51 protein-coding genes (2 of these 51 running past the window's edge) are annotated in these 57,671 nt (G+C 55.6%); 5 read left to right on the top strand and 46 right to left on the bottom strand.

Annotation, left to right across the window (positions count from 1 at the left end):
• On the bottom strand, positions 1-1,152 hold the 5' portion of the coding sequence (guaA, locus tag IMQ33_RS18430) for a glutamine-hydrolyzing GMP synthase (RefSeq protein WP_065686599.1). Its footprint begins 426 nt before the window's first position; the window shows 1,152 of its 1,578 coding nt (coding positions 1-1,152); its start codon is at positions 1,150-1,152; its stop codon lies beyond the left edge, outside the window.
• 104 nt (positions 1,153-1,256) lie between these two features.
• A complete protein-coding gene (gene guaB / locus IMQ33_RS18425) occupies positions 1,257-2,720 on the bottom strand; it encodes an IMP dehydrogenase (RefSeq protein ID WP_037411907.1) in 1,464 nt (487 codons plus the stop codon).
• A gap of 169 nt (positions 2,721-2,889) precedes the next feature.
• Between guaB and xseA the strand changes: the two genes are divergently transcribed.
• On the top strand, positions 2,890-4,266 hold the full coding sequence (gene xseA, locus IMQ33_RS18420) for an exodeoxyribonuclease VII large subunit (protein ID WP_021178839.1): 1,377 nt from the start codon (positions 2,890-2,892) through the stop codon (positions 4,264-4,266).
• 3 nt (positions 4,267-4,269) lie between these two features.
• On the opposite strand, the gene IMQ33_RS18415 is transcribed toward xseA, so the two are convergent.
• The 3 genes from IMQ33_RS18415 to IMQ33_RS18405 form a co-directional block, all read right to left on the bottom strand.
• Complete coding sequence (locus IMQ33_RS18415; RefSeq protein ID WP_158006244.1) at positions 4,270-4,431, bottom strand: hypothetical protein; 162 nt, start codon at positions 4,429-4,431, stop codon at positions 4,270-4,272.
• A 176-nt stretch (positions 4,432-4,607) separates the two neighbouring features.
• Positions 4,608-6,971 (bottom strand): glycoside hydrolase family 31 protein, encoded by a 2,364-nt coding sequence (locus IMQ33_RS18410; RefSeq protein WP_196062067.1) that lies wholly within the window; start codon positions 6,969-6,971, stop codon positions 4,608-4,610.
• 11 nt (positions 6,972-6,982) lie between these two features.
• On the bottom strand, positions 6,983-8,290 hold the full coding sequence (locus IMQ33_RS18405; RefSeq protein WP_024484230.1) for an MFS transporter: 1,308 nt from the start codon (positions 8,288-8,290) through the stop codon (positions 6,983-6,985).
• Positions 8,291-8,639: 349 nt separating this feature from the next.
• Between IMQ33_RS18405 and IMQ33_RS18400 the strand changes: the two genes are divergently transcribed.
• Positions 8,640-9,722 (top strand): LacI family DNA-binding transcriptional regulator, encoded by a 1,083-nt coding sequence (locus IMQ33_RS18400; RefSeq protein ID WP_065686601.1) that lies wholly within the window; start codon positions 8,640-8,642, stop codon positions 9,720-9,722.
• Positions 9,723-9,724: 2 nt separating this feature from the next.
• Here IMQ33_RS18400 and IMQ33_RS18395 read toward each other — a convergent pair whose 3' ends face one another.
• The 22 genes from IMQ33_RS18395 to trmJ all read right to left on the bottom strand — a co-directional run bounded on the left by IMQ33_RS18395 (position 9,725) and on the right by trmJ (position 29,826).
• Positions 9,725-9,949 carry a zinc ribbon domain-containing protein gene (locus IMQ33_RS18395; protein WP_021807182.1) on the bottom strand — a complete coding sequence of 75 codons (225 nt, stop codon included), beginning with the start codon at positions 9,947-9,949 and terminating at the stop codon, positions 9,725-9,727.
• 13 nt (positions 9,950-9,962) lie between these two features.
• Positions 9,963-10,919 (bottom strand): AEC family transporter, encoded by a 957-nt coding sequence (locus IMQ33_RS18390; RefSeq protein WP_065686603.1) that lies wholly within the window; start codon positions 10,917-10,919, stop codon positions 9,963-9,965.
• A 103-nt stretch (positions 10,920-11,022) separates the two neighbouring features.
• A complete protein-coding gene (gene der / locus IMQ33_RS18385; RefSeq protein WP_024526997.1) occupies positions 11,023-12,510 on the bottom strand; it encodes a ribosome biogenesis GTPase Der in 1,488 nt (495 codons plus the stop codon).
• 157 nt (positions 12,511-12,667) lie between these two features.
• Entirely contained in the window at positions 12,668-13,849 is a 1,182-nt protein-coding gene (gene bamB, locus IMQ33_RS18380; protein ID WP_065686604.1) for an outer membrane protein assembly factor BamB, read from the bottom strand.
• Positions 13,850-13,860: 11 nt separating this feature from the next.
• On the bottom strand, positions 13,861-14,481 hold the full coding sequence (locus tag IMQ33_RS18375; protein WP_024484236.1) for a YfgM family protein: 621 nt from the start codon (positions 14,479-14,481) through the stop codon (positions 13,861-13,863).
• A 13-nt stretch (positions 14,482-14,494) separates the two neighbouring features.
• Positions 14,495-15,769 carry a histidine--tRNA ligase gene (gene hisS, locus IMQ33_RS18370; protein WP_065686605.1) on the bottom strand — a complete coding sequence of 425 codons (1,275 nt, stop codon included), beginning with the start codon at positions 15,767-15,769 and terminating at the stop codon, positions 14,495-14,497.
• A 121-nt stretch (positions 15,770-15,890) separates the two neighbouring features.
• Positions 15,891-17,012 carry a flavodoxin-dependent (E)-4-hydroxy-3-methylbut-2-enyl-diphosphate synthase gene (gene ispG / locus IMQ33_RS18365; RefSeq protein WP_024484238.1) on the bottom strand — a complete coding sequence of 374 codons (1,122 nt, stop codon included), beginning with the start codon at positions 17,010-17,012 and terminating at the stop codon, positions 15,891-15,893.
• A gap of 47 nt (positions 17,013-17,059) precedes the next feature.
• Complete coding sequence (gene rodZ, locus IMQ33_RS18360; protein ID WP_065686606.1) at positions 17,060-18,040, bottom strand: cytoskeleton protein RodZ; 981 nt, start codon at positions 18,038-18,040, stop codon at positions 17,060-17,062.
• Positions 18,030-18,779, bottom strand: a complete 750-nt coding sequence (gene pilW, locus IMQ33_RS18355; protein ID WP_065686607.1) for a type IV pilus biogenesis/stability protein PilW — start codon at positions 18,777-18,779, stop codon at positions 18,030-18,032. The genes rodZ and pilW overlap by 11 nt, the downstream gene beginning before the upstream one ends.
• Positions 18,780-18,877: 98 nt before the next feature.
• Entirely contained in the window at positions 18,878-20,065 is a 1,188-nt protein-coding gene (locus IMQ33_RS18350; protein WP_024484240.1) for a bifunctional tRNA (adenosine(37)-C2)-methyltransferase TrmG/ribosomal RNA large subunit methyltransferase RlmN, read from the bottom strand.
• A gap of 209 nt (positions 20,066-20,274) precedes the next feature.
• Positions 20,275-20,700, bottom strand: coding sequence for a nucleoside-diphosphate kinase (gene ndk, locus IMQ33_RS18345; protein ID WP_196062068.1), 426 nt, complete (start codon positions 20,698-20,700; stop codon positions 20,275-20,277).
• 180 nt (positions 20,701-20,880) lie between these two features.
• Positions 20,881-21,717 carry an enhanced serine sensitivity protein SseB gene (gene sseB / locus IMQ33_RS18340; protein WP_065686608.1) on the bottom strand — a complete coding sequence of 279 codons (837 nt, stop codon included), beginning with the start codon at positions 21,715-21,717 and terminating at the stop codon, positions 20,881-20,883.
• 67 nt (positions 21,718-21,784) lie between these two features.
• Positions 21,785-23,080 carry an aminopeptidase PepB gene (pepB, locus tag IMQ33_RS18335; RefSeq protein ID WP_065686609.1) on the bottom strand — a complete coding sequence of 432 codons (1,296 nt, stop codon included), beginning with the start codon at positions 23,078-23,080 and terminating at the stop codon, positions 21,785-21,787.
• 242 nt (positions 23,081-23,322) lie between these two features.
• Positions 23,323-23,523: a Fe-S cluster assembly protein IscX gene (iscX, locus tag IMQ33_RS18330; protein WP_021178855.1), complete on the bottom strand. Its 201-nt coding sequence runs from the start codon at positions 23,521-23,523 to the stop codon at positions 23,323-23,325.
• Positions 23,524-23,532: 9 nt separating this feature from the next.
• Positions 23,533-23,868, bottom strand: coding sequence for an ISC system 2Fe-2S type ferredoxin (fdx, locus tag IMQ33_RS18325; RefSeq protein ID WP_021178856.1), 336 nt, complete (start codon positions 23,866-23,868; stop codon positions 23,533-23,535).
• Positions 23,869-23,870: 2 nt separating this feature from the next.
• Entirely contained in the window at positions 23,871-25,721 is a 1,851-nt protein-coding gene (gene hscA, locus IMQ33_RS18320; RefSeq protein ID WP_098930059.1) for a Fe-S protein assembly chaperone HscA, read from the bottom strand.
• Positions 25,722-25,755: 34 nt separating this feature from the next.
• On the bottom strand, positions 25,756-26,277 hold the full coding sequence (hscB, locus tag IMQ33_RS18315; protein WP_024529351.1) for a co-chaperone HscB: 522 nt from the start codon (positions 26,275-26,277) through the stop codon (positions 25,756-25,758).
• 68 nt (positions 26,278-26,345) lie between these two features.
• Complete coding sequence (iscA, locus tag IMQ33_RS18310) at positions 26,346-26,669, bottom strand: iron-sulfur cluster assembly protein IscA (protein ID WP_021178859.1); 324 nt, start codon at positions 26,667-26,669, stop codon at positions 26,346-26,348.
• Between the two features lie 52 nt (positions 26,670-26,721).
• On the bottom strand, positions 26,722-27,108 hold the full coding sequence (iscU, locus tag IMQ33_RS18305) for a Fe-S cluster assembly scaffold IscU (protein ID WP_004952090.1): 387 nt from the start codon (positions 27,106-27,108) through the stop codon (positions 26,722-26,724).
• A 24-nt stretch (positions 27,109-27,132) separates the two neighbouring features.
• Positions 27,133-28,347, bottom strand: a complete 1,215-nt coding sequence (locus tag IMQ33_RS18300; RefSeq protein WP_024529352.1) for an IscS subfamily cysteine desulfurase — start codon at positions 28,345-28,347, stop codon at positions 27,133-27,135.
• A gap of 55 nt (positions 28,348-28,402) precedes the next feature.
• On the bottom strand, positions 28,403-28,897 hold the full coding sequence (gene iscR / locus IMQ33_RS18295; protein ID WP_021178861.1) for a Fe-S cluster assembly transcriptional regulator IscR: 495 nt from the start codon (positions 28,895-28,897) through the stop codon (positions 28,403-28,405).
• Positions 28,898-29,091: 194 nt separating this feature from the next.
• The gene (gene trmJ, locus IMQ33_RS18290; protein WP_065686611.1) at positions 29,092-29,826 is read right to left on the bottom strand and encodes a tRNA (cytosine(32)/uridine(32)-2'-O)-methyltransferase TrmJ; all 735 of its coding nucleotides are present in this window, start codon (positions 29,824-29,826) and stop codon (positions 29,092-29,094) included.
• Positions 29,827-29,943: 117 nt separating this feature from the next.
• Between trmJ and suhB the strand changes: the two genes are divergently transcribed.
• Positions 29,944-30,747 carry an inositol-1-monophosphatase gene (gene suhB, locus IMQ33_RS18285; protein ID WP_021178863.1) on the top strand — a complete coding sequence of 268 codons (804 nt, stop codon included), beginning with the start codon at positions 29,944-29,946 and terminating at the stop codon, positions 30,745-30,747.
• Between the two features lie 51 nt (positions 30,748-30,798).
• Here the strand turns inward: suhB and IMQ33_RS18280 are convergent, their stop codons facing one another.
• Positions 30,799-31,821 (bottom strand): nickel/cobalt transporter, encoded by a 1,023-nt coding sequence (locus tag IMQ33_RS18280; RefSeq protein WP_196062069.1) that lies wholly within the window; start codon positions 31,819-31,821, stop codon positions 30,799-30,801.
• On the bottom strand, positions 31,812-32,444 hold the full coding sequence (locus tag IMQ33_RS18275) for a DUF1007 family protein (RefSeq protein WP_370572216.1): 633 nt from the start codon (positions 32,442-32,444) through the stop codon (positions 31,812-31,814). The genes IMQ33_RS18280 and IMQ33_RS18275 overlap by 10 nt, the downstream gene beginning before the upstream one ends.
• A gap of 181 nt (positions 32,445-32,625) precedes the next feature.
• Between IMQ33_RS18275 and csiE the strand changes: the two genes are divergently transcribed.
• Positions 32,626-33,891 (top strand): stationary phase inducible protein CsiE, encoded by a 1,266-nt coding sequence (gene csiE, locus IMQ33_RS18270; protein ID WP_196062070.1) that lies wholly within the window; start codon positions 32,626-32,628, stop codon positions 33,889-33,891.
• Here csiE and IMQ33_RS18265 read toward each other — a convergent pair.
• Together IMQ33_RS18265 and glyA are read right to left on the bottom strand one after the other, a co-directional pair.
• The gene (locus IMQ33_RS18265; RefSeq protein WP_074029474.1) at positions 33,888-35,039 is read right to left on the bottom strand and encodes a 3-phenylpropionate MFS transporter; all 1,152 of its coding nucleotides are present in this window, start codon (positions 35,037-35,039) and stop codon (positions 33,888-33,890) included. The two genes, csiE and IMQ33_RS18265, sit on opposite strands and share 4 nt — an antisense overlap.
• Before the next feature lie 160 nt (positions 35,040-35,199).
• Positions 35,200-36,453, bottom strand: a complete 1,254-nt coding sequence (gene glyA, locus IMQ33_RS18260; protein ID WP_024529358.1) for a serine hydroxymethyltransferase — start codon at positions 36,451-36,453, stop codon at positions 35,200-35,202.
• A 467-nt stretch (positions 36,454-36,920) separates the two neighbouring features.
• Here glyA and hmpA point away from each other — a divergent pair, with 467 nt between their 5' ends.
• A complete protein-coding gene (gene hmpA, locus IMQ33_RS18255; protein ID WP_196062071.1) occupies positions 36,921-38,111 on the top strand; it encodes an NO-inducible flavohemoprotein in 1,191 nt (396 codons plus the stop codon).
• Between the two features lie 44 nt (positions 38,112-38,155).
• Here hmpA and IMQ33_RS18250 read toward each other — a convergent pair whose 3' ends face one another.
• The 15 genes from IMQ33_RS18250 to purL all read right to left on the bottom strand — a co-directional run.
• Entirely contained in the window at positions 38,156-39,337 is a 1,182-nt protein-coding gene (locus IMQ33_RS18250) for a cytochrome c (RefSeq protein ID WP_196062072.1), read from the bottom strand.
• Positions 39,334-41,244: an FAD/NAD(P)-binding protein gene (locus IMQ33_RS18245; protein WP_196062073.1), complete on the bottom strand. Its 1,911-nt coding sequence runs from the start codon at positions 41,242-41,244 to the stop codon at positions 39,334-39,336. Before IMQ33_RS18245 ends, IMQ33_RS18250 begins: the two co-directional genes overlap by 4 nt.
• Before the next feature lie 95 nt (positions 41,245-41,339).
• Entirely contained in the window at positions 41,340-42,764 is a 1,425-nt protein-coding gene (gene patD, locus IMQ33_RS18240; RefSeq protein ID WP_196062074.1) for an aminobutyraldehyde dehydrogenase, read from the bottom strand.
• 214 nt (positions 42,765-42,978) lie between these two features.
• Positions 42,979-43,785, bottom strand: coding sequence for an ABC transporter permease (locus IMQ33_RS18235; protein WP_021178881.1), 807 nt, complete (start codon positions 43,783-43,785; stop codon positions 42,979-42,981).
• On the bottom strand, positions 43,775-44,719 hold the full coding sequence (locus IMQ33_RS18230) for an ABC transporter permease (protein ID WP_021807702.1): 945 nt from the start codon (positions 44,717-44,719) through the stop codon (positions 43,775-43,777). The genes IMQ33_RS18235 and IMQ33_RS18230 overlap by 11 nt, the downstream gene beginning before the upstream one ends.
• Position 44,720: 1 nt before the next feature.
• Positions 44,721-45,749 (bottom strand): ABC transporter ATP-binding protein, encoded by a 1,029-nt coding sequence (locus IMQ33_RS18225; protein WP_021178883.1) that lies wholly within the window; start codon positions 45,747-45,749, stop codon positions 44,721-44,723.
• Positions 45,750-45,939: 190 nt separating this feature from the next.
• A complete protein-coding gene (gene ydcS / locus IMQ33_RS18220; protein WP_196062075.1) occupies positions 45,940-47,091 on the bottom strand; it encodes a putative ABC transporter substrate-binding protein YdcS in 1,152 nt (383 codons plus the stop codon).
• Positions 47,092-47,163: 72 nt separating this feature from the next.
• Complete coding sequence (locus tag IMQ33_RS18215; protein WP_065686622.1) at positions 47,164-48,627, bottom strand: gamma-aminobutyraldehyde dehydrogenase; 1,464 nt, start codon at positions 48,625-48,627, stop codon at positions 47,164-47,166.
• Between the two features lie 111 nt (positions 48,628-48,738).
• Positions 48,739-49,662, bottom strand: a complete 924-nt coding sequence (locus IMQ33_RS18210; RefSeq protein ID WP_021178886.1) for a LysR substrate-binding domain-containing protein — start codon at positions 49,660-49,662, stop codon at positions 48,739-48,741.
• 189 nt (positions 49,663-49,851) lie between these two features.
• On the bottom strand, positions 49,852-50,190 hold the full coding sequence (gene glnB, locus IMQ33_RS18205; RefSeq protein WP_004847623.1) for a nitrogen regulatory protein P-II: 339 nt from the start codon (positions 50,188-50,190) through the stop codon (positions 49,852-49,854).
• A gap of 13 nt (positions 50,191-50,203) precedes the next feature.
• Positions 50,204-51,826: an NAD+ synthase gene (locus IMQ33_RS18200; RefSeq protein ID WP_065686623.1), complete on the bottom strand. Its 1,623-nt coding sequence runs from the start codon at positions 51,824-51,826 to the stop codon at positions 50,204-50,206.
• 99 nt (positions 51,827-51,925) lie between these two features.
• Positions 51,926-53,266: a two-component system response regulator GlrR gene (glrR, locus tag IMQ33_RS18195; RefSeq protein WP_021178888.1), complete on the bottom strand. Its 1,341-nt coding sequence runs from the start codon at positions 53,264-53,266 to the stop codon at positions 51,926-51,928.
• Entirely contained in the window at positions 53,263-54,144 is an 882-nt protein-coding gene (gene qseG / locus IMQ33_RS18190; RefSeq protein ID WP_065686624.1) for a two-component system QseEF-associated lipoprotein QseG, read from the bottom strand. Before qseG ends, glrR begins: the two co-directional genes overlap by 4 nt.
• A 3-nt stretch (positions 54,145-54,147) precedes the next feature.
• Positions 54,148-55,584, bottom strand: coding sequence for a HAMP domain-containing sensor histidine kinase (locus IMQ33_RS18185; protein ID WP_074029482.1), 1,437 nt, complete (start codon positions 55,582-55,584; stop codon positions 54,148-54,150).
• A gap of 824 nt (positions 55,585-56,408) precedes the next feature.
• Positions 56,409-57,671, bottom strand: partial view of a phosphoribosylformylglycinamidine synthase gene (gene purL, locus IMQ33_RS18180; protein ID WP_196062095.1) — the end only. 2,631 nt of this gene lie beyond the right edge of the window; only the last 1,263 of its 3,894 coding nucleotides appear in the window; the start codon falls outside the window, past its right edge; its stop codon occupies positions 56,409-56,411.

Genomic DNA, 57,671 nt, shown 5'->3' with positions numbered 1-57,671 from the left:
CACTTCGTCTTTGAACAGCTCTTTCAGCGGTTCTACCAGCCCCAGCTTCATTTCTTTCGGCAGGCCACCGACGTTGTGGTGCGATTTGATCACGTGCGCTTTGCCGGTAGCGGAAGCGGCAGACTCGATCACATCCGGGTAGATGGTGCCCTGAGCCAGCCACTTCACGGCGCTCTGCTTGCAGGCTTCTTCGTCAAACACTTCGACAAAGACGCGGCCAATGATCTTACGCTTGGCTTCTGGCTCATCCACACCCGCCAACGCGCTCAGGAAACGGTTTTCTGCCGCTACGTGCACGATGTTCAGACCGAAGTGGTCACCGAACATTTCCAACACCTGGTCGGCTTCGTTGAGGCGCAGCAGGCCGTTATCTACGAATACGCAGGTCAGGCGCTTGCCAATGGCACGGTGCAGCAGCATGGCGGTAACGGATGAGTCCACGCCGCCAGACAGGCCGAGGATCACGTGATCTTCACCGACCTGCTCACGAATACGCGCAACGGCATCTTCGATGATGGTGGCAGGCGTCCACAGCGCTTCACAACCACAGATATCCAGCACGAAACGCTCCAGGATACGCTGGCCTTGGCGGGTATGGGTGACTTCCGGGTGGAACTGTACGCCGTAGAAGCGTTTTTCCTCGTTGGCCATAATGGCAAACGGGCAGGTATCGGTGCTGGCAACGGTGACGAAATCTGACGGGATAGCGGTAACTTTATCGCCGTGGCTCATCCATACGTCTAATACCGGTTTGCCTGCCGGGCTTATCGCATCTTCGATATCGCGGATCAGGGCGCTTGATTGGGTGATTTCCACCTGCGCATAACCGAACTCACGCTCGGTTGAACCCTGTACATGGCCGCCCAGTTGCATCGCCATGGTCTGCATGCCGTAGCACACGCCCAATACCGGTACGCCGGCGGTGAAGACATATTCTGGCGCACGCGGGCTGCTCAGTTCGGTGGTGCTTTCCGGGCCACCGGAGAGAATGATGCCGCTTGGATTGAATTCGCGGATCTGCTCTTCGCTGACGTCCCAGGCCCACAGCTCACAGTAAACACCGATCTCACGCACGCGGCGGGCAATCAGTTGGGTGTATTGTGAACCGAAATCCAGGATCAGGATGCGATGCTTATGAATATTTTTTGTCATGTGAGGCAAATTCCAGCAACAGAGAAAAAGAGCAAAAAGGGTATTTGGGATGAGAGGCTGCCCCCTCATCCCTGCCCCTCTCCCGCAGGAGAGAGGTTAAAGCATTAGCCCATGCGGTAGTTTGGTGATTCTTTGGTGATGGTAACGTCATGCACATGGCTTTCTTGAATCCCGGCACCGCTGATGCGCACAAACTCGGCTTTGGTACGCAGTTCGTCGATGGTCGCACAGCCTGTCAGGCCCATGCAGGAACGCAGGCCGCCCATCTGCTGATGTACAATCGCCTTCAGCATGCCTTTGTAGGCCACACGGCCTTCGATACCTTCCGGCACCAGTTTATCAGCGGCGTTATCGGTCTGGAAGTAACGATCCGAGGAACCTTTGGACATCGCGCCCAGAGAACCCATTCCACGGTAAGATTTGAACGAACGGCCCTGATACAGCTCGATTTCGCCCGGAGATTCTTCCGTCCCCGCCAGCATTGAACCAACCATCACGCAAGACGCACCGGCAGCAATCGCTTTGGCGATATCGCCAGAGAAGCGGATACCACCGTCAGCGATAACAGGGATACCTGTTCCTTCCAGCGCTTCGACCGCATCGGCGATAGCGGTGATCTGCGGAACACCCACGCCGGTTACGATACGAGTCGTACAGATAGAGCCAGGACCGATACCGACTTTCACCGCGCTTACGCCGGCTTCCATCAGGGCTTTGGCACCAGCCCCGGTCGCGACGTTGCCGCCAAGGATTTGCAGGTCCGGGTATTTGGCACGGGTTTCACGGATGCGCTGTAACACGCCTTCGGAATGGCCGTGTGAAGAGTCGATGAGCAGAACGTCAACACCAGCAGCGACCAGCGCATCAACACGCTCTTCGTTACCGGCACCAGCACCCACCGCAGCGCCTACGCGCAGACGGCCATGCTCATCTTTACAGGCGTTAGGTTTACGCTCTGCTTTCTGGAAGTCTTTGACGGTGATCATGCCCAGCAGGTGGAAACTGTCGTCCACCACCAGCGCTTTTTCAACGCGTTTTTCGTGCATTTTTTGCAGCACAACTTCACGCGCTTCGCCTTCCTTGACGGTGACCAGGCGCTCTTTTGGCGTCATCACTGCGGTGACAGGCTGAGTCAGATCGGTTACGAAGCGCACGTCACGGCCGGTAATGATCCCCACCAGTTCGTTTTCTTCGGTCACAACCGGGTAACCGGCAAAGCCGTTACGCGCGGTTAACTCTTTCACTTCTGCCAGCGTGGTGGAAGGTGTAACGGCCTGTGGGTCCGTGACCACGCCGCTTTCATGTTTTTTCACCCGGCGAACTTCTTCCGCCTGGCGCTCAATGGACATGTTTTTGTGAATGAAGCCCAGACCGCCTTCCTGCGCTAGCGCAATGGCCAGGTTGGATTCGGTTACGGTATCCATGGCTGCGGACAGCATAGGGATATTCAGGCGGATAGATTTGGTCAGTTGGGTGCCAAGATCTGCGGTATTAGGCAGAACTGTGGAGTGGGCTGGAACCAGGAGAACGTCATCAAACGTTAGAGCTTCTTTTACAATACGTAGCATGGGCAATATCTCACCAAGGTGGATGCGGAAAAGATAAAATATTGCCGTGGCATTATACAGAGCGTAATCGGTTGCCTCCAGCACTTTCTTACAAAAACTCTTGATTACCTTTCGCCGAGCTGTAATATCGACCAATTAAGTGCTTGTTTTGAAATTTGATCTGGGTCACATGTCACTACCTACTTCACCGTCCATTTTTACCGTAAGCCGCCTCAATCAGACGGTTCGACAGCTGCTGGAAATGGAAATGGGGCAGATTTGGCTCTCCGCCGAGATCTCCAACTTCTCCCAGCCCTCCTCCGGCCACTGGTATTTCACGCTGAAAGATGACCGTGCCCAGGTGCGTTGCGCGATGTTCCGCAACAGCAACCGCCGCACCACCTTTCGCCCACAAAATGGCCAGCAGGTTCTGGTACGTGCCAGCATCACCCTGTATGAACCACGTGGTGATTACCAACTGATCGCCGAAAGCATGCAGCCTGCCGGTGACGGCCTGCTGCAACAACAATTCGAACAGTTAAAACAGCGCCTGGCGGCCGAAGGTTTGTTTGATCAGCAGTTCAAACAACCATTGCCAAGCCCGGCCAAATGCGTTGGGGTGATCACCTCCGCCAGCGGCGCAGCGCTGCACGATATTTTGCAGGTGCTACAGCGGCGGGATCCTTCACTGCCGATCGTGATTTATCCCACGTCCGTGCAAGGTGCAGAAGCTCCGTTGCAGATCGTTCGCGCGATCGAAACCGCCAACCGCCGTGATGAGTGCGATGTGCTGATCGTCGGGCGCGGCGGTGGCTCGTTAGAAGATTTATGGAGCTTTAACGACGAACGCGTCGCGAAGGCAATTTTTGCCAGCCGTATCCCGATCGTCAGCGCCGTCGGCCATGAAACCGACGTTACCATTGCCGACTTTGTTGCAGACCTGCGGGCACCTACCCCTTCCGCGGCCGCAGAGTTGGTCAGCCGTAATCAGCTTGAGCTGTTGCGCCAATTGCAGTCACAGCAACAGCGGCTGGAAATGGCGATGGACTATTATCTGGCGCAGCGCCAGCAGCAGTTCACCCGCATCAACCACCGTCTGCAACAGCAGCATCCACACCTGCGGCTAGCTCGGCAGCAAACGCTGTTATTCAAGCTACAGCGCCGTTTGGAAGATGGGATGCAGCAGCAATTGCGCCTATCTTCTCGCCGCAGTGAACGCGTGCAGCAGCGCCTGGCGCAGGTACAGCCGATGGGCCGCATCCACCGCTTGCAGCAGCGTGTTCAGCAGCAGGAATACCGATTGCAGCAAGGGATGGAGCGGCAACTCAATGGCTATCGCCAACGCTTTGGTGTCGCCTGTAGTCAGTTGGAGGCAGTTAGCCCACTGGCAACCCTGGCTCGCGGCTATAGCGTAACGCAGACGCCACAGGGTGAGTTACTGAAAACCACCAAACAGGCACAGGTTGGGGAAATGCTGAAAACCCGCCTGCAGGATGGCTGGGTGGAGAGCGAAGTCAAAACCGTCACCGTGGCAAAAAAGCCGCGTAAGAAACGCGTGGTGGAATAGCGGTTAGTGGCAGAGCTGATCGACTTCTTCTGCGGAAAGGCCGGTCAGTTTCATTACCATGGTGCGTTCGAAACCGTTCTCCAGCATGGAACGAGCTATTTTCACTGCTTCCTCAAGTTTGCCTTCTAGCCGTCCTTTTTGCTCGAGATATTCTGCAATAGTCATCAATTCCTCCTCATGCGATGGCGCACGACTAGCCAACTCACGGATCAGCGTATCCTAAATTGCGTAGCGTAAGGCTACCTAGATAGCAGTGTATTAATGATAACCAATCCCACGCAAAGCTTCATCCAGTTTGATACTTCCCCAACCCTCTGCAGAGGGTTGGGATATGACATTAATTACAGCACAAAAGTATCCCGGCAAACCCCGTTCACCCACAGCTCGCGAGTCTCACCTGCTGGCAATACAATGTTCAGCACCTGCCACGTCGGTTTGAAATGCCCCTCGTGGGTGAAGGTCAGCTCGATGCGCTGATTGTCACTCACCGCCTCCCAGCGGAGCCACAGCGCATTATTCTGCTGCCAGCCATGGCTTTCCCCATCGTCTTCAAACAGCAGGCCTGAGGACCATCCGCAACCCTTGGTGGGGAACAGCCTCAGTTCCCGGCGATCGTCTGCTGCAATATCCACATGCCCCAACCGCTGTGACATTGGGATCCCTGCCCCAGCGCGTACCAGCAGTGGTAAGCGTTCCAGCGGTGCCTCCAATACAATGCTTTGTCCACCGCTGTACCATTGGCCGCTATAGAAGCAATACCAACCATCAACGTTATCCGGCAGGTAGACTTCACGCTGGCGCTGCCCCTGCTCCACCACGCTGGCCACCAGCAGGTCGCGGCCAATCAGGAAATCATCGGTCTCACCGAAGGTGCGCTCATCGTGCTCATGATCGAGGAAGGTTGGCCGCAGCATCGGCTCATCATCATGGCTTGCCTGCCAGAGTAGCGTGTAGAAGTATGGCATGAGGCGATAACGCAGGTTGATGGCATCTCGGATCATCGGCGTCGCCGCCGGGTACATCCAGGGTTCATTGACGGTAGCATCATCATTCCAGGAATGAATGGTAAAGCGCGGGTGCATTACTCCGTTTTGTACCCAACGCACCAACAGTTCCGCGTCTGGCTTATCGCCGGAGAAACCGCCCACGTCATGCCCAACGTTAAACAGCCCGGACAGGCTCATCCCCACCCCCATTCGGGTGTTATAGCGCAAGGTTTGCCAACTGGTGCGGTTGTCGCCACTCCAGGTTTGCACATAACGCTGCATACCGGCGCAGCCAGAACGCGAGATCAAATAAGGCCGCAGGTTCGGCGCAAAACGCTGCTGTGCTTCAAGTGAGGCACGCATCATCAGCAGCGGCATCACCGGGCGAATATGCTTGATGGCAATCGGCTTGCCGAAGCCATGGCAGCGCGCTTCACCATCCCACACTTCATACTCGTTGTTGTCATTCCAGGTGGAATCAATCCCCATTTCCAGCAGTTGCTCCGTCACCCCCTGCTGCCACCAGCGCACCGCTGCCGGGTTGGTGAAGTCGAGATGCGAACCTTCGTCATCCCAGAAGCTGGAACGTTCTGGGCCGTCGCTCTGCGAATCGCGGATAAACAAGCCAAGTTCTGCCACCTGTTGATATTTGGGATGGTCCTGCAACAGGCAGGGTTTGATATTCGCCGCCAGCTTCAGCCCAGCATCGTGGAAGGCTTGGCTAAGCTGTTTAGGCTGCGGCACCTTGTCGTAGTTCCAGTTGAAGACGTAGCGTTTGTTATTGATCGAGGTATAGCCGGAAGAGAGCTGGAACGAATCGCACGGGATGGCGTGCTGGCGGCACAGCTGGATAAACTGCTGCAACTGCTGCTGGGCATCCGGTGCGTCGGTGTAGTGCATCGTCGAGCCGCTGTACCCCAGGCTCCACTTCGGCCCAAAATGGGTTTTACCGGTCAGACGCACGAAGGCCTTGGTGACGTCGAGCACCTTTGGCCCCAGGAACAGATAGTAATCCAGATCGCCCGCCTCGGCCTGATAGCGGCGATAGGCCAGGTGATAGTTGTCGATCTCATTCCCCAGATCCAGCCAGCAACTGCTCAGGTTGTCATAAAACAGGCCAAAGCTGACCTCTTCCCGGCGCGTGATGGTAAACGGGATATGCTTATAAAGCGGATCGGTGCTGGCAGCGTTGTAACCCATCGCGTCCAGGTTACGCATTTCAAAGCGGCGGCCCGTACGCTCCAGATCGCCCGCTTTTTCACCTAGCCCATAGTAACGTTCGCCCTGATGGCGGCGCTGATAGTGCGCCACGCCGTCGCCGTGCGCATTAAGCAGATAGGCACTGGTTGGGCGATCCGCAGCCAGTGGTAGCCATTCCCCCGCCGCATTGCAGTATTCCCATTCCAGCCATAGCGGCTGATGTATCGTCACGCGCAACTGCGGAGTCGCTACCGTCAAACTGTCTGCCTGCTGGCCAAGTTTATAGCCCGGCAGGCCAAAACCAGCGACGCTGAGGCGATCCCGCCCTTCCCAAGGCACATCCTCCTGCGGAGCGATACTCCAGGTGCGATCCAGTGCCAGTTCGCCGTGGCGTTTGATCAGCACTCGGAACAGATTGCTTTCCAGCACGTACAGGCAGAACAGGTGTTGCTCATCCACCAGCAGTTCAACACGGTCGGCGTATTGCCCAGCCAGCGTCCAGTTTTTTAACGTTTTCATAATTATCCAACTTAAACAGTAGGTGAAGGTTTTTTGCCGCGCTCGGCGATCAAACCGATCAGGAACATCGCACCGATCAGATCGAAGAAGCCCATCGCGACGAAGAGCGGGTTGAAGCCGACGGTATCGGAAACGGCACCAATCAACAGCGTGAACAGGAAGCTGGCGATCCAGGCGCTGGAGCCGCGCATGCCGTTCACCGTTGCCATCTGGTTTTTATCGAAGGATTCCACCACCAGCGCGCTCAACATGCAGGAGATCACCTGGTGCCCAAAGCCACCAATTGAGATCAGCGCGATCGCGATGTAGGGATCTTTGGTGATCGCGACAAACGCCAGCGATACCATCATGAAGGCTCCGGTCACCGAGCTGGCCACCACCGAGTTCACCCGTGAACAGCCGAACCATTTGCGATACAGCGTAGTGAGATAACCACTGGCGACGCTGCCGATATCCGCCGCCAGGAACGGAAGCCAGGCAAACATGGCAATCTGTTTGAGATCCATGCCGCGCTCGGTGGCCAGATATAGCGGCACCCAGAAGCTGAACACCGCCCAGGCCGGCTCAGCAAGAAACGCTGGGATGGCGATGCCATAGAATTTTTTGTTTTTGCACAGGATCGCCAACGATTTAAAGAACGGCAGCTTCGGCAGTACCGGTTCATTATCCTCGTTGATCAGATCAAACTCCTTTTGGCTCAGGTTCGGGTGCTGTTGCGGCGAGTGGTAAAACACCCACCACAGCACCACCCAGATCAGCGCCAGGGCACCAGAGAACAGGAAGGCTCCCTGCCAGCCAAAGGACACATGGGCAATCACAATGATCGGCGGTGCCAACATCGCGCCGATCGAAAAGCCAACCCCTGCCCAGCCAGCGGCAATCGGCCGTTCTTTTTTCGGGAACCAGTCAGAAATAGCTTTCGCGTTAGCCGGCGTGGCCGCCGCTTCAGCTGCACCCATGAAGAAACGCAGGATCGCCAGTTGCAACCAACTGCCCGCGCCAGCATGCATCATGCACACCACCGCCCAGATGCTGGCACAAACCAGAAACCCCATCTTCAAACCAATGACGTCTATCAGCCAGCCGCAGATCGGTTGGAACAGGGTATAAGCCAGTTGGAAGGACGCCACCACCCAAGAATATTGCTCGGTGGTCATGTTGAGGCTGGTTTTCAGCTCAGGTGCCAGAATACCCAGCGAGTTACGGGTAATGTAGTTAACCGTGACGCCCAACAGGAACAGGGCCAACATCCACCAGCGCAACGATTTGAATTTACGGCGGCTGCTGGCGACAACCGTTTGATTGATTTCTACACTCATCTTGATCTCCGTGGCGACCATACGCCTTTTTGGTAGGGCAACTCTTGCTAACGGAGGTGTTAACAGCGTTATTTGTGACGTCGGCCACAAATACAACGTCAATGCTGCGACAACCCTATGATTTAATGTTGTTTTACTTGTATTCCATCCAATAAATTGGACTGATAAATCTATAAAATTGGTGTACCAAGGCAGACTAACCAGCGGAGAGTGCAAGTGAAATGGCGAAATTTGCAAAAGTTTTCATACACCAGCTAAATTTTCGCCGTTATAGCCATAGAAAGCCGTCTGAAAGGAAGATATACGCCGTGAAAATATTCTCACGACCGAATTTGAAGGAGATCACAAAATGAACGGAAAGCTGAAAATACAGGAAATTGCGCGCCAAACCGGGCTTTCGATCAGCACCGTCTCACGCGTGTTGGCAGGGAAAGCCAACACCAGCGCCGAGGCACGGCAACGGGTGCTGGCCTGTGCGCAGCAAAACGGTATCCTGCAGGGGCTTTCCAACGGCAGGCTGATGTTGAACAATGTGATGGTATTTGCCCCACAGCGCGCCTTTGATGTCCGCACCGATATTTTCTACTACAAGGTGATCCAGGGGATCACCACCGCACTGGCGCAACATGATGTGAGGATCCGCTACTGCGGGTTGGAGGAGCAACACAGCGACAGCGTGCTGTTTTTGGAAAAGATGAGCGACCCGTTAACCGAAGCCGTGCTGATCATCGGCATTGATGACGAGCATATCCATACGCTGGCCGCCGATCTGAACAAGCCCTGCATTCTGATTAACTGCACCGATCGCCAGATGCGGTTAGACAGCGTTTCCCCCGACCATCAGCTGATTGGGGAGTATTCCGCCAACTATCTGTTGCAACAGGGCCACAGCCGTATCCTCAATCTGCAATGTCTACGACGCAATACCATGGAGTTGCGGCTGGCGGGGATCAAACAGGCCTATATGCGGCACAATATTCCCTTCGATGACCGCCAGCATCTGGTCACCACTTCCGGTTTCGGTAGCGAAGAAGCCGAGCAGGCCATCACGGCCTTTATCAACAGCGTTACCGATCGGGCACAATTGCCGACGGCAATCCTGGCAGGGGGTGACTATATGGCGGTGGGTGCCGTCAATGCGCTAAAGAAAATGCACATCAGCGTGCCAGGGCACATTTCGGTGATGAGTACGGATGGTTTTAATCTGGCGGAGATCCACGACGTACCGCTGACCTCGGTTCACGTTCCTCGTGATGAGCTGGGTGCAGAGGCCATAGCGCTGTTGCAGCGCCGTATGCTGCGCCCGGATGCGCCACCCAGCAATATGCTGTTGCATGGGCGTTTAGCGGTTCGGGCCTCGGTTAAACGCCTCAGCCAAAACAAGGTGTCGCCAGCGGTCAGCACGCACGACCACCGGCTCTATGATGCATGAGGTCATTCCACCGGTTGATAGCTGAACTTCACCCGCTTTTTGGAGATCAGCCCGTGGCCATGTTGGCAGAGATAATCCACGGCGCCACAGGCTTTCAGTTCTTGCAACGGTTGCCCGCAGTCGGGGCACTCGGCAAGCTGCCGGTAATCGCTGTTGCAGTCATCACAATGATAGTGGCCATTCACCCAGCTCATCGGCTGGGCACAAACCGGACATAAGGCGTCCATCTTTCCTCCTGGTTTAAATCACGCCCCACGAGCGCAAGAAAGAGATCCCCAGCGCGGTGGTAAAGAAGGATCCCACGGTGGTGATCGCAATAATATTGGCGGCCAACGTCGCGTTGCCCCCCATGGCTCGCGTCATCACATAGCTGCCGGAGGCGGTTGGCGTCGCAGAGAACATAAAAATAATGCCGAGCGTAGCGCCCTCGAAACCGCATAGCCAACCCCCAAACGTCATCAACACCGGTACTAAAAACAGTTTAGCCGACGAAGACAACGCAGCGACGTTGGAAGAGCGGAACATTGCCCGCAGATCGAGGCTGGCCCCGGTACACAGCAAGGCCAGCGGTAATGACAGACCTGAGATGTAGCTGCCGGTCTGCTTGAGCACTGGCGCAATCCCCAGCCCGGTCTGCGCATAGGCCAGGCCACTCAGCAGCCCCAAGATCAGCGGATTAGTCACGATACTGCGCAGCAATGACAAATGTTTGATCTTCCGCCCGTTGCCGCCTTGCAGGCTGCGCGTCAGGGTGATGACCGACAGCACGTTAAACAGGATCACCGTCACTGTCAGATACAACGAGGCAATCGCGACGCCCTCATCGCCGTAGGCGGTCATAGCATAAGCCAGACCAACAATCGCGGTATTCGCCCGGAACCCTCCCTGTACAAACACGCCACGCTCGCGTGGCTCTTTCACCAGCCACTTGGCCGCGATCTCCAGCAGCAAGAAGGTCGCTATCGTCCCCACCGCACCGTAGATCACCAGAGCAAAATTATCGCGCAGTTGCGGGTGGTTAGTGGCAATGCTGAAGAACAACAGGCAGGGCAGCGCCAGATTAAAGACCAGTTTGGTGGCCCCATCGATAAAGCGATCGTCCATCAGCCGCCAGTGGCGCAGCAGGATCCCCAGCAGCATCATCAATAAGTTGGGTACGGTGACGCTAAAGGCAAAACTCCAGGTTTCCCAGGACATGAGCTTCCTTTACAGGGTCGGTGAGAAGTGAGATTGGCAGATAATAGAACGGTTTAAGCAGGATAAAAATAGGGCGCGGTATCAATTCCACGCCCTACGATTGTTATTTTGACTTCTTCAGGTGGCTCATCAAGCGCTTGCGCTTGCGCATCTGGTTTGGCGTCAAGGTGTTGCGCTTACCCGCAAACGGGTTCTCACCCTCTTTGAACTGGATGCGGATCGGCGTACCCATCACCTTGAGTGAACGACGGAAGTAGTTCATCAGATAACGTTTGTAGGAGTCGGCCAGATCGGATACCTGGTTACCGTGGATCACCACGATAGGCGGGTTATAACCCCCTGCGTGCGCGTATTTGAGCTTCACGCGGCGGCCACGCACCAATGGCGGCTGGTGGTCTTCGGCAGCCATCTGCATGATCTTGGTCAGCATCGAGGTATTTACGCGACGAGTAGCACACTCATAGGCTTCGTTCACAGATTCGAACAGGTTACCCACACCGCTGCCGTGCAGCGCAGAGATAAAGTGCACACGCGCAAAATCGACAAAGCCCAAACGCAGATCGAGCATCTCTTTCACGTGATCGCGATCTTCCTCACTCATGCCGTCCCACTTGTTGACCGCAATCACCAGTGAGCGCCCACTGTTGAGGATAAAGCCCAGCAGCGACAGATCCTGATCGGAAATGCCTTCGCGGGCGTCGATCACCAACAACACTACGTTGGCATCTTCGATCGCCTGCAACGTTTTGATCACCGAGAATTTCTCTACGGTTTCGGTAACTTTGCCGCGCTTGCGCACCCCGGCGGTGTCGATCAGCACGTATTCACGCTCGTCACGCACCATCGGAATGTAAATGCTGTCGCGAGTCGTGCCTGGCATGTCAAACACAACGACACGCTCTTCGCCGAGAATACGGTTAGTGAGCGTCGACTTACCTACGTTAGGGCGGCCAACGATCGCCAGCTTGATCGGCAAATCCTGCGGGTTGAAGTCATCTTCCGGATCTTCATATTCACCCTCTTCCAGCTCACCGCTCTGCTCGGCCCAATAGGCGGCATTGGCTTCTTCTTCGGTCAGCTCGACTTCTTCCGGTTTTGCCGGAATGAACGGCACCAGCACGTGTTCAATCAGCTGCGTGACGCCACGGCCATGGGAAGCGGCAATCGCATAGACGTCGCCCAGGCCCAAGGAATAGAAATCTGCCGTCGCGGTGTCCGGATCCATGCCATCGGTTTTGTTGGCAACCAGAAACGTCGCCTTCTGGCGATTACGCAGGTGCTGAGCAATCCCCTGATCGGCAGGCATCAGCCCGGCACGGGCATCGACCATAAACAGCACGATATCGGCCTCTTCGATCGCCAGCAGCGACTGACCGGCCATACGCGTTTCAACGCCATCTTCCGTCCCGTCAATACCCCCGGTATCGACGATAATAAATTCGTTGCCCTCAACTTCAGCACGACCATACTTGCGGTCTCGCGTTAGCCCGGGGAAATCCGCCACCAGCGCATCGCGCGTCTGTGTTAAACGGTTAAACAAGGTGGATTTACCGACATTCGGGCGCCCGACCAGCGCAACGACAGGTATCATGTTGAAGCCTCATTACTTAATAATCAATGCGTTACTATGCAGCGCAATAGACAGCAGCAGCATAGCTTAAAAATACGAAACGGCTCCTGGTATCAGGAGCCGTTATCCCATGAATCTTACAGGCTGCACAGCCTGCGATTGATTGGGTATAAAACTGTTAGCGAGTGAAGGCGTAAACCTTGCCGCCACGCGCCTGGATCAGCAGTTTGTCACCCGCCACAATTGGCGCGGACAGGAAGCCGGAGCTATCCACTTTTTGCTGAGCCACAAAACGGCCATCGGTGGTATTGATCCAGTGCAGATAACCTTCGGCATCGCCGACGACAAGGTAGCCGTTATACAGCGTTGGTGCGGTCAGGTTACGGTGCAGCAAATCGCTCTGACGCCACAGGTTAACGCCACCTTCGGTATTCATCGCCACTACACGGTCATTCTGATCGACCACATAGATACGGCCTGCGTCGACGATAAAGTCGTTCACCGAGCCCATATCACGTTTCCACATGATTTGGCCGGAGCGCAGATCCAGCGCCGCCATGTTGCCATTGTAACCCAAGGCATAGACCACGTTGTCAATAATCACCGGCGTGGTGTCTACGTCATTCAGGCGGTCGATCTCAGTCGCACCGCTTGGCTGGGAAATACGCTGCTGCCAGATCAACTGGCCCTGCTGCATCAACACGGCGCTGACGCGACCGTTGTCACCGCCAACTACCGCTGCACCAAAGGCCGTTGCCGGAGCAGACTCACCACGCAGTGACAGTGAAGGGATATCCAGGTTGACCGTCCACTTGATGGCACCATCAGACTCGTTCAACGCTTGCAGTTGGCCGTTGGTGGTATGGATCAGCACCAGCCCCTCTGCGACCACCGGACGGGAAATCGCTTCACCCGCCACCTTGGTTTGCCAGGCGACTTTACCGTCTTCGGTATTCAGCGCATATACCACTGCTTTCTCACTGCCAACGTATACGTTGGAGCCAGACACCGTCAGGCCACCAGACAGCAGCGCAGGCAGGTTACTGGAGAAGAAGCCGGTTTTCTCGGAGAGATCGGCCTTCCATTTTTCTTTACCGTCGGCCAGGTCCATCGCTTTCACCGTACCGCGACGATCGGCAGCATAAACCGTGCTGTCCTGATAAGCCGGACGCAGGTGAGAGTAGTACTCGCCAATGCCATCACCGACCGACGTGCTCCACGCTTTGTTCGGCGTGAACTGATTTTCAACCGTTGGCAGCGGCGACATGGTAACCACGTCTTCTTCGCCACTAAACAGCGAGCAACCACTCAGCAAAGTCACGGAAACCAGTCCGACCAAGAGTGTTTTACGCAATTGCATGGGAATTCCCCTTAGCTGGACAAGTTATTCAATTTCATGCGCATCACTGCCGCAAGCGCCTGAGAAGCATTGGATTCGATGCCTTTGCTGTAAGCTTCGCGTGCACCTTTGCTGTCGCCTTTGGCCAACAGCACGTCGCCGCGTACGTCTTGCATCATTGCCATCCAACCTTCGCCTTTGACGCCATCCAGCGTTTTCAGCGCTTCATCCAGCTTTTTCTCTTGCATCTGAATACGAGCCAGACGCAGATTTACCAACGCCAGCAGGTTTTCATCTTTGGCATGGCCCTGTGCCACCACCAGTTGCTGTTCTGCCTTGGCAAAATCACCTTGTTCTGCAAAGTGTTTAGCCAAATCCAGAGCCGCGAACACGCCGTAGCTGTTGTCGTTGGCCTGGATAAACTTCTCTGCCGTTGCCACGTCTTCGGCTTTACCCGATGCCAGGGCAACGTCAACCTGTTGATAAGACTGTGAGGCAGCCATCATGCTGGAGGTCTGGTTGCTCTGCCAATAGCGCCAACCAACCAGGGCACCAATACCGAGCACCACACCCACAACCAAAGCTTTACCGTTTTCGGCAAAAAAGTTGCGCACGGCGTCAAGCTGTTCGTTTTCAGTGGTATAGACTTCCACGGTGTCCTTCTCCTTAACCTAACATCAAAGCCAGACGCGCAGCGACTTCGCTTTGCGCCAGCGTTTCTTGTTCACCACTGCGCAGGTCTTTAATCACTACCTGCTGTGCTGCGACTTCGTTCTCACCCAGGATCAGGGCGATACGCGCGCCCCACTTGTCCGCACGGGTGATCTGCTTTTTAAAGTTGCCGCCGCCATAGTTGGTCATCAATTTAATCTGCGGCGCAGCATCACGAACCTGCTCTGCCAGCAACATGGCCGCACTCTGGGTACCCGCACCGCTCGATATGACGTACACGTCGATGGTGGCCGGTGCCTTGAAGTCCGGATTAACCGCCTGAACCAGCAGCACCAGACGCTCCAGACCCATGGCAAAACCAACGCCAGGGGTAGCGCGCCCACCCAGTTGCTCAACCAGGCCGTCGTAGCGGCCACCGGCACACACGGTGCCCTGAGCGCCCAGGCTGGTGGTAACCCACTCAAACACCGTGCGATTGTAATAATCCAGGCCGCGCACCAGGCGCTCGTTAACGGTATATGGGATACCGGCCTGAGCTAAAAGTTCACACAGCCCGGCAAAGTGGGCTTTGGACTCGTCATCCAGATAATCGGAAAGACGCGGCGCATCGTTAAGCAGGGTTTGCACTTCTGGATTTTTAGAATCCAGCACGCGCAGTGGGTTGCTGTACATGCGGCGCTTGCAGTCTTCGTCGAGTTTTTCCTGATGCTGTTCCAGGAAAGCCACCAGAGCGTCACGGTAGTTGGCGCGAGCTTCCAGTGAACCGATGGAGTTCAGTTCCAGATTGACGTGTTCGGCAATACCCAGCGCTTTCCACCAGCGGGCAGTCAGCAGGATCAGCTCGGCGTCAATATCCGGGCCTTGCAGGCCAAATACCTCTGCCCCTAACTGATGGAACTGGCGGTAACGGCCTTTTTGTGGACGTTCGTAACGGAACATCGGGCCGATATACCACAGACGCTGTTCCTGATTGTACAGCAGACCATGTTCGATACCGGCGCGTACGCAGCCAGCCGTTCCTTCCGGGCGCAACGTCAGGCTTTCGCCGTTGCGGTCCTCGAAGGTATACATCTCTTTTTCCACGACGTCGGTCACTTCACCGATGGCGCGCTTAAATAACGGGGTCTGCTCTACAATCGGCAACCGGATTTCGCTATAGCCATAGCCGCTCAGCACCTGCTTGAGTGTGCCTTCAATACGCTGCCACAGTGCCGTTTCTTCCGGCAGGTAATCGTTCATGCCGCGAATGGCTTGAATGTTTTTTGCCACGTGAGTTCTCTGTCCGTTTATATAAAATGGATCCGATTATAGGGACTTTGCCACCCGCTATTCAACGCAGATGCGCAATCCAGTCCTCGGATTATCAATCAGCAGGCCAATAGCCGCCGACTTATTCTTCCAGAAGATTGATCGAAATGCGCTTGGATTCGTCCATCATGGCCGCTTTAGCCCGGATCTTCGCTTCCAACTGGTCAATCATCTGTTCGTTATCAAAACGCTCTTTCTGGCGCACGCCGTCTTCGTAGAAGCCACTCTTCTTGTGCCCGCCGGTTACCCCAATGGTCGACACCAGGGCTTCGCCCGGCCCGTTCACCACGCAACCGATAATGGACACATCCATCGGGGTGATGAGGTCTTCCAGGCGTTGTTCCAACGCATTGACGGTGCCAATGACGTCAAACTCCTGACGTGAACAGGTTGGGCAGGCAATGAAGTTGATGCCACGGGCGCGGATGCGCAAGGACTTCAGGATATCAAAGCCAACTTTCACTTCTTCAACCGGATCCGCCGCCAGCGAAATGCGCAGCGTATCGCCGATCCCTTCCGACAGCAGCATGCCCAGGCCAATGGCTGATTTCACCGAGCCACTGCGTGCTCCGCCCGCCTCGGTGATGCCAAGATGCAAGGGTTGGTCAATTCGGGCAGCCAGCAGCCGGTAAGACTGTACGGCCAGGAACACGTCGGATGCTTTCACGCTCACCTTGAACTGGTCAAAGTTGAGACGGTCCAGAATATCCACGTGACGCATGGCGGATTCCAGCAGCGCTTCCGGCGTAGGTTCGCCGTACTTTTCTTGAATATCTTTTTCCAACGAGCCGCCGTTAACGCCGATGCGGATCGGGATATTTTTGTCACGCGCACAATCAACCACTGAACGGATACGAGATTCGTTGCCAATGTTGCCTGGGTTGATACGCAGGCAGTCAACGCCGTATTCGGCAACCTGCAGCGCAATGCGGTAATCGAAATGGATATCAGCCACCAGCGGTACGTTGACCTGCTGCTTGATCAGCCGAAACGCCTCGGCGGCGTCCATGGTGGGAACGGAAACGCGGACAATATCAACCCCCACGCGCTCCAGAGCCCGGATCTGATTAACCGTCGCTTCGACATCGGTGGTACGGGTGTTGGTCATCGATTGCACGGCAATCGGCGCTCCATCGCCTATAGGCACGTTACCGACGTAAATACGGGTAGATTTGCGACGGTTAATGGGAGCTTGGTTATGCATCAGTTACTCTCCACTGCTGCTCAGACATAACGACAATAGCCGCGCAATTACTGCGCGGCAACGGTCAGACGAGCAACACGGTTTGACTTGACAAACCGGCTTAAATCGACCGGTTTACCCTGGAATTGGACCTGTACCGAAGCCGGTGCGCCAAGGGTCAGTTTAAACGGCGCCTTGCCAGCCAGATTCAGCCGGGAACCGCTTTTCTGGATGCCGCTGACCAAGGATTTCCCAGTCGCGTCAACCACTTGTACCCAGCAGTCGCCGGAAAAATCCATCACCAGCCCGTTGGCATCAGCCTCCGAAGCACTGACGCCAGCAGCACCGGTAGGCAACTGAGCCTGAGCGACTGGCGCGGTCGATGTCGCATCCGGGATAGTAGCCTGGCTTGGTGCTACCACAGCAGGCTGTTGAGCCGCCTGAGGATCAAGCACGGCCGGGACCTGTTGAGTCGTAGCAGCACTATTGGTTGACGGCGCAGGGCTGTTGTCTGGAACAACTGCCGATGCACCATTATCCACGTTACCGTCGGTCAATGGCACGGGCTGGCCTTCACCATGCTGAGACAACTGTGCGGAAGATTGATCCGCCATGGTGGCGATCTCTTCCTGCTGAGCCTTGTGATTCTGCCACCACCAGGCACCGGTCAAACCCACGACCACAAACACAATCAGCCAGGTAAAACTCATCAGCCAGCCATCACGCTTTTTACGGCGCTTACCCAAAGAGAAGCTCTGCATCTGAGCCACCTTGGCCGCTCTCACTGGTGCCTGTTTTTCCATCATCGGCAACAGTTCATCTTCTGGCAAATGCACCAGCTTGGCATAGGAACGGATATAACCACGCACGAACGTTGAAGCCAGATCGGCAGACATATTGTCGTCTTCAATGTCGCGCACGGTAGACATTTTTAGGCACAGGCGTTCAGCCACGGCCTGTTGACTCAGCCCGAGTTGTTCACGAGCCTGGCGCAGGCGTTGACCTGTTGTCATAGATACGGTTTTATCTTGGGAATCTTCAGTATTCATTAGCTAAGAACTGCTGGTACTGTTTGGATTGTGGAAAACTTCGCGCTAGCTGTTTGCCATAGCGTTGAACGCTATCCTGACGGCCCGCTAACGCGGCGAAACGAATCTGTAACCATAGACTGTCGGCACTCGCCGGCAGAACATGTTGATAACTGTCCAATAAAAGTTGCGACTGCGCGCGCTTCCCTTCTCCAAATTGCTTTTCTGCTTCCACTAGCAGCGGAGCCCCCTTGTCCGGATCGATCTTCAGCGCTCGCGTTAATAACTTACGAGCTTCATCATTTTGACCGGCCTTGAGGAAACAGTAACCTGCGTTTTCCAGACTGTCGGCAACCTGGCCATATTCTGGCGCCAGTGCCGCAGCGCTAAACTGCTGTTGGGCCGGTACATACTGCCCTAAACTACAGAGAAACGCACCGTAATTATTCAATACGGTACCGTTACCCGGTGCAAGTTTAAGCGCTTGCTGATAACGCTGTTCAGCGGCGGCGTTATCGCCAATCCGCTGATTGTAGAGTGCCATGCCCAATTGGGTACGATAATCCTGTGGGGCCGCATCGACCGCTTTTTGCAGATTCTGCCTGGCAGCCGGTAGATCGCCCTGGTTCAGATACTCCAGGCCCAGTTGTAACCGGGTCTGGCCTGCTGCCACCGCTGGCCCGTCGTTATCGGGTTGCGAGCTGGAGCAGCCCGCCAGCAAACTGGCCGCCAATATTACACCCCACAGTTTCAGCTTCATGCTTGCACTCATTTCCTTATCCGATGTTACCCGATCGCCTGAAGGATTGCTGCTCACATAACAGGCTGTTAGATAACAAAAAAATCATGCTATAGGATTCAGACCGCTCGTACGTTGATAGGTTCCCCGGCCATTTTCTTTTTCAGGGTGCGCTTGGTACGATCGATCACCTCTCCCGCCAACTGCCCACAGGCAGCATCGATGTCATCGCCACGGGTTTTACGAACAATAGTCGTAAAGCCGTATTCCATCAACACCTTGGAGAAACGGTCTACGCGGCTGTTGGAGCTGCGGCCATAAGGTGCGCCAGGGAACGGGTTCCATGGGATCAGGTTGATCTTGCACGGCGTATCTTTCAGCACTTCCGCCAGTTGGTGCGCATCGTCGGTGCTGTCGTTGATATGATCCAGCATCACGTACTCAACCGTGACCCGCCCTTGATTGGCATTGGATTTTTCCAGATAACGGCGTACCGCTGCCAGGAAGGTTTCAATATTGTACTTGCGGTTGATCGGCACGATCTCGTCGCGGATCTTGTCGTTAGGCGCATGCAGCGAAATAGCCAGGGCCACATCGATCATATCGCCCAATTTGTCCAGAGCGGGTACGACACCGGAGGTAGACAAGGTAACGCGGCGCTTGGACAGACCAAAACCAAAGTCATCCAGCATGATTTCCATCGCTGGCACCACGTTGGTCAGGTTTAGCAACGGCTCGCCCATACCCATCATCACCACGTTGGTGATAGGACGTTGGCCAGTGACTTTGATGGCCCCCAGGATTTTAGCAGCACGCCAAACCTGGCCGATGATTTCCGAGACGCGCAGGTTGCGGTTAAAGCCCTGCTGAGCCGTGGAACAGAATTTGCACTCCAGTGCACAGCCTACCTGTGAAGACACGCACAGGGTGGCGCGATCGCCATCTGGGATGTAGACGGTTTCGACCTGTTGATCGCCCACCTTGATGGCCCACTTGATGGTGCCATCGGCCGAACGCTGCTCTTCTGCGACTTCCGGCGCACGGATTTCCGCTACGCGCTGTAATTTATTGCGCAGCACCTTGTTGATGTCGGTCATCTGCTCAAAATCATCGCAGCAATAGTGATACATCCACTTCATCACCTGATCGGCGCGGAAAGGTTTTTCACCCATATTGGCGAAGAATTCGCGCAATTGCTGACGGTTCAAATCCAGCAGGTTGATTTTGGCCGTAGCCGGTTGTTCCGTTTGCACGGTCAGGGAATTATTTTCAGACAAGGTATGCTCGGGCGCGATGGGTTCTAACATAATGATCTCTTAGCCTCGTTATTACACGTTATGGCTTGAAGGAGTGGAAAGTAAGTGTGTCATCAAAAGACACGCCCCAGGCAAGATAGCTTCCCTGGGGCGCGGCATTGTACAAATTTTAGTAGCGGGTTTCTACGTCTGAACGGCTTTCACGGCATTTTTATTGTATCTGCCGGTAAATAGTCGGTTTCAGCAGAAAACACCCACAATTAGCGTGGGCAGATTTCGCTTTCGTTAAAGAAATAGGCGATTTCACGCTGGGCAGATTCTACTGCGTCTGAGCCGTGAACGGCGTTGGCAGTGAAGCTGTCTGCATAGTCAGCACGCAGGGTGCCGGCCAATGCGTTGTCCGGGTTGGTTGCGCCCATGATGTCACGGTTACGCTGTACGGCGTTTTCGGCTTCCAGAATCTGAACTACGATTGGGCCAGAGGTCATGAACTCCACCAGACCGTCGAAGAAAGGACGACCTTTGTGCTCAGCGTAGAAGCCTTCGGCCTGTTCGCGAGTCAGACGCAACATTTTAGATGCGATGATTTTGAAACCCGCGCGCTCGAAACGAGCATAGATAGCGCCGATGTCATTGTTAGCTACTGCGTTTGGTTTAATGATGGAAAAGGTACGTTCTACGGTCATGATGGCCTCTATTATGTCTTCCAAAACAGGCCGGGCGATAAGGTGAGGTGCCGGCCTTTCAAGTGGCGCAGATTATATGTGCGCTGTTAACGCTTGCCTACGGGAAAATCAACATTTCATTAAAAAAAAATTATCTTAATCCTCGATAGTCAGCGACAAATTGGATCCTGGTCGGTCGGCTTACTGTGTTTTATCGGTCGATGGGATCATATTGCGCAGCCAACTGCCCCAGCGACGCTGATAGAAGGCCTGGGTATGGGTGATCAGATAATGGCTCACGCCCCGCGCATTCTCTTCCACCAGGCAAAAATCAACTGGCTCATCGTTCGGCGCGGTTTCGCTGGCCACCATACCGGCTTCGCTGATCAGGGCTTCAATCTCTGCCGGATCGCCATCCACTTCCAGACCCACTAACAGGTTCGGCTTCTCGTCTACGGCGCGATCGTGCATCAACGCCAGGAAAGCGCGGCGTACCGGTTTCCGCTGGCTGAACAAGGTCGTCAGCGCATCCACCATCGCCGCCGGATACTCTTCAGGCTGCCCTAGCAGTAGCTGAGTTTCGGTATCGATATAGCGCTCTGCCGGTTTCACTACGCCACCGGTAGCCAACAGCATCGCGATCTCTGCTGGCAAGAATTCTTTGCCGTGGGTGCCTTTCGGGTTCAGGAACAGTTCGGCACCTTGGGTGATTTCAAACAGCACTCGAGCGGGCATGGCGATAAAGGGTTGCTCATCCTCCACCGCTTTTTGCAGCGCCTCCAACGAGGTGAAGAAAGGCACCACGCTGCTGCCATCCTGCTTTTCCCAGTGCTGAATGTTCACCGGCGTCTCGGCATTCAGCGTAATTTCACCGTCGTGCGGCACCTGCTCGCTGTCACCCAGAATGTAGACCGTTGAATCCAACAGTTCGCGGAAAAATGCAGGGCGGTGCGCTGGCTCCGAGGCCGCCAGCCTCAGCAGGCGCTCAAGCTCGTTTTCGCCTGAAACGGCGTCATCATCATGATGGTGGGAACTCATTGCCGACTCCTCCAATGTATTAAGGGCCCAGCATGCTGGGCCCCTACGGAAAAACGTAATGTTAAACTTACTTGGCTTTGCTCAGCAACAGGTTGGCCAGCGTACGCACGCCCAGACCGGTTGCACCTGCTGACCACTGATCCACGGCACCTTTGCGATAGGTGGCAGAACAGTCGATATGCAGCCAACCCTGTTGATAATTCTGCACAAAGTGCGACAGGAAGGCCGCTGCGGTACTGGCACCAGCGGTGTAAGCCGGGCCCGCAACGTTGTTCAGTTCAGCAAAGTTTGACGGTAACTGGCTGCGGTGGAATTCCGCCAGTGGCAGACGCCAGAATGGCTCATGCTCTTCGTCCGCACTGGCTAACAGCTCTTGCGCCAACGCATCGTCAAAGCTGAACAGCGCGTGGTAATCATTACCTACCGCCGTTTTGGCCGCGCCGGTCAAGGTCGCACAGTCGATGATCAACTGCGGGTTTTGTGCGCTGGCATCGATCAGGCCATCGGCCAACACCAGACGCCCTTCCGCATCGGTATTCATCACTTCAACCGTCTTGCCATTGCGGTAGCGAATAATGTCGCCCAGTTTAAAGGCGTTACCGCTGACCATATTGTCCGCACAGCACAGGTACAGTTTGACACGCTGCTGCAAGCCGCGTGCCACCGCTAATGCCAATGCGCCAGTGATGGTAGCCGCACCGCCCATGTCGGACTTCATCGAGTCCATAAACGCGCTCTGCTTGAGGCTGTAGCCACCGCTGTCGAAGGTGATACCTTTACCTACCAGGCAGGCAAATACCGGTGCATCCGGGTTGCCCGTCGGGTTAAAGTCCAGCGCCAGCAGCACCGGGGAACGATCGGAACCCCGGCCAACGGTATGAATACCGGCGTAGTTCTGCTCACGCAGATCTTCACCTTTGGTGATACGGTAGCTGACAGCATCGCAACCAACAGCACACATCAGATCAACCGCGCGGGTTGCCAGTTGCTCTGGCCCCAGCTCTTCCGCTGGCATATTGATGGTGTCACGCACCCAATCGACAATCTTCAGGCGCTGTTGCAGCTCTTGGCTTTCCGCTGCCGGCAGCTCAGCCCATTCAACGCTACGCTGCCCTTTCGGCCCGCGAAAGCCCTGCCAAAACGCCCAGCTGTTTTCCAGGTCCCAGCCTTCCCCGGCCAGTTTCACTTTCTTGATGCCCTGGCCATCGATCCTGCGTGCCGCGCGCTGGATCAGGCCCAGTTTGCCGGTTGCGGTCAGATGGATGGTAATGCCTTGGTCATTGGTGCTCAGCAGCGCCTTTTCACCCCAGCGCGCATCGGCGGGTTGCTGGGATAGCGTGATCTGCATGATTTCGGTTGTCATAGCCTTACTCCGGATTCCCCCCTTCATTCTTCACTCTATCAAGCGAAATTCATTGGGGATTTTTATTGTATACCCTATGGATTTCAAGTTGCAGCCAGGCGACAAGCTATCTCAGCCTCAGGAGCTTACTTTTGGTAAGTGGCTGGGGTGAGATAGCGCAGCTAACAACGCTGCAGCTTGAAAGACGACGGGTATGTCGGATACAAAATAAACGGGCTGCCTTTGGCAGCCCATTTCGCTATTTACTCTGCTTCATCTAACCAGACCAGCAGGATCGCTTCCAGTATTTTTTCATTGGAAGCCTGCGGTTCGTCGTCAAACTCTTCCAGATCGCAAATCCACTGGTGCATGTCGGTGAAACGCACGGTTTTAGGATCGGTATCTGGATAGGCGTCGTACAGGGCTTCGCCGATTTCGCGGCTGTCTGTCCACTTCAGTCCCATTCTTATCTCCTAGTGCTCGCGCGCGTGGTTAACAGTGTAACGCGGCATTTCGACTACCAGGTCGTCTTCAGTGACGCGGGCCTGGCAGCTCAAGCGGCTTTCCGGCTCCAGCCCCCAGGCTTTGTCCAGCATGTCATCTTCCAGCTCGCTGCTTTCGGCAAGGGAATCAAACCCTTCACGCACGATGCAGTGGCAGGTGGTACAGGCGCAGGATTTCTCACAGGCATGTTCAATTTCAATACCGTTACGCAGTGCGACATCGAGGATGGTTTCCCCAACTTCCGCTTCCAGTACTGCCCCCTCTGGGCATAGATCTTGATGGGGCAGGAAAACAATTTTCGGCATGGTTAAACCTCATCCACAGAATGGCCAGCCAGCGCACGGCGAATGGAGGCATCCATGCGGCGCGCGGCAAAATCTTGGGTTGTTGCATCGACTATTTTTATTGCAGCTTCGATCGCTGCAGGATCGGAGCCTTGCATCACTTGCTGGAGCTCGGCTACCGCGTTATTGATAGCCAGGCTTTCTTCGTCACTCAGCAGAGCAGCATCGCTCGCCAGTGCACCTTGCAGGCTTTCCAGCACGCGGGAAGCTTCTACCCGTTGCTCCGCCAGCTTGCGAGCACCGACATCGCTTTGCGCATTGGCCATCGAGTCCTTCAACATGCCGGCAATCTCGGCATCGGACAGGCCATACGAAGGCTTAACCTGAATAGAGGCTTCGACGCCGGTGGATTTCTCCATCGCCGTCACGCTCAGCAGGCCATCGGCATCCACCTGGAAGGTCACACGAATATGTGCCCCACCGGCAGGTAACGGCGGCAAGCCACGCAGCGTAAAGCGTGCCAGCGAACGGCAATCTTGCACCAGTTCACGCTCGCCTTGCAGCACGTGGATCATCATCGCGCTCTGGCCGTCTTTAAAGGTGGTAAACTCCTGCGCACGCGCCACCGGAATGGTGGTGTTACGCGGGATCACCTTCTCAACCAGGCCACCCATGGTTTCCAGACCAAGCGAAAGTGGGATCACGTCCAGCAGCAGCATTTCGCTATCTGGTTTGTTACCCACCAGGATATCCGCCTGAATAGCAGCACCGATCGCCACCACCTTGTCCGGATCGATCGACGTCAGCGGCGTGCGGCCAAAGAACTCGCCCACCTGTTCGCGTACCAATGGCACTCGGGTTGAGCCGCCCACCATCACCACTTCCAGCACCTCTTCGGCACTGACGGCGGCATCTTTCAGCGCGCGGCGGCAGGCCATCAGGGTACGTTTCACCAGCGTAGCAATCAGCGTTTCGAACTGTTCGCGGGTCACTTCCCCTTGCCAACCAGCGATATCGACCGTGGTGCTCTGCGCATCGCTCAGGGCGATTTTGACCGCAATCGCGGCATCCAGCAATTGACGTTGCACACCATGATCGCTGCGATCGCTAATGCCGGCCTGTTCACGCAGCCAGTCCGCCAGCAGATGATCGAAGTCATCGCCACCCAATGCGGAATCACCGCCGGTAGCCAGCACTTCGAACACGCCACGGCTGAGGCGCAAAATGGAAATATCAAAGGTGCCGCCGCCCAGATCGTAAACAGCGATCACCCCTTCCTGACCCGAATCCAACCCGTAGGCGATAGCCGCGGCAGTCGGTTCGTTCAACAGGCGCAGCACGTGCAGGCCAGCCAGACGCGCAGCGTCTTTGGTGCCTTGGCGTTGAGCGTCATCAAAGTAGGCAGGAACGGTGATCACTACCCCATCAAGTTCACCTTCCAGCGCCGCTTTAGCGCGGGTAGCCAGTGCCCTGAGGATATCGGCAGATACGCCAACCGGGTTAACCAGGCCTGCGGCGGTCACGATCATTGGCAAGCCGTTGTCGCTGGCCTGGAACTGATACGGCAGGTTTGGATAGCGTTGTTGCACGTCCGCCAAAGAGCGGCCCATCATGCGTTTGACAGAGCTGACCGTATTGACCGGATCTTGTGCCGCCTGTGCACGAGCACTCCAGCCAACCTGATGTTCGGTGGCCTGATAATGCACCACGGAAGGCAGCAGATAGCGCCCTTCAAGGTCAGCCAGCGTCTCGGCTTGGCCGCTACGCACCGTAGCCACCAGCGAGTTGGTGGTCCCCAGATCAATACCGGCAGCCAAGCGGCGCTGATGCGGCGCAGCCGTGAGGCCAGGCTCACTAATTTGTAATAAGGCCATTTACAGAGCTTCCAAAATCAAGATCAAGAATCTATTACTCAAAACCCAGCAATTTTTCTTCGAGTTGTTCAATCTGTTGCTGGAGCTTGTCCAAAAAGCGTAGCTTGCGCACGGTATCGGCAGCCTGTGACCACTGCTGATCATCCAGCTCCTGCACCATCTGCGCACTACGCTGCTTGAAGGTCTTGTTCAGGCGCGTGGCGAAGGCAGCCAGTGCGTTTTGCGCATCCGGCGAGCGTTCAATGGCATCAAGCTCTTCACGCAGCTCCAACTGCTCCATCAGGAACGCGGTGTCGCGCAGAGTATGTTGCTCGTTGCCCAAATCAAAGCCGTGCAAAGATAACATATACTCGGCACGTTTTAACGGGTGCTTCAGCGACTGATAGGCTTCATTGATGGTCGCCGCCTGCTGTAACGCCATCAGGCGTTCACGCTCCGGTTGGAGGGCATGACGATCGGGGTGGAATTGGCGCTGCAAATCTTGATAGCGTGAGGTAAGCAAGCTGCCGTCTACGCTGTAGCGGACCGGCAACCCGAATAAAGTAAAGTAATCCATAGCGTGCTCGGGGCGTTATCGTGATGATTGAGGTTCCCCCGTGGTTCACGGGGGAGCACGATGGACTGTCAGACGTTAAAGCTTTCGCCGCAGCCGCACTCGCTTGAGACGTTCGGGTTGTTGAACTTGAAGCCTTCGTTCAGACCTTCCTTGACGAAATCAAGCTCGGTACCGTCCAGATAGACCAGGCTCTTGCCGTCAATGATCACCTTGACGCCTTTGTCTTCAAAAACGATATCATCGTCGTTCGTTTCATCAACAAATTCGAGCACATACGCCATTCCGGAACAGCCGGAAGTTCGCACGCCCAGACGCAGGCCGAGACCTTTGCCACGGTGGTCCAAAAATGCCTGAACCCGCTGCGCGGCGCTGTCGCTCATGGTAATCGACATAACAACCTCTTCAATCTTAGCCCGCAAGGCGGGCTAACTGACTCAATAATAACTACTTGGCGCTGTGCTTGCTCTTGTAGTCGGCGATCGCTGCTTTAATGGCGTCTTCGGCCAGAATTGAGCAGTGAATTTTAACCGGAGGTAACTCCAGTTCTTCGGCGATCTGGGTATTTTTGATCGCTTCGGCCTGATCAAGAGACTTGCCTTTCATCCATTCGGTCACCAGCGAACTGGAAGCGATAGCGGAACCGCAGCCGTAGGTTTTGAAACGGGCATCTTCAATAATGCCTTCGTTGTTGACCTTGATCTGCAGCTTCATCACGTCGCCACAGGCTGGTGCCCCTACCATACCGCTACCGACGGTAGGATCTTCGTTATCAAACGACCCTACGTTACGCGGGTTTTCATAATGATCGATTACTTTTTCGCTGTAAGCCATGACGTTGCTCCTGGATGCTGAGAATTAATGATGTGCCCATTCGATGCTGTTGATATCCACGCCCTGTTTGAACATGTCCCACAGTGGGGAGAGATCGCGCAGACGGCCAATGGATTTACGCACCAACGAAATGGTGTAATCGATCTCTTCTTCCGTGGTAAAACGCCCCAGGGAGAAACGGATCGAGCTGTGCGCTAACTCATCACTCATACCCAGTGCACGCAGCACATAGGAGGGTTCAAGGCTGGCAGAAGTACAGGCAGAACCTGAAGAAACCGCCAAGTCTTTCAACGCCATGATCAGCGACTCACCTTCAACATAGTTGAAGCTGACGTTGAGAATGTTCGGTGCACCGTGTTGCAGATCGCCGTTCAGATACACTTCTTCCATATCTTTCACGCCGTCCCACAGACGATCGCGCAGGATGCGCAGGCGTGCCATTTCGCTGGCCATTTCTTCTTTGGCGATACGATAGGCTTCGCCCATAGCAACGATCTGATGCACTGGCAGGGTACCGGAACGCATACCGCGCTCATGGCCACCGCCGTGGATCTGGGCTTCGATGCGGATGCGCGGCTTACGCTGCACATACAGGGCACCAATACCTTTCGGGCCATAAATCTTGTGGCCGGAGAAGGACATCAGATCCACTTTCAGCTTGCTCAGATCGATAGGCAGTTTACCTACGCTCTGGGTCGCATCGACGTGATAGATGATGCCACGCGCCCGGCACATTTCGCCGATGGCGGCGATGTCCTGCACCACGCCAATTTCGTTATTCACGTGCATGATGGAAACCAGGATAGTGTCTTCACGCATCGCGGCTTCGAGAACCTGGAGATCGATGATCCCGTTGCTCTGCGGTGCCAGATAGGTGACTTCAAAACCTTCGCGCTCAAGTTGGCGGCAGGTATCCAGCACGGCTTTATGTTCGGTTTTACTGGTGATGATGTGCTTGCCCTTCTTCTGATAGAAGTTGGCAGCACCTTTGATCGCCAGGTTATCGGATTCGGTAGCCCCAGAGGTGAACACGATCTCACGCGGGTCCGCGCCAACCAGCTCAGCGATTTGGTTGCGGGCGATATCAACCGCCTCTTCCGCCTGCCAGCCGAAACGGTGGGAACGGGAGGCCGGGTTACCGAAAGTGCCGTCCAGGGTCAAAAACTGCATCATCTTCTCGGCAACACGCGGGTCGACGGGGGTCGTGGCCGAGTAGTCCAGATAAATCGGTAATTTCATTGCTCTTGTACTCCGTACATCACTTCCAAAAACCAATAAATTAGTCGTCAGCTGCTTATGCGCGCAGATTAACGTTGATCGTTTCTTGCAGACGACCGTTGGCCGTGCGGCGCGTATCACTATTTTGACGGTCTGCCACGTCCAGCACTTCCTGGTTGTTCACCAGTTCGGCCAGCGTAATATTGTTCAAGAACCCGCTGATGCGCTCGCTCAGATCGCGCCACAGGGTATGGGTCAGGCAACGATCGCCCCCCTGGCAGCCTTCTTTACCCTGGCAACGGGTTGCGTCTACTGATTCGTCGACTGCGGAAATCACCGCACCTACGGCGATAGCGTCCGCGTCTTTGCCCAACAGGTAACCACCGCCTGGCCCACGCACGCTGGCCACCAGGCCATTCTTACGCAGACGGGAAAACAGTTGTTCCAGATAAGAGAGCGAGATACCTTGGCGTTCGGAAATATCCGCCAGTGGTACCGGCCCTTCCTGGGAGTGTAATGCCACGTCGAGCATGGCAGTTACTGCATAACGGCCTTTGGATGTCAGTCTCATAGCTAATTGGTTACCTGTTGGTCAAACATGGGCCAAATTCTGACATTCCCGAGTAAATCAGTCAACTATTTAACCTACTAATTTACTCAAGTATTCGTGCTTTTTGTGCGCTTTGCTATCCGATGCATATAAAATACACCTTATAACCTGCAGATAAGCAATACTATCTTGCGTAACTGCGGGTGATAGCAAAATTAATTACCTTGCTGTTTATCCTGTTTCTCGATCGAGGTCAGCATACCACGCAAGATATTCAGCTCCTGCGCTTCCGGGCGTGCTCGGGCAAACAGGCGGCGTAAACGGTTCATCACCTGCCCTGGATGGGCGGCGCGGATAAAGCCGGTGCGCACCAAAGTCTGCTCCAGATGCTGATAGAAGCGTTCAATATCATCCACCAGAGGATACGGCGACTCTTCCACCGGAGTGGTCTCTTCCTGCTGGCGATCGAGGAAGGCAACGCGAACCTCATACGCCAGAATTTGCACCGCCATGGCCAGATTCAGCGAGCTGTAATCCGGGTTGGCAGGAATGGCGACATGATAATGGCATTTCTGTAATTCGTCATTGGTTAGCCCAACGCGTTCACGGCCAAAGACCAACGCGACCGGCCCCTGCTCGCCTTCCTGTACCGCGCGCACGCCACATTCGCGAGGTTCCAGCATCGGCCATGGGAGGGTGCGCGAACGAGCGCTAGTGCCCACCACCAAGCGGCAACCCGCAATGGCTTCATCAAAGGTATCGACAATCGTGGCGTTGCCAATCACATCGCTGGCACCTGCGGCCAGGGCGATCGCCTGGGAATCGGGTTTCACCAGCGGATTGACCAGATAAAGGTTGGTTAACCCCATGGTTTTCATGGCACGGGCAGTAGAGCCCATGTTGCCAGTATGAGAGGTTTCAACCAGAACAATGCGGATATTGTGCAGCATACAAACTCTGAGCGTTGCGGAAAATCGTAGCATCCTAACACAGTCGTAGGTATTTTGCCGAACACCTGCTATACTTCGCGCCGTTTCCTGTTCTTTAACATCCTGTGGAAGATACCCATGCATCCGATGCTGACTATCGCCGTGCGCGCTGCGCGCAAGGCTGGCAACCTGATTGCCAAAAATTACGAGACTCCAGACGCTGTAGAAGCGACACAAAAAGGTTCTAACGACTTTGTCACTAACGTCGATCGCGAGGCTGAGCGTCTGATCATCGAAATCATCCGTAAATCTTACCCGAAACACACCGTTATTGGTGAAGAGTGCGGTGAGTTAACCGGTGAAGATCAGGATGTACAATGGGTGATTGATCCACTGGATGGCACCGCCAACTTCATCAAACGTCTTCCACACTTCTCCGTTTCCATCGCCGTACGCATTAAAGGCCGTACCGAAGTGGCCGTGGTTTATGATCCAATGCGCAACGAACTGTTCACCGCCACCCGTGGCCAGGGCGCACAGCTCAACGGTTACCGTCTGCGCGGTACCAATGCCAAAGATCTGGATGGCACCATCCTGGCGACCGGCTTCCCGTTCAAAGTCAAACAACATGCACCGGCTTACATCAACGTGCTGGGCAAACTGTTCACCCAATGTGCCGATTTCCGTCGTACCGGTTCCGCCGCGCTGGATCTGGCCTACGTTGCCGCTGGCCGCGTTGATGGTTTCTTTGAGATTGGTCTGAAGCCTTGGGACTTTGCTGCTGGCGAACTGCTGGTACGTGAGTCTGGTGGCTTGGTCACCGACTTTGTTGGCGGGCATAACCACTTCAGCTCTGGCAACGTGGTTGCCGGTAACCCGCGTGTGGTGAAAGCATTGCTTTCCAACATGCGTGAAGAACTGAGCGAAGCGCTGAAGCGTTAATAACTCAGATGAAAATCAAGGCGCTGCATTTGCAGCGCTTTTTTTATGTCATCAACGGGCAAAAGGCCGTATCCCGCCACCAAATTCCGGCTGAGCGCTGACGTACAGCAGCACACCGGCAAACAGCAGAATTAAACCTCCGGCTAACGCCAACGCCCCCCAAGCAACCGCACTCCAGGCCGCCGGTGCGCGCTGACGGCTGATGCGTATCGCCAGCTTACGGCTGTAATGCACCAACAGCGCCAACCCGGAAATCGTGATCGAGGTACCCAGTGCCATGGCCAGTGCCGACAACACACCCCAGGTAAAAACGCCGATCACCTTGGAAAACAGCAAGACCAAGATTGCCCCGGAGCAAGGCCGAAGCCCCATTGCCAGCACAATCGCCGTTTTGGTACGCCAATCATTGCCAGCTTTCAGTTCCTCATCGCTCGGCAAATGCCGGTGGCCACAACCACAATTCGCGCTATGTACATGATCGGCAGGCAGAGGCTGCAAGCTGTTGATGCGCAGCGCAGGCCGAGGCCGCATGGCTTTCACCGCCATAAACAAGCGCTTTAACGCCCGCCAACTGAGCAAGACACCGAGCAGGATCACCAGAATAAAACTGCCCTTCTCCAGCCAGAAACTACTTTGATGCAACTGCCGGGAAGAAAGTTGCAGCACCACCAGCACTAGCGTGACCAGGGCGATCGCGACCAATCCCTGGACCACGGAGGCGGCAAACGTCAGCTTCAGGCTGCTTTTCAACCGTGCCGGGTGGGTAGCCAGATAGGTGGCGATCACCACTTTACCGTGGCCCGGCCCCAGGGCATGCAACACACCATAACCTAAACTGAACAGCATCAGCGCCACTCCCGCTTGCTGGGGAGCCGCCTTGACCTGTTGCAGCAAGGCCGCCATTTCCTGATGTAGCCCTTTCTGCCACACCACGCTTTGCATCAACAGCTGCGGCCAGTAATGCCAAACCCACTGAGCCACCGCCGCCAGTAGAATGAAGAACAGCAACAACGGCCACAGGCTGAAGGCCCAATGGCGCTGAGGTTTGCTGATCTGGCTGAGGTTTACTGACATGTTAACGTCACCCGCTGGGCAAACTGTTGCCCTAATGCCATATCTTCACCGGGCGAGTCGTTCTTATCGAGAGACAATGCGTAGGCTTGTAATGACGAATCGGGCTTTGGTGTCATCAGGCTGAATTTGCACTGCTTTGCCATTTCTGGCGGCAGATGCAACGCCTTTTGATCCTGATAGGTCATGTCCACAAAATAGGTGGGATCGTAGGTGGCAATCTCAAAGGGTTTCCCCACCAACGGCTGCGGCTCCGCCAGCGGCAACACAAATTCCAGCACGGCTTTATGGCCCTGCCGGGATAGATGGTATTCGGTTGGCAGGTTGAGGTATTTCACCGGTTTGCCTGCGCGGTAAATATCGGTGAAATAGTGCTGCCCGAGGACGTTAGCCATCACTTCCGCCGCCAGTTTTTTCCAGACTTCTGAATCGCTGTTGGCATTTTCTGCGTCATACAGCAGATCCGCCGAGGTGATCTCATCCATTACCCAAACCATTTTTAAACCGGTCAGCTTCTGATCCTTAGCCACAAAGGTGGTGTTCATATCGATAAAACTGTGTGGGTGGGCCAGTGCCCCCATGCTGATCATCATTACCAAGCAGGCCACCAGGGCGCGGAGTTTCATCCTCCAAGCATACTTTTTATTGTTATAATATAACATCAACAAAACCTCAATCGGCGTTAACAAGCCGAATAACTGTGACGAAAGTAGTAAGCCGAAGTAAAAGCAGGGGTAACAGCCACGCCCCCGCAGAGCCTTTTGCTATGCTTAAACATAATTTAAACACGACCTGCCAGAAGGTGATATGAGCCTGGAGACTTCTTCTGCGCCTGAGTTTTCAGGTCAACAACGGCGCTGTCATTTACTGCTGATGCTGTATGCGCCAGTACCCTCGGTACAACTTGAGACAATCGGCCAAATCAACGGCGTAGACCTGCTCATTACCCGGCAAGATATAGCCGAGGTTGCCAGTGAGATCCAGCATTTCCATCATCTGGAAATCAGCGGCGATCCCCACGAAGGCTACCAGATCCAGGGCAGCGAGCTGGATCTTCGCTTGTGTCTGCTCCAATGGCTACGGCGAGCCTTGCGTTGCAGCCCTGAGTTTGTCGAACAACACTTTGGTCCTCAGTTTCAGCGGGCGATGCAACTTCAGCACCAACAGCTTCCGGCACTGGAATTGTGCATCAACCAATGTGAACAGCGCCTTAACCGCCGTTTTGAGCAGCGTGACCGACTGTTTTTGCAACACTATCTCGGTTATTGCGTCTGGGCTAGCCAGCATCAGCGCCATCCTCAATTTGATCGCCGCCAGCATGAGTGGCTGCAAAGCAAGCCAGAGCACCTGGCGGCAGCGGAACTGCATCAAGCGCTGAATCAGCTATTTGGCCAGCCCGGTGATAGTAGAGAATGCGACTTCCTGGCGTTGATGTTTACCCTGCTGAAAAGTCACAGTTACCAGAGCAGCGATTCGCCAGAGGACCAACGCCTGATGGCGGCCATTGGACAGGTGGTGGAACGCTTCCAGCAGATCTCCGGCATGCATTTCAGCAGCCAGGAGGGGTTAATCAGCCAGCTGTTTGCCCATTTGGCCCCTGCCGTGGAACGCTGCCGGTTTGCTATCGGTATCGACAATACGCTACTGGAAGAGGTAGTCCGTAAATATCCCCGTCTGATGCGCACCACGCAGGAGGCATTAGCGCCGTTTGAACAGGAATATGAGATTCAATTTTCGCGGGAAGAAGCAGGGCTAGTGGCGATCAGCTTTGGTGCCTGGTTGATGCAGGGCAACGCGCTGCATGAAAAGCAGATACTGTTGCTGACGCTGGATAACCCGCAGTTGGAAGAAGAAGTGGAATATCAGATCCGCGAACTGACGCTATTGCCATTGAACATCAAATATCAGCCATTGCACGACTACCTGCTTGCTGGTGCACCACAAGGGATTACGCTGGTGATTAGCCCCTACGCCACACCGAGCCAGGAGCAACCACCCACACTGATTATTACCGAACTGCCGCTGGAGCGTCAGCAGCGCAAGGCGATCCGTGCGCTGCTGGAAAGCCATTAACGGCTATTGCTAACCGCCACCGCCGGTGGGCGAATAAACAACGCTGGCACCACCACCGCTACCATCACCCAGAACACTCCGCCCTGATAGTGCTCGAACAGGAAGCCCGCCACCACGGTCATAACGGCAATTCCACCGCCCATCGCCAGCGCCGAATAAACCGCCTGCAGACGGATCACTTCCGCCCCCTGACGCGCCGCAATAAAGCGCATTGCCGCCAGATGGCAGACCGTGAAGGTACCACAGTGCAGCACCTGCACCAGCAACAGCCAGCCGATTTCTGTCGTGGTTGCCATCAAGCCCCAACGCAGCAGGCCACATACGGCGGAAAGTAACAGCAGATTACGCGCGTTCCAGCGGCGGAACAGGAAATTGCTGCTGGCAAAGATAACCACTTCGGCGACCACGCCCAAAGACCACAGGTAGCCAATAGTTGCCGCAGAGTAACCCGCCTCTTCCCAATAGATGGAGGCAAAGCTGTAATAACCGGCATGTGCCCCTTGCAACAGCGTCACACACAGCAGAAAACGCCAGACAGGTCCTTCGCTGAGCAGTTCACGCCAGGAACGGCTGGGTTCATTCTGCGCCCGAGCCTCACCTTGTGGCAGCACGCTCGGTTTCAGCAACATGCCCACCAGCATCGCCAAAATGCTGACCAACAGGCTGATCAATATCGCATTATGGCCCCAAACGGACACCAGCTTACCGGTTAACGCCGAACCGATCACAAAGGCCAGCGATCCCCACAGCCGCACCCGGCCATAGTCCAGAGTGATCTGCCGTTGCCAGGTGGCAGCCAACGCATCGGTCAGCGGAACCAACGGGGAGAAGAACAGGTTAAAACCGGCGATCACCAGCATCAGCCAGGCCCAGCCATTACCGAAACAGAAGCCGACGGCAAACGCCAGGGAGAGCAATGCCAACAAACGCAACGCGGTGATTAAATATGAGGGATCTTTAACGCGAGGAGCAATCAGCAAGCTACCTAGGAAACGCGCTACCAGGCCAGCGCCGAGCAAGATACCGATGGTTTCAGGCGGTATGCCCTCACCTTTTAACCAAACGCTCCAAAACGGTAGATAGATGCCATAGGAAAAGAAGTACGTGAAATAACTGAGAGCGAGCCAACGCGTTGATTGCAGAACCATGTTCCCTCCAGGATGAGGGCAATACTTTGACAGAGCTCACACCTTGCAGCAATCTTCATTCATACTCAAAGGGCTAGAGTGCAAAGTAGTTCACAGTTTCGCTGCAACAACGCTAAAAAAACCCGCCGAGGCGGGTTTATCTGCAAACCAATCGAAGTATTTAGGCATAAACCGGGAAGCGAGCGCAGATATCCAGCACTTTCTTCTTGGTACGTTCAATAGTGGCTTCGTCGTTCAGATTGTCCAGCACATCACAGATCCAGCCAGCCAGTTCACGCACTTCGGCTTCTTTGAAACCACGGCGAGTCACCGCTGGAGTACCCAGACGGATGCCAGAAGTCACAAACGGGCTCTTCGGATCGTTTGGCACGCTGTTCTTGTTAACGGTGATGTTGGCACGGCCCAACGCGGCATCGGCTTCTTTACCGGTCAGGTTCTTATCTACCAGATCCAGCAGGAACAGGTGGTTGTAGGTGCCGCCGGAAACCACTTTGTAACCGCGCTCCAGGAACACTTTCACCATCGCTTTGGCGTTATCGGCCACTTGCTGCTGGTAAACCTTGAACTCAGGCTCCATCGCTTCTTTCAACGCTACCGCTTTACCCGCGATCACGTGCATCAGCGGGCCGCCTTGGCCACCAGGGAAGACGGCAGAGTTCAGCTTCTTATACAGCTCTTCATCACCACCTTTGGCCAGGATCAGGCCGCCACGCGGACCCGCCAGCGTTTTGTGGGTGGTGGTGGTCACGACGTGGGCATGAGGAACCGGGTTCGGGTAAACGCCAGCGGCAATCAGGCCAGCCACGTGTGCCATATCCACGAACAGGTAAGCGCCGATGCTGTCAGCGATTTCACGCATTTTGGCCCAATCAACCACACCGGAGAAGGCCGAGAAACCGCCGATGATCATTTTTGGTTTGTGGGTCTGCGCCTGTTTGGCCAGATCGTTATAGTCAATCTGCCCAGTTTCGTCGATGCCGTAAGGCACCACGTTATACAGCTTACCGGACAGGTTCACCGGTGAACCGTGCGTCAGGTGGCCGCCATGTGCCAGGTTCATCCCCAGGATGGTGTCGCCTGGCTGCAGCAGTGCGGTATAAACGGCAAAGTTAGCCTGGGAACCTGAGTGTGGTTGCACGTTGGCATAGTCGGCACCGAACAGCTCTTTGGCGCGATCGATCGCCAGTTGCTCAACGATATCAACGTATTCGCAACCGCCGTAGTAACGCTTGCCCGGATAGCCTTCTGCGTATTTGTTGGTCAGTTGGGAACCCTGAGCCTGCATCACGCGCGGGCTGGTATAGTTCTCAGACGCAATCAGCTCAATGTGCTCTTCCTGACGCACGACTTCCTGCTCCATTGCATGCCACAGTTCGGCATCATAATCAGCAATGTTCATTTCACGCTTTAACATCCGGCATCTCCTGACTGAAATCAGCTAGCTTTCCCCTATGGATTTCATGCTGCAGCTAGGCGACAAGCTATCTCATCCCCAGGAGCTTACTTTTCGTAAGTGACTGGGGTGTGATAGTGCAGGTAACAACGCTGCAGCTTGAAAGACGACGGGGATAATTTTACCCATATGGGTTCTGGGCCACAGTGTAAACCGTTTCGACCTATCGAAGATAGGTCTTGACAGAGGTTTTTACGCAAACGATTGGCATCAGGTGGCGTAAGGCTTTGAACCCTTAAAGGTCGCATTTTGGCAACGGAGTTTTACTCATCAACAAAATGCGCTTTTTTCATGTTCTGTGAAGACGATCGACGGTTAACAACCCCGCAACAATAACAGGGATATTTACAAGCACGGGGTAATTTTATAAGATGCATTTAAAATACATCTACAAAATGACCATAAAAACATCCCCAAGGAGCCTCACCATGCTGGATAGTCAAACCATCGCCACCGTTAAATCTACCATCCCCCTGTTAGCCGAAACCGGCCCCAAACTGACCGCCCACTTCTACGATCGCATGTTTGCTCATAACCCTGAATTGAAAGATATTTTCAATATGAGCAACCAGCGTAACGGCGATCAGCGCCAGGCGTTGTTCGATGCTATCTGCGCTTACGCCAGCAATCTGGAAAACCTGGCCGCCCTGCTGCCTGCGGTAGAACGCATTGCCCAGAAGCACGCCAGCTTCAATATCCAGCCCGATCAGTATCAGATTGTCGGCCACCACCTGTTAGCCACGTTGGACGAAATGCTCAGCCCTGGCCAGGAAGTGCTTGATGCCTGGGGAAAAGCTTACGGGGTGCTGGCCAACGTGTTTATTCAGCGTGAAGGCCAGATCTATCAGGAAACGGAAAAGAGTGACGGTGGCTGGCGTGATTTGCGTGCCTTCCGCATCGTGAAAAAACAGCCGCAGAGTGAGGTGATATCCAGCTTTGTACTGGCTCCAGTAGACGGTGGCCGCGTGGTCGATTACCAACCAGGCCAGTATCTGGCGGTCTATATTAACGATGGCAGCCTGCAACATCAGGAGATCCGCCAGTATTCACTCACCACCGCGTCGAACGGGGAATATTACCGTATCGCGGTCAAACGTGAGGAACAGGGCGCCGTTTCCAACTTCCTGCATCAGCAGGCCAAAGAAGGCGATATTATTCATCTCGCGGCACCACACGGCGATTTCTTCCTGCAGGTGGAACCTACTACACCGGTGGCATTAATCTCGGCAGGCGTTGGCCAAACGCCAATGCTGGGGATGCTTAACACCCTGCACGACAATCAGCATCCGGCCAACATCCACTGGCTGCATGCAGCAGAAAATGGCTCAGTGCATGCTTTTGCTGACGAAGTGGCGGATATCGCCGGGCGCATGCCTAATCTGAGCCGCCATGTCTGGTACCGTGAACCTAATGCCGATGATGTGCAGGGCCGCGATTATCACAGCCAGGGCCTGATGGATCTGAGCGCATTGCGTAGCGAGTTGAGCGATCCGCAGATGCATTACTACTTCTGTGGTCCGGTGCCGTTTATGCAGCACGTGGGCAAGCAGTTGCTGGCGATGGGCGTGGAGGCCGAACGTATCCACTACGAATGCTTCGGCCCGCATAAGGTGCTGTAAGGCTTCAGGTAACGGGCGCAGCAATGCTGCGCCTCTACACCCTGTTATTTAGTCCGCTTCCACGCATCCCGTACCTGTTCCGCCGTCACCGGCGCAGCCTGGTTCCCCCAGCTTCCGCGCAGATAGCTCATCAGATCGGCAGTCTTCTGATCGTTGAGCACCCAGCCATAACCCGGCATAACGATCGCCGTGGCATGTTGGGTGACCGGCGTGTGAGCGCCTTCCAGCACCACGCGCAAGGCGGTCAGCGGATTTTCCGCCGTCACCGACAGATTACCCGCCAGAGCAGGTATTACGTTGTCGCTCCCCTCCCCCTTATTGCCATGGCAAGTTGAGCAGTACATCGCATAGGTCTGCCCGCCAGAAGCCATGCTCGTGCTTGATGCCGCCATGGTTGCTACAGGTTTCGGTGCTTCTATCTCCAGGCTGTGTACATACTGCGCGATAGCCTTTAAATCGTCATCACTGAGATATTGTGTGCTGTGCGCCACCACGTCACTCATCGGCCCGGCCACAGCCGCATGTCGGCTACGGCCGCTTTTCAGCAGCGCAACCACATCATCCGGCTTCAACCCACGCAGGCTCGGTGCATACCAACCATCCAGCTCTGCGCCGCTCAGGAACTCTGGGGATTGGTTATCCAGCCCTTGTTCCTGCATCGCCCAGCCGCGCGGAGTATGGCAACTGCCACAGTGGCCCAACCCCTGCACCAGATAGGCGCCGCGATTCCATTGGGCGCTTTGCTTACTGTCTGGCTGATAGGTTTGGTCTTCATGGAATAGCATATTCCATACCGCTAACGGCCAACGCATGGACATTGGCCAGCTGATATCGCTTTCCCGGTTGGCAGTGTCTTGCGCCGGGACTTCGTGCATCAGGTAGTCATAGAGAGCGCGCATGTCCTGCTCGCTCATTTTAGCGTAAGAGGTATAAGGCATGGCGGGGTACAGGCGATGCCCATCTTTGGCCACGCCCTGCCGCATGGCACGGTCGAACTCTTCAAAGCTATAGCTGCCAATACCTTGCTGTTTATCCGGTGTGATATTGGTGGCATAGATATCCCCCACCGGCGTTGGGAACTTCATCCCACCCGCCAGTTCCTTACCACCCGGAGCCGTATGGCAAGCCGTACAGTCCCCTGCCTTGGCCACGTATTCACCGGCGGACATGGCGTGAGCCGAGCCACCAGCCAGTAACAGCATCAGATACAACGGACGTAATGTCATACCCCCTCCTTGGCAGCCACTTTGCCGTAAGCCAGTTCATTCACTGCTCGCCAAGCCTGATCGATCGCCGAGTTGGCATAGGGGCTCCAGTCGGAATCGGAATTGGCAATGACGATCTTGCCGATCGGCTGCCGCGCGGTTTCGATGATCTTTTTAGCCTCATCTTCATCATCGAACATGCCGTTGAGGAAATAGGAGTAACCATGCGACCAGCGGTTGACGGTGATCGCCTGAATATCCCGCTGATGATCAAATCCGGCATCACCTAACATGCCCTGCAACTGTTCACGGATCATCTGCTCGTGTACCTCAAACGGGGTTCCTAGCAACAGCGCTCGTCCTTTGCGCGACTGTTCACGCGGGCTAAGGCCACTGCCGGGCAAGGTCGGCACATACACCATATGCAGCCCGATAGGCTGGTTTGGATCGCGCGGGTGCTGATATCCCCCCATGCTGACCGGATAGTCCAGTTTAACCCTGCTGTAAGGCGCGGTAGGAGAATAGACTTCGTGCACCCCTAGTTTGATAAACGGCTGCCAGTTGCGGATCACCACCTTACTGTACACCAACGGCGATTTGACGTTCTGCTTCAGCGCTTCTTGCTGCTCGTGAGGCATTTCCGGGATCAGATAAGGGATCATCATATTGTAACCGGCCATCACCACCTGCCCGGAACGCACTTTGACCATCTTCTCGCCGTTGATATAGGCCACCTCGGCCTTATCACCCACGTTGGCCACGTGCAGCCCGGTGCTGTTCAAGCGTAGTTTTACCGGCGACTCGGAACGATCCAGCTGGCTGTAATCGAACTGCGCCAGGATGATATCGTTCATATCTTTGCCACCCGGTGCCACCGCCGGGATCAAATGGCGCACCATCAGGCGAGCCAGCGTGGCATTGCCATCCGGGAAGTGGAATACATAGGGATCGTCAAGATCGGCCTGCGATTCCTCATCCAGCGGCGGCAGGTTCATGCCGTTGAGGCCCGGTAGATCACAGATTCGGGCATCGCTGCATGAGGTAGCATCAATGCCGACGGCCTGAAAATCGTTGGTGGTTTGCTGGAAATAGCGGATCGCCATTTCGCTCAGCCCCACTTTCTCACGTAGGAACTGGCTATAGCTGTGCTTGTCCAACCAGGCCACCTTCTCTTCCTGGCTCAGCCCCGGCAGGTAGTCTTTTTCGACGGTGTGCAGCGCAATCAAGGCCTGGCGATCGGCCTGCGGCAACGGGAAGTCGTTGATAAAATCTTCATAAGAGCGACCATTGAGGCGATCGCGCGGAATATCATCCGCCACCACTCGGCCCGGATCGCCACTCACCACCTTATCAACGCCAAAGTTCTGGCGATCGAAGTAGACGCCACGGCTGAGATTCAGGTCCGGATAGAAGGTGGTATCGAAGGCCTTTTCCATACCGTCCAGGCTAACCCCCAGATTTTTCAGCAACCCCATGGCGACCGGGCTGAAGTTGGAACGCGGCGACTGTAGCGATTCGCTGCCCCCGTAGCCAAGGAGAGTACCGTTCTCGCTGCTGAATTCGTTACGCTTGGCGTGGCCGCCAAAGTCATCATGGTTATCAATCAGCAAAATACGTTGCTGTTTGCCCTTCATCTGCTGCCAGAAACAGGCCGCCGCCAGTCCGCTGATACCAGCGCCGACGACCACCAGATCGAATTCCTCCTCGATCGGCAGGCGGCCAAAATCAAAGGTTTTGCCATCACGCCCCAGTTGGTGGGCATGTTCAAATGAGCCTGGATGATTGCCACGCAGGCCAGTTAACGCGGGTGGGTAATACAGGGTTTGATGGGCGGCTTGCGGCGATGCGCGCAGGATCTGCATCGGCGTTAGCCCGGCGGCGATGGTGATCGCCACCCCATTAAGAAAATCGCGACGGGTGATAGCCATAAAAGCGTCCTTTTATTCTTTATTATTATCAGGCCAGCCGAAGCCAGCCTGAGAGCCGCGTTATTGTGCGTATAAATCCTGTCAGATCAAGCAGATTAGTGTTTGAACATCACGTGGCGAATGGTGGTGTAATCCTCCAGCCCGTACATCGACATGTCTTTGCCATAGCCAGACAGCTTCTGCCCGCCGTGCGGCATTTCGCTCACCAGCATAAAGTGGGTGTTGACCCAGGTGCAGCCATACTGCAAACGCGCGCTCAGGCGATGGGCACGCCCTACGTCCCGCGTCCACAAGGAGGAAGCCAAGCCGTAATTGGAGGCGTTGGCCCAGGCCAGCACCTGCGCTTCGTCGTCGAATTCCGTCACCGTCACTACCGGGCCAAACACTTCGCGCTGGACGATTTCATCTTCCTGGCGTGCGCCTGCCAACAGCGTTGGTTGGAAATAGAAGCCAGGGCCAGCGACTTTTTCGCCCCCGGTGACCACCTGGATATGAGGCAGTGCTTTGGCTCGCTCAACAAAGCCAATCACTCGCTCCAGATGCTGGGAAGTGATCAACGGCCCTAATTCGGTACTGCTGTCTTCCGGAGGCCCGATCTTCAAGCTGGCCACCGCTTCACCCAGCGCTTTCACCAGTTGTGGGTAAATGCCTTTTTGCGCATAGATCCGGCAGGCGGCTGTGCAATCCTGCCCGGCATTGTAAAAACCGAAGGTGCGGATACCGTCAACAACCTGCTGGATATCGGCATCATCGAAGACGATTACCGGCGCTTTGCCTCCCAGTTCCATATGGGTGCGTTTAATCCCAGGTGCGGTGTGGGCAATGATATGCTCGCCGGTAGCAATAGAACCGGTAAGAGACACCATGCGCACCTTGTCATGGCCGGTCAGCACATCGCCCACGCCGGCACCACGGCCAAACAACACGTTGAGTACGCCCGGCGGAAACACGCCAGCGGCCAGTTCGGCCAGCTTGAAGGTGGTTAGCGGCGTCTGTTCAGAAGGTTTGATCACCACGCAGTTCCCCGCCGCCAACGCGGGTGCCAACTTCCAGGCGGCCATCATCAGCGGGTAGTTCCAGGGAGCAATCGAAGCCACCACACCCAGCGGATCGCGGCGGATCATCGAAGTGTGCCCCGCCAGATATTCACCGGCCGCCATGCCACTCAGGCAACGGCTGGCACCGGCAAAGAAGCGGAAGACATCGGCCACCGCAGGCAATTCGTCATTCAACGCGCAGTGATAAGGCTTGCCGCAGTTGAGGGATTCCAGTTTGGCGAAGGTTTCCGCATGCTGGTCAATCACGTCCGCCAGCGCCAGTAAGTGCTCAGCACGTTCTTTCGGGGTGGTTTGCCCCCACTGTTCAAACGCCACATCGGCGGCCAGCACGGCCTCTTCAACCTGCTGTGCGCTGGCCTCGGCCACCTGCACAATCACTTCTCCCGTCGCCGGGTTGTAGACCGGCAACTTTTCGCCCTGGCCGGTAACCAGTTGACCATTAATCAGCAGTTGGCTTTGCATAGGGTTATCCTTTGAAAATGTTGGCGTAATTCGGTGCCTGCCTTTATGGCAAACACCTGGTTATTCATTCTTAGAAATACAGTTCCCATCCCCAATGGATTTCAAGTCATAGCTAGGCGGCAAGAGCGTAAATCCCCAGGAGCTTATACAAAATAAGTGACTGGGGTTTACGCTCGCAGCCAACAACGCTATGGCTTGAAAGACAAAGGGGATGTTATTTACCGCTACCAGCGACGCTTTCTCCGCCTTTGGTCAGGTAGTACGCGCCCAGGATCGGGAACATCGTCAATACCATCACCGACAGCGCGACCACGTTGGTGATCGGCACATCACGTGGGCGGCCCAGTTGATTCAGCAGCCACAGCGGCAGCGTACGTTCGTGCCCGGCGGTAAAGGTGGTCACGATGATTTCGTCAAATGACAGGGCAAACGCCAGCATCCCCCCCGCCAACAGTGCCGAGCCCAGATTCGGCAAGATCACGTAACGGAAGGTCTGCCAGCCATCAGCCCCCAAATCCATCGAGGCTTCGATCAGGCTGTGTGAGGTACGGCGGAAGCGGGCAATCACGTTGTTGAACACGATCACCACGCAGAAGGTGGCATGGCCGATGACGATCGTCATGATCCCCGGTTCGATATTCAGCGCCTTAAACGCCGCCAGCAGCGCCAGACCGGTGACAATCCCCGGCAAGGCAATAGGTAACAGCAGTAGCAACGAAATGCTGTCCTTGCCGAAGAAGTCCCGGCGATACAGCGCCGCTGCTGCCAACGTGCCAAGCACCAGCGCAATCGCCGTGGCCAGGCAGGCGATCTGCACCGAAAGCAGTACCGCATCAATAATGTCCTGCCGCCCCGCCGCCACGCTGAACCAATGCAGGGTAAAACCCCGTGGTGGGAAGCTGAACGCCGCGTCTTCGGTGTTGAAGGCGTACATGGCGATAATCACTATCGGGAAGTGCAGGAAGATCAGGCCACCCCAAGCGGCCAGTTTCAGCCCTAACGGCGCGCGTTCAGAGTGCATCGAAGGCCCCCAGGCGTTTCACAATCGAGAGATAAATGGCGATCAGGACGATCGGCACCAGCGTAAAGGCGGCCGCCATCGGCATATTGCCGATCGCCCCCTGTTGGGCATACACCATGCTGCCGATAAAGTAGCCCGGCGGCCCCACCAGCTGCGGCACGATAAAGTCGCCCAGCGTCAGCGAAAAAGTAAAGATGGAACCGGCTGCGATACCCGGTACCGCCAGCGGCAGGATCACATAGCGGAACGTCTGCGATGGGCGAGCCCCCAGATCCGCAGAAGCATGCAGTAACGAAGGTGGCAAGCGCTCTAACGCCGCCTGGATCGGTAAGATCATGAACGGCAGCCAAATATAGACAAACACCAGGAAGCGCCCAAGACCGGAAGTGGATAGCGTATTGCCCCCTACGCCGGGAATGCTCAGAATGCTCGCCAATACCGGCTCCAGCCCCATATGTTGCAGGAACCACTGGGCCACGCCGTCTTTCGCCAGCAGCAGTGTCCAGGCATAGGCTTTAACGATGTAGCTGGCCCACATCGGCATCATCACGGCGATATAAAAGAACGCCTTCACCTTGCCGCTGGTATAGCGGGCCATGTAATAGGCGATCGGGAATGCCAATACCGCACTGGCCAGCGAAACCACCACTGCCATGGTCAGCGTACGCACGATGATGTCGTAGTTGGCCGGGTTGAACAGCGCGCTCAGGTTGGCAAAGGTCAGATCCGGCGTCACCGTCATGGTGAAATCGTCGAAGGTGTAAAAACCCTGCCACAGCAAGGTCAGCAACGAGCCCAGATACACCGCCCCAAACCACAGCAGCGGTGGTACCAGCAATAACAGCAGATACAGCGTTGGCTTGCGGTACAGGTAGGTTGAAATCGCGCGAATTTTACCGCCGGGCGCTGCCGGCTGCTCGATGCTCATGTCCATCTCACCTCTCCTCCAGCAGTGGCACCATTGCCTCTCTGGCCCAACAGGCGGTGACCGGCTGGCCGATCAGGCGCTGCTGTGCCACGGCCTGCCACTGCGGATTAGCCTGGCTGACCAGCAGTTTCTCACCGCTGCTCAGGGCGATTTCATAGCGTGTCGCCGCCCCTTGGTAATGGATATCCTGCAAGGTGCCCTGAACCTGAACTTCCCCTTGCGTTGCGCCGCTTTGATCCAGCAGGCGGATATGCTCCGGGCGGATCGAGAAGGTGGCCGATTGCCCCAGCAACCGTTCCGCCAGTTCGCTGCGTACCACGTTGGACGTGCCGACAAACTCGGCAACAAACGGCGTTCTTGGCCGCATATACAGTTCGCGTGGCGCATCTACCTGCTCAATACGGCCATTGTTAAATACCGCCACCCGATCGGACATCGACAGGGCTTCGCTTTGATCGTGCGTGACGAAGATAAAGGTGATGCCCAGTTGGCGTTGCAGCTTCTTCAACTCCCCCTGCATCTGCTCGCGCAGTTTCAGATCCAACGCCCCGAGCGGCTCATCCAGCAGCAGTACGCGTGGGCGATTGACTAATGCACGAGCCAGAGCCACGCGCTGACGCTGGCCACCGGAAAGGTGCGCCGGTTTACGCTCGGCAGCAAACCCCAATGCCACGCTTTCCAATGCCTGATTCGCCCTGGCCAGTCGTTCACGCTTGGCCACGCCTTTCACCATCAGGCCGTAAGCCACGTTCTCCAACACGGACATGTGCGGGAACAACGCATAATCTTGGAACACGGTATTCACATCGCGCTGATAAGGCGGCAAATTGCTCGCCTCTTGCCCATGAATACGGATGGAGCCGGAGCTCAGTTGCTCAAAGCCGGCAATCAACCGCAGGCAGGTGGTTTTACCCGAGCCAGAAGGCCCAAGCATGGAGAAAAACTCGCCGTCCTGTATTTCAACAGAAACCCGATCTACGGCGCGAACATCGCCGAAAATGCGCGAGACATCGATAAACTGCACAGCAATGGTCATGATGTACGCTCCAAAATGTTGCCCCTCACCCCAACCCTCTCCCACAGGGAGAGGGAGCCGTCAGGCACTCGTAGGTGAGAACAGTGGTGGTTATCTACCGCCCGTATTGACGATATAGTCCAACAGTTCACCCAACCTCTCTCAAAGGGAGAGGGAGCCGTCTGGCGCTCGCAGGTGAGAGCAATGAGAGTTATCTACCGCCCATAATGGCGATGTAGTCCTGTGTCCAGCGGCTATAAGGGACGAACTTGCCGCCCTCGGCCTGTGGCGTTTTCCAGAAGGCAATCTTGTCGAACTGGTTGAAGCCGTTGGTTTCACACCCTTTGTCACCGAGCAAGGTGCTGGCTTTGCAACCTGCTGGAACCGCTGGTAACGAACCAAACCAGGCCGCAACGTCACCCTGTACCTTCGGCTCCAGCGACCAGTTCATCCACTGGTAGGCGCAGCTTGGATGCTTGGCCTCGGCGTGCAGCATGGTGGTATCTGCCCAGCCGGTAACCCCTTCTTTCGGGAATACGGTAGCGATAGGCTGGCCTTCGCCTTTCAGGGCGTTGGCCTGGTATGGCCAGGCGCTGGAGGCCACCACGCCTTCGTTTTTGAAATCGCTCATCTGTACCGAGGTGTCATGCCAGTAACGGTGGATCAGCGCGTGCTGGCTACGCAGCAGTTTCAGTGCCGCCTGATACTGCTCTTCGTTCAGTTGGTAAGGGTCGGTGATGCCAAGCTGGGGTTGAGTCGCTTTCAGGAACAGAGCCGCATCGGCGATATAGATTGGGCCGTCGTAAGCCTGCACCCGGCCCTGATTGGTCTTGCCATCCGGCAGGTTTTGCTGCTGGAACACCACGGCCCAACTGTCTGGCGGCGTCGGGAAGGTTTTGGTGTTATACATCAGCAGGTTTGGCCCCCACTGATACGGCGTACCGTAGGTTTTGCCCGCCACGTTGTACCAAGGGCCGTTTATCAGGCGTGGGTCGATATTCTTCCAGTTAGGGATCAGCGCGGTATTGATTGGCTGCACGCGTTTGCCGAAGATCAGGCGCAACGACGCATCGCCAGAAGCGGTTACCAGATCGTAACCGCCTTTCGCCATCAGGCTGACCATTTCATCCGAGGTCGCGGCGGTTTTCACATTCACCGCACAGCCGCTCTGTTTCTCAAACTGGGTCACCCAGTCGTAATTCTTGTCGGACTGACCACGTTCGATGTAACCGGGCCAGGCGATGATGTCCAACCGCCCTTCCCCTTTGCCCAACTGCTGTGGCGTATCGGCGGCCTGAGCCATACCGCAAAGGATCGTCATACAGAGCGCGGTGACTGTGGTGATTGCGTGTGTTTTTCCCATCGTAATTACCCCTGTGTTGCAGTAGATATGCGGCAAGGAACGGTTGCCGCCGATTTTTTATCGGCCGTGTGGCTAGAAGGAAGCCTTGAACTTCGCCATCACGTGCCGGACAACGCTGTAATCCTGTAATGAATCACTGGAGAGATCTTTGCCGTAGCCGGAGCGCTTTAAGCCACCGTGGGGCATTTCGCTCGCCAGCGTAAAGTGGGTATTGATCCAGGTGCTGCCATATTGCAAATGCGCCGCGATATGCAGCGCGCGATCGATATTCTGTGTCCAGACCGAGGAGGCCAGACCGTATTCGGAGTCATTGGCCCAGGTCACCGCCTGCTCCAGGGTGTCGAAACGCGTCACGCTGACCACCGGGCCAAACACTTCACGCTGGACGATTTCATCGGTTTGCAGGCAGCCAGCCAATAGCGTGGGCTGGTAGTAAAAGCCGGGGCCAGAGTGCGCCGCCGCGCCAGTGATCAATTCGATATGTGGCTGGCTGAGGGCCCGTTCGACAAAGCTGGCCACCCGGTCACGCTGGCGGCTGCTAATAAGTGGGCCGATTTCATTATCTTCGTCGCGCTTGCGGGCAAAGCGCAGGCTAGAGACTGCCTCACCCAAAGCTTCCACCAGCTTCGGATAGATTCCTGCCTGGGCGTAAATGCGGCAGGCCGCGGTGCAATCCTGCCCGGCATTGTAGTAACCGAAGGTGCGGATACTGCTGACGACCTCATCCAGATCGGCATCGTCACAGACGATCACCGGGGCTTTACCGCCCAGTTCCAGATGGGTACGCTTGACGCTTTTGACCGCCGCCTGCAGGATTTTTTGCCCGGTAACGATATCGCCGGTAACCGAAACCAAACGAACCTGCGGATGACCCACCAGATGACTACCCACCCCTTCGCCACCGCCATAGACAATGTTCAACACGCCTGGCGGCAGGATTTCCTGCAACGCAGGCACCAAAGCCAGGATGGTCAATGGGGTATGTTCGGAGGGCTTGAATACTACGGTGTTGCCTGCGGCCAGCGCCGGAGCAATCTTCCAGGCCGCCATCATCAGCGGATAGTTCCATGGCGCGATGGAGGCCACCACACCGATCGGGTCACGCCGGATCATTGAGGTATGGCCCTCGACATATTCACCGGCCAACTGGCCTTGCTGGGTGCGCACGGCTCCGGCGAAGAAGCGGAATACGTCAATGGCTGCGGGGAGATCGTCGTTCAGTGCCTGATGGAAAGGTTTACCGCAGTTCAGCGCTTCAAGGCGCGCCAGATGTTCTGCCTGCCGTTCAATGGCATCGGCAATACGCAGCAGGATTGTTGCTCGAAAAGCGGGAGTGGTCCGTGACCAGTGGGAAAATGCCCGTTGCGCGGCGGCAACTGCGTGACCCACCTGAGTTGGCGTTGCCTCGGCAATGGAAACCAGAGTTTCACCGTTGGCAGGATTAACAATGGTCTCCTGGTGGCCTTCACCCTCGACCGATTCGCCGTTAATGAATTGCCGACAGGACAAACCTGAAACCAACTGTAACTCTGCCATTGCGCCGCCTCATGTGACAAAAACGTTAACTAAATGTGATGAGTTAGTTTTAATCAGACTAAGCGAGCGCACTGCGGACAACAAATTCTAAATACTGAAGGCAGCCTTCGATTAAATCGAAGGCTTGAGGCCGGTCATGTTCGTTTTGCTGTTCTCCCGCGCAATGGTGAGGAATGGCGTCACCAATTCAGGCCGTGCGCTGCCACGCCGCCACGCCAGGCCGATATCCAGCGGTTCCAGCAAATCCACCAGCTTGCGCGCTTCAATCATATTGCCCTCCAACGACCAGGCGCGATAAGCCATATCCGGCAGGATGGCAATGCCCATGCCTGCCGCCACCAGGCTGCGCACCGCTTCGGTGGAGGCGGTTTTCATGGCGATCTCCGGCTTCAGGCCCGCTCTCCCCCAGATACGCCGGGCATGAACGTCCATTTCATCAACGTTGAGTTGGATCAGCGGCTGTTTGGCCACGTCTGCCAAACCGATGCTTTCGTGCTCCAGCAGCGGGTGCAGCGGCGGCAGCCACAGGCGATACGGGGAGTGCATCAGCACTTCGGTCTGTAAGGCATCGCGGTCTTCAATGTTTGACAGGATCAGCACCCCGATATCAATTTCACCGCTCACCAGCAAATGCTCGATATAGGGCCGTTCGTCCTCAATCACCTGGATGGTCACGTTGGGATAGGCAGACTTGAAGCGCTTGAGCAGCTCAACCAGGAAATACCCCGCCACCAGGCTGGTGACGCCGATGGTCAATTTGCCACTCAGGCTTTCGGTGCCTAGTTGCAGGCTGCGCTTGGCATTATCCACCGTTGCCAGGATCAGGTACGACTGGCGCAGGAACTGGTGCCCCTGGTGGGTCAGGTTCATTCCCTTGGCGTGACGTTCAAACAACCGCACACCAATGTCGGTTTCCAACTGCTGGATCGCCAGCGTAAGCGAAGACTGTGACACAAACACCGCCTGCGCCGCCGCCGAGATCGACCCGGTTTCGGCCACGGCAATAAAATGGCGGATTTGGCGTAACGTCATCATGGTAGCAACCTCAAACAAAACAGTTGGTTTGAGTGTAGATGCTCACCGGTAAGCCATCAGGAAATGTGTGAAAAACGCGATATCGTTCGCTTTTTTAGAACGCAAATAGGGAGGCAGTGCACAAAAACAACAAAGGCGCAGCTAAGCCGCGCCTTTGTTGTGAGCCTGTTGGGCTTGTCAGCCGAATAATTAAATCGCTTCTTCGTCCTGCTCGCCGGTACGGATACGCACCACACGGGCTACGTCGAAGACAAAGATTTTACCGTCGCCGATTTTACCGGTCTGCGCCGTCTGCATGATGGTTTCCACACAGGTGTCCACGATATCGTCAGCCACTACGATCTCGATTTTAACCTTTGGCAGGAAGTCGACCATATACTCGGCACCACGGTACAGTTCGGTATGGCCCTTCTGGCGACCAAAGCCTTTCACTTCGGTCACCGTCATGCCGGTGATGCCTACTTCAGCAAGTGCTTCACGCACGTCGTCCAGTTTGAAGGGCTTGATAATCGCGTCAATTTTTTTCATTTTTATTCCTTAATTACCAATTTTTACGGCCAAAGCCGGAGGTGATCGGGTAGCGGCGATCTTTGCCAAAGTTACGGGCGGTAATGCGCGGCCCGACGGCGGCCTGACGGCGTTTATACTCGTTGATATCCACCAGGCGGATCACCTTGCGCACCACCGCTTCTTCAAAGCCCTCAGCAACCAGATCGGCAACCGATTTATCGCGCTCGACATAACCTTCCAGAATAGCATCCAGAATGTCATACGGTGGCAGGCTGTCCTGATCGAGCTGATCCGGCGCCAGTTCAGCAGACGGTGGACGATCGATCACCCGCTGAGGGATCACGTAGGAGACAGTATTACGGTATTCGGAAAGCTTGAACACCAGGGTTTTCGGCACATCTTTCAATACGTCGAAGCCACCGGCCATATCACCATACAGCGTGCAATACCCGACAGCCACCTCGCTTTTGTTACCCGTGGTTAACACGATGCTACCGCGTTTGTTAGACAACGCCATCAGCACCACGCCACGGCAGCGGGCCTGCAGGTTTTCTTCGGTGGTATCCCGTGCGCTATCAGCAAACATCGGGGCGAGCTGGCCCATAAAGGCGTCGAACATCGGTTCAATCGAGACGATGTCAAATTCGATGCCAAGGATTTCGGCCTCTTCCTTGGCATCGGCGATGCTGATGTCTGCCGTATAGCGGAACGGCATCATCAAAGCCTGAACCTTGTCTTTGCCCAACGCATCCACGGCGATCGCCAGGGTTAGCGCCGAGTCGATCCCGCCAGACAAGCCCAGCACCGCACCTTTGAAACCGTTCTTGGTCACATAGTCGCGTACGGCCAGCACCAGCGCTTCATATACCTGCGCCAGCTGTGGCAACTCCGCCGCCGGAGCCGTCATCGGCACCACTTCCAGGCCTTTGAACTCAAGCAGCGTCACCTGCTCGGCGAAAGCCGCCAGGCGATGAGTCATATTGCCAGCGGCATCAAAGACTTTTGAACAGCCGTCGAAAATCAGTTCGTCCTGCCCGCCGATCTGATTCAGATAGACCAACGGCAGACCGGTACGCTGGCAGTGGCCCGCCATCAGGGTTTTGCGGATATACGGCTTTTCACGGTTATACGGGGAAGCGTTGATCGACAGCAGGATCTCTGCCCCCGCCGCTTTCGCCGCATCGACCGGTTCCGGGAACCACAAATCTTCGCAGATCAGCAATCCCAGACGATAACCTTTCAGCTCCACCACGCAGTTTTTATCGCCCGCATGGAAATAGCGCTTCTCATCGAATACGCCGTAGTTAGGCAGCTGTTGCTTGAAGTAACGGGCCTGCAAGGCCCCCTCAGAGAACAGGGACAGCGCGTTATACAGCTTGCCATCTTCACGCCACGGGTGGCCGACCAGGATCGCCACATCGGCGGAGGCCTGCTGCAAGCGGCTTAGCTGAGTATCACAGCGCTGGTAGAAATCATCACGGTACAGCAGGTCTTCCGGCGGGTAGCCGGACAGCGCCAGTTCGGTGAACATGACCAGATCGGCTCCCGCCTTCTGCTGCTCCTGCACGGTTTGCAACATGCGCTCGCTGTTGCCTTCAATATCGCCCACCAGCAAATTCAGCTGGGCTAACGCAATGGAAAGTGATCTGCTCATATCTCTATGGTCTGCCATGCCACAACAAAGAAAACGGAGTGTAAATCATTCCGGCTACTTTGTTGAGAACCTGCGCATGCAGGTTCAGAAAAGAAAACATCATTCTTTGAAATCGTTGGCATCCAGTTCATGGCGCGACAACAATTTATAGAACTCAGTACGGTTACGGCCCGCCATGCGCGCGGCCTGGGTGACGTTACCCTTGGTGATCTGCAACAGTTTACGTAAATAGTGTAATTCAAACTGGTTGCGCGCCTCGACAAAGGTCGGCAGCGCCGTGTTTTCCCCTTCCAGAGCCTGCTCGACCAGCGCTTCACTGATCACCGGCGCCGTGGTCAATGCCACGCACTGCTCGATCACGTTCACCAACTGGCGCACGTTGCCGGGCCAACTGGCGGTCATCAGGCGTTTCATGGCATCGGAGGAGAAACTGCGTACAAAAGGTTTGTGGCGCAGCGCCGAAGCACGTAGCAGATGGTTGGCCAGCAGCGGGATATCTTCGGCCCGCTCGTTGAGCGCCGGTATTTTCAGGTTAACCACGTTCAGACGGTAATAGAGATCTTCACGGAACTCGTTTTTTACCATCGCCTTAGGCAGATCGCGGTGGGTGGCGGAAATGATACGTACGTCAATATCCAGATCGCGGTTGCTGCCCAGTGGGCGCACCTTGCGTTCCTGCAACACGCGTAGCAATTTTACCTGCAGCGAGAGCGGCATATCGCCAATCTCATCCAGGAACAGCGTGCCCCCTTCTGCCGCCTGGAACAAACCTTCACGGCTGCTGACGGCACCGGTGAACGCCCCCTTGGCATGACCAAACAGCTCCGACTCCAGCAGTTGCTCCGGCAACGCACCGCAGTTGATGGCGATAAAGGCTTTCTTGGCCCGCGGGCTGGCCGCATGGATGGCCTGTGCCAGCACCTCTTTGCCGGTGCCGCTCTGGCCATTGATCAGCACGCTGACGTCCGACTGGGCGACCATCTTGGCCTGTTCAAGCAACCGCAGCATAATCGGGCTGCGGGTGACAAAATCCTCACGCCAGCTGTCATCACCGGCCGGGATCGACGACAGCGACAGCGCTTCATCGATCGCCTTATACAACGCATCGCGATCGACCGGCTTGGTCAGGAAGCTGAACACCCCCTGTTGGGTCGCCGCCACCGCATCCGGGATAGAACCGTGTGCGGTCAGAATGATCACCGGCATCCCCGGCTGGTATTTCTGGATCTCGGCAAACAGCGCCATGCCGTCCATTTCATCCATCCGCAGATCGCTGATCACCAGGTCGATCTTTTCGCGGGCCAGCAGGCGCAAAGCCTCTTGTCCGCTTTCCGCCGTGGTAACGTGAAAACCTTCGCTGGTCAGGCGCATTCCCAACAGCTTAAGCAGGCTGGGATCGTCGTCAACCAACAAAAGATTGGCCGGTTTGCGAGCTGTCATTGCGCTGGGGACTCCTTGTTAGCCGCGGGCGGCGTGTAGGTCTCTTCCGGCTCTACCGGCAAGGCGGTACCGGTTTCAGTCACCGGGGCTGGCTCTGCGGGCTCGGCCACTTTGGCGGGTGCTGCGGGCTTGCCTGCGGCATCTGCTTTAGGCTGCGCCACGCTGCTTTCCGGGATTTCCCCCTGCAGTTGCTTGCGTGAGGAAAGCTGGCGTTCGATATCGGTCAGGTTCTCCAGTTTGCGGGAGGTCTCCTGCAACTGGCTCTGCAGATGGATCTGGTTCTGGCGCAGCGAATCGATCTGGCTGTCCGAACTTTCCTGCAGGTGCTGGTAACGCGCCCGCTCGTCAAACAGGCTCACTTGCAACGCCTGCTGCTGACGCCACAGTTGCAGCAATGGACGCAGCGAGTTAGGGAACTCGAGACGATAGCTGTTCAGACGATCGATGATCTGGCGGCGCTCACTCGAGCTTGGCTCAGCGCTGCCCAACAAAATGCTTTGCTTGAACACGTTCTGCCAATTGTTGCCCGGCAGGGTTTTCGCTAAGGCTCTGGCCTGCGTGGAGCCGATACGATCGGCGCAGTCCATCGCCCGCAGCCAAAAGAGTGAGTTTTCCAAGGCTTCTTTTTCGTCAAGTTGCCATAGCGTATCGCAAGGTGCAATGCGGTAATCCACCACCTTGGTATCCGGGATCGCTTCCTGTTGCTGCTGGGCCGGGCCGCTACTGACGGCACGATCGACACAGCCGATCAGCAGAAACGGGGCAAAAAGGATCGTGCCCAAAAAAGAAAGCGAATGTTTGCCGAGCGGTGCGCGTAGAGAAACACGCGGTGAACCTTCGGTCTGCGATTGATAAGCGCGATTAGACCCTGTGTACATTATTTATTCATTCTCGGCGGTTAATGGCAATTCAATACGGAAGCAGACGTCGGCATCGGCGAGATCCACTAATGTCAATTCGCCTCGCATACGGCGAATACAGTCCTGTGCAATGCTCAGCCCCAGTCCGCTTCCTTTAACGGCCCCTTTTCTCTGGTGACTCCCCTGGAAAAAAGGCTCAAAAATCATGGTTCGTTCCGCTTGCGGGATCGCGCTGCCGGTATTGGCAACGTCAATCTGTACCCGTTGGCCGACCTGGCGGCTGCGGATCCAAATGTTACCGGATTCCTTGCCGTAGTGCACCGCATTGGAGTAGAGATTATCCAGTACGCGCATTAATAGCGTAGGCTCTGCCCAGCAGATTTCCGCCTCAAGTTTGACTTCCGTACGGATCATCTTGGCACGTGCTGGCAAACTGTGGGCGGCGACCACCATGTCCACCAGTTCTTCCAGCTCGACGTTTTCATGTTCCGACGGGCCATCTGCCAGTTTGCGGTTGTAATCCAGCAGTTGCTCAATCAGCAATTGTAGATGGCGGCTGCTCTGATCGAGGATCGCCACCACCTCTTTCTGATCGGAGGTGAGCGGGCCTGCCACACCATCGGCCAACAGCTCGGTGCCTTCACGCATGCTGGCCAGCGGCGTTTTCAGCTCATGAGAGATATGGCGCAGGAACTCATGGCGCTGTGATTCCAGCCAGGCCAGGCGCTCGCTCAACCAGACAATACGCTGAGCCAAAGAACGCAGTTCACGTGGGCCTTTAAAGGACGCCGTCATGCCGATGGGTCGCCCTTCCCCCAAGCGGTTAATCATACGCTCAACGGCCTTGACGGGCCCGATAATCATGCGGGTAAACAGTACCACCAACAGCACGCTGACCAGGAACAGCAACAGCGCCTGCCAGCCAAAGTATTGGCCGCGCTCGGCGATCGCCTGTTGCAGTTGCTGCCCACGGGAAAAAATCACGGTGCGGGTGGCCTGGACCATTTCGGCGTTGGAATGTGAAAAAGACTCTAACAGTTGTGAAGCGTCCTTGTCCGGCCCGCTGCTCTGGCACTTGATGGTGGCAAGCTGAGTCAGCAGTTTACGTAGCGTCTGGTAGTAACGTTCGTCCGGCAGGATCGGGGCGTGGGCATCCAGCATTTGTGAATACTGTTTTCGCTGGTTCTGGTACAGCCGCTCCAGGGTCGGATCGACCAGTACGCAATACTGGCGATAGCTGCGCTCCATTTCCAGCGCCACGCTGGTCATTGCCTCACTACGGCGGGCATCCACCAGCGTCGTACGGTTGATATCTGCCGCCTGCGCGCTGAGATGATCCAGGCTTTGGTAGGCCTGATAAGCCAATACCAGCAGCGGTAACAGCACCAGCAGGAACGCCATTACGACCAATTGGCGCAACGAGCGTGGAAATAGACGCCATCTTTTCAAAGAAATCATCTCATTATCTCTAGTCTGCCCAGATGCTAACCGACAATCCGGGGAGAGAAAAGCCCGGCAGCGGATTAATGGCGCTTAGATAAGCAAAAACGCGTTATCCCCAAAAGAGGAAATTGATGTGGTTTGGGAACGTATAGAGGGAAATAACGAAGGCAATGCGGTTTGGATATTGACGCTGGGGCATGATGCCCCATCGCAAGGAATATGTGGATGCCCTTACTCCTCGTCCCCAGGTGATGTAGCACTAGGCTGGCATCTGATCAGGACGAATAGCATCCAAAAAGTATCCGGGATTGATGAACGCTTCATCACAGTTGGATACTAGGCGGTGCCTCACTCCACGTGTCGTCCGATGCTTGATAAAGTCGCTTGCGCGTCTGTTATCGGTTTGGTTGGACGATAGGCACCATTTCTTAGGCATCATTCGGAGGCTTATGAGGCGCTGTTCCGTACTAGACGGGGCCAATCATAAAAAGGTGAATGAGCAACTGATAGTTATAATGCACCATCCGTGCCAACTTTATAAAAATATTTTTATCATATTGTTTATTAACAATAAATTATTTTAACGTCACGTCCAGCGCGCTACCAGGGTAGTCGAGTTTGAGTATTAATCCGACACACCGTCGCCAAAACACGACAACTAAATCCAATCGCTTTAACCCTGATTAAAATCAATGAGTTAAATGTCTCTTTTTAGAGACAGGCAATATGGCCTTTGTCTCAAAAAACCGACATATTAGCTAACCACTTAAAAAATAAAGAAATAAAAAAAGGCGCCAACGCGGCGCCTTAGTAAACTTTCACGCAAAACTCAGGTTAAATCACCCCAGTTGCTTGCGAGCGTTGCGGAGCATGCGCATCCAAGGGCTGTCTTCACCCCACTCCTCTGGATGCCAGGAGTTGCTGACGGTGCGGAACACGCGTTCAGGATGCGGCATCATTACGGTGGCGCGGCCATTGCTGCTGGTCACTGCGGTAATCCCATTCGGTGAACCGTTCGGGTTGGCAGGGTAAGCTTCGGTCACTTGACCATGATTGTCGACAAAGCGCAACGCAACCAGGCCGTGATGTTCCAACGCCGCCAGATGCGCCGCATCGCGCACTTCTACATGGCCTTCACCATGAGAAACGGCAATCGGCATGCGCGAGCCTGTCATACCCTGCATAAACAGCGACGGGCTACTGGCCACTTCCACCAGACTGAAGCGCGCTTCGAAACGATCCGACAGGTTGCGCACAAAGCGCGGCCAATGTTCAGCCCCCGGGATCAGTTCACGCAGGTTAGACATCATCTGGCAACCGTTACAAACGCCCAGTGCCAAGGTCTGCGGGCGATGGAAGAAATCGGCAAACTCATCACGTACGCGCTCGTTGAACAGTATCGATTTCGCCCAGCCTTCCCCGGCACCCAACACGTCGCCATAAGAGAAGCCGCCACAGGCCACTAACGTGTGGAACTCTTGCAGATCGCGGCGGCCTGCCAGCAGATCGCTCATGTGAACGTCAACCGCATCAAAACCGGCACGGTGGAACGCCGCCGCCATCTCAACGTGGGAGTTAACCCCTTGCTCACGCAATACCGCAACCTTGGGGCGTGCGCCCTTGGCGATATAAGGTGCCGCGATGTCGTCATCGGTCGCGAAGGTCAGCTTGACGTTCAGGCCCGGATCGCGTTCATCCTGCTTGGCCTGGTGCTCCTGATCGGCACATTCCGGGTTATCACGCAGGCGCTGCATCTGCCAGGTGGTTTCAGCCCACCAGGTACGCAGGGTGTTGCGGCTTTCGCTGTACACCGGTTTGCCAGCGCTGGTGATAACGAAACGATCGCCACTCAGCGCCTGGCCAAGGTGATGTACGTTATCCGTCAGACCGTGTTGGGCAAATACTTGCTGTACGGCTGCCAGCTGCGCAGCTGGCACCTGGATCACCGCACCCAGTTCCTCGTTGAACAAGGCAGCCAAGGCGTCGGAACCCAGCGCCTGAATATCGACTTCCACGCCGCAATGCCCGGCAAATGCCATCTCGGCCAAGGTGACCAACAGGCCGCCATCGGAACGGTCGTGATAGGCCAACAGCGCACGATC

Origin of the sequence: Serratia sp. Res13-Sevr-LER1-36-b (assembly GCF_015673035.1) — a bacterium.
Lineage (GTDB): Bacteria > Pseudomonadota > Gammaproteobacteria > Enterobacterales > Enterobacteriaceae > Chania > Chania fonticola_C.
The sequence above is the reverse complement of the archived record's forward strand: the minus strand, read 5'-3'. Positions and strand labels throughout refer to the sequence as shown.

Excerpts from the sequence above, each read along its gene's own strand:
- guaB (WP_037411907.1), bottom strand. The coding sequence starts at position 2,720 with ATGCTACGTATTGTAAAAGAAGCTCTAACGTTTGATGACGTTCTCCTG.
- xseA (WP_021178839.1), top strand. The coding sequence starts at position 2,890 with ATGTCACTACCTACTTCACCGTCCATTTTTACCGTAAGCCGCCTCAAT.
- IMQ33_RS18415 (WP_158006244.1), bottom strand. The coding sequence starts at position 4,431 with ATGACTATTGCAGAATATCTCGAGCAAAAAGGACGGCTAGAAGGCAAA.
- IMQ33_RS18410 (WP_196062067.1), bottom strand. The coding sequence starts at position 6,971 with ATGAAAACGTTAAAAAACTGGACGCTGGCTGGGCAATACGCCGACCGT.
- IMQ33_RS18405 (WP_024484230.1), bottom strand. The coding sequence starts at position 8,290 with ATGAGTGTAGAAATCAATCAAACGGTTGTCGCCAGCAGCCGCCGTAAA.
- IMQ33_RS18400 (WP_065686601.1), top strand. The coding sequence starts at position 8,640 with ATGAACGGAAAGCTGAAAATACAGGAAATTGCGCGCCAAACCGGGCTT.
- IMQ33_RS18395 (WP_021807182.1), bottom strand. The coding sequence starts at position 9,949 with ATGGACGCCTTATGTCCGGTTTGTGCCCAGCCGATGAGCTGGGTGAAT.
- IMQ33_RS18390 (WP_065686603.1), bottom strand. The coding sequence starts at position 10,919 with ATGTCCTGGGAAACCTGGAGTTTTGCCTTTAGCGTCACCGTACCCAAC.
- der (WP_024526997.1), bottom strand. The coding sequence starts at position 12,510 with ATGATACCTGTCGTTGCGCTGGTCGGGCGCCCGAATGTCGGTAAATCC.
- bamB (WP_065686604.1), bottom strand. The coding sequence starts at position 13,849 with ATGCAATTGCGTAAAACACTCTTGGTCGGACTGGTTTCCGTGACTTTG.
- ispG (WP_024484238.1), bottom strand. The coding sequence starts at position 17,012 with ATGCATAACCAAGCTCCCATTAACCGTCGCAAATCTACCCGTATTTAC.
- rodZ (WP_065686606.1), bottom strand. The coding sequence starts at position 18,040 with ATGAATACTGAAGATTCCCAAGATAAAACCGTATCTATGACAACAGGT.
- pilW (WP_065686607.1), bottom strand. The coding sequence starts at position 18,779 with ATGAAGCTGAAACTGTGGGGTGTAATATTGGCGGCCAGTTTGCTGGCG.
- IMQ33_RS18350 (WP_024484240.1), bottom strand. The coding sequence starts at position 20,065 with ATGTTAGAACCCATCGCGCCCGAGCATACCTTGTCTGAAAATAATTCC.
- ndk (WP_196062068.1), bottom strand. The coding sequence starts at position 20,700 with ATGACCGTAGAACGTACCTTTTCCATCATTAAACCAAACGCAGTAGCT.
- sseB (WP_065686608.1), bottom strand. The coding sequence starts at position 21,717 with ATGAGTTCCCACCATCATGATGATGACGCCGTTTCAGGCGAAAACGAG.
- pepB (WP_065686609.1), bottom strand. The coding sequence starts at position 23,080 with ATGACAACCGAAATCATGCAGATCACGCTATCCCAGCAACCCGCCGAT.
- iscX (WP_021178855.1), bottom strand. The coding sequence starts at position 23,523 with ATGGGACTGAAGTGGACAGACAGCCGCGAAATCGGCGAAGCCCTGTAC.
- fdx (WP_021178856.1), bottom strand. The coding sequence starts at position 23,868 with ATGCCGAAAATTGTTTTCCTGCCCCATCAAGATCTATGCCCAGAGGGG.
- hscA (WP_098930059.1), bottom strand. The coding sequence starts at position 25,721 with ATGGCCTTATTACAAATTAGTGAGCCTGGCCTCACGGCTGCGCCGCAT.
- hscB (WP_024529351.1), bottom strand. The coding sequence starts at position 26,277 with ATGGATTACTTTACTTTATTCGGGTTGCCGGTCCGCTACAGCGTAGAC.
- iscA (WP_021178859.1), bottom strand. The coding sequence starts at position 26,669 with ATGTCGATTACCATGAGCGACAGCGCCGCGCAGCGGGTTCAGGCATTT.
- iscU (WP_004952090.1), bottom strand. The coding sequence starts at position 27,108 with ATGGCTTACAGCGAAAAAGTAATCGATCATTATGAAAACCCGCGTAAC.
- IMQ33_RS18300 (WP_024529352.1), bottom strand. The coding sequence starts at position 28,347 with ATGAAATTACCGATTTATCTGGACTACTCGGCCACGACCCCCGTCGAC.
- iscR (WP_021178861.1), bottom strand. The coding sequence starts at position 28,897 with ATGAGACTGACATCCAAAGGCCGTTATGCAGTAACTGCCATGCTCGAC.
- trmJ (WP_065686611.1), bottom strand. The coding sequence starts at position 29,826 with ATGCTGCACAATATCCGCATTGTTCTGGTTGAAACCTCTCATACTGGC.
- suhB (WP_021178863.1), top strand. The coding sequence starts at position 29,944 with ATGCATCCGATGCTGACTATCGCCGTGCGCGCTGCGCGCAAGGCTGGC.
- IMQ33_RS18280 (WP_196062069.1), bottom strand. The coding sequence starts at position 31,821 with ATGTCAGTAAACCTCAGCCAGATCAGCAAACCTCAGCGCCATTGGGCC.
- IMQ33_RS18275 (WP_370572216.1), bottom strand. The coding sequence starts at position 32,444 with ATGAAACTCCGCGCCCTGGTGGCCTGCTTGGTAATGATGATCAGCATG.
- csiE (WP_196062070.1), top strand. The coding sequence starts at position 32,626 with ATGAGCCTGGAGACTTCTTCTGCGCCTGAGTTTTCAGGTCAACAACGG.
- IMQ33_RS18265 (WP_074029474.1), bottom strand. The coding sequence starts at position 35,039 with ATGGTTCTGCAATCAACGCGTTGGCTCGCTCTCAGTTATTTCACGTAC.
- glyA (WP_024529358.1), bottom strand. The coding sequence starts at position 36,453 with ATGTTAAAGCGTGAAATGAACATTGCTGATTATGATGCCGAACTGTGG.
- hmpA (WP_196062071.1), top strand. The coding sequence starts at position 36,921 with ATGCTGGATAGTCAAACCATCGCCACCGTTAAATCTACCATCCCCCTG.
- IMQ33_RS18250 (WP_196062072.1), bottom strand. The coding sequence starts at position 39,337 with ATGACATTACGTCCGTTGTATCTGATGCTGTTACTGGCTGGTGGCTCG.
- IMQ33_RS18245 (WP_196062073.1), bottom strand. The coding sequence starts at position 41,244 with ATGGCTATCACCCGTCGCGATTTTCTTAATGGGGTGGCGATCACCATC.
- patD (WP_196062074.1), bottom strand. The coding sequence starts at position 42,764 with ATGCAAAGCCAACTGCTGATTAATGGTCAACTGGTTACCGGCCAGGGC.
- IMQ33_RS18235 (WP_021178881.1), bottom strand. The coding sequence starts at position 43,785 with ATGCACTCTGAACGCGCGCCGTTAGGGCTGAAACTGGCCGCTTGGGGT.
- IMQ33_RS18230 (WP_021807702.1), bottom strand. The coding sequence starts at position 44,719 with ATGGACATGAGCATCGAGCAGCCGGCAGCGCCCGGCGGTAAAATTCGC.
- IMQ33_RS18225 (WP_021178883.1), bottom strand. The coding sequence starts at position 45,749 with ATGACCATTGCTGTGCAGTTTATCGATGTCTCGCGCATTTTCGGCGAT.
- ydcS (WP_196062075.1), bottom strand. The coding sequence starts at position 47,091 with ATGGGAAAAACACACGCAATCACCACAGTCACCGCGCTCTGTATGACG.
- IMQ33_RS18215 (WP_065686622.1), bottom strand. The coding sequence starts at position 48,627 with ATGGCAGAGTTACAGTTGGTTTCAGGTTTGTCCTGTCGGCAATTCATT.
- IMQ33_RS18210 (WP_021178886.1), bottom strand. The coding sequence starts at position 49,662 with ATGATGACGTTACGCCAAATCCGCCATTTTATTGCCGTGGCCGAAACC.
- glnB (WP_004847623.1), bottom strand. The coding sequence starts at position 50,190 with ATGAAAAAAATTGACGCGATTATCAAGCCCTTCAAACTGGACGACGTG.
- IMQ33_RS18200 (WP_065686623.1), bottom strand. The coding sequence starts at position 51,826 with ATGAGCAGATCACTTTCCATTGCGTTAGCCCAGCTGAATTTGCTGGTG.
- glrR (WP_021178888.1), bottom strand. The coding sequence starts at position 53,266 with ATGACAGCTCGCAAACCGGCCAATCTTTTGTTGGTTGACGACGATCCC.
- qseG (WP_065686624.1), bottom strand. The coding sequence starts at position 54,144 with ATGTACACAGGGTCTAATCGCGCTTATCAATCGCAGACCGAAGGTTCA.
- IMQ33_RS18185 (WP_074029482.1), bottom strand. The coding sequence starts at position 55,584 with ATGATTTCTTTGAAAAGATGGCGTCTATTTCCACGCTCGTTGCGCCAA.